Origin of the sequence: Enterococcus sp. 3G1_DIV0629, assembly GCF_002141285.1 — a bacterium.
In the GTDB taxonomy this organism is placed as follows: domain Bacteria; phylum Bacillota; class Bacilli; order Lactobacillales; family Enterococcaceae; genus Enterococcus_B; species Enterococcus_B lactis.
Genome location: NZ_NGLI01000002.1, coordinates 2,501 through 60,171 on the forward strand (window position 1 = coordinate 2,501; position 57,671 = coordinate 60,171).

Annotated in this window: 50 protein-coding genes and 2 rRNA genes (2 of these 52 running past the window's edge); 20 read left to right on the plus strand and 32 right to left on the minus strand. The window is 38.3% G+C overall.

The window, feature by feature from the left end; all coding sequences use genetic code 11:
- The 5 genes from A5816_RS08745 to A5816_RS08775 all read right to left on the minus strand — a co-directional run.
- A 23S ribosomal RNA gene (locus A5816_RS08745) occupies positions 1-446 on the minus strand (it extends 2,469 nt beyond the left edge of the window).
- A gap of 229 nt (positions 447-675) precedes the next feature.
- Positions 676-2,236, minus strand: a 16S ribosomal RNA gene (locus A5816_RS08750).
- The 16S and 23S rRNA genes sit together here, the layout of an rRNA operon.
- 675 nt (positions 2,237-2,911) lie before the next feature.
- Positions 2,912-3,268 (minus strand): Spx/MgsR family RNA polymerase-binding regulatory protein, encoded by a 357-nt coding sequence (locus tag A5816_RS08760; RefSeq protein ID WP_002310798.1) that lies wholly within the window; start codon positions 3,266-3,268, stop codon positions 2,912-2,914.
- Positions 3,269-3,281: 13 nt separating this feature from the next.
- On the minus strand, positions 3,282-3,692 hold the full coding sequence (locus A5816_RS08765; RefSeq protein ID WP_002286258.1) for a Spx/MgsR family RNA polymerase-binding regulatory protein: 411 nt from the start codon (positions 3,690-3,692) through the stop codon (positions 3,282-3,284).
- Positions 3,693-4,040: 348 nt separating this feature from the next.
- Positions 4,041-6,227, minus strand: coding sequence for an ATP-dependent helicase (locus A5816_RS08775; protein WP_086311181.1), 2,187 nt, complete (start codon positions 6,225-6,227; stop codon positions 4,041-4,043).
- A 219-nt stretch (positions 6,228-6,446) separates the two neighbouring features.
- Between A5816_RS08775 and A5816_RS08780 the strand changes: the two genes are divergently transcribed.
- On the plus strand, positions 6,447-7,130 hold the full coding sequence (locus A5816_RS08780; protein ID WP_025478399.1) for a YoaK family protein: 684 nt from the start codon (positions 6,447-6,449) through the stop codon (positions 7,128-7,130).
- A gap of 79 nt (positions 7,131-7,209) precedes the next feature.
- Here the strand turns inward: A5816_RS08780 and A5816_RS08790 are convergent, their stop codons facing one another.
- Together A5816_RS08790 and A5816_RS08795 are read right to left on the minus strand one after the other, a co-directional pair.
- Positions 7,210-7,929 carry a deoxynucleoside kinase gene (locus A5816_RS08790; protein WP_002321450.1) on the minus strand — a complete coding sequence of 240 codons (720 nt, stop codon included), beginning with the start codon at positions 7,927-7,929 and terminating at the stop codon, positions 7,210-7,212.
- A gap of 184 nt (positions 7,930-8,113) precedes the next feature.
- A complete protein-coding gene (locus A5816_RS08795) occupies positions 8,114-8,320 on the minus strand; it encodes a hypothetical protein (protein WP_002293266.1) in 207 nt (68 codons plus the stop codon).
- A gap of 244 nt (positions 8,321-8,564) precedes the next feature.
- Here A5816_RS08795 and A5816_RS08800 point away from each other — a divergent pair, with 244 nt between their 5' ends.
- The 3 genes from A5816_RS08800 (at position 8,565) to A5816_RS08810 (ending at position 11,329) form a co-directional block, all read left to right on the plus strand.
- A complete protein-coding gene (locus A5816_RS08800; protein ID WP_086311182.1) occupies positions 8,565-9,167 on the plus strand; it encodes an accessory gene regulator B family protein in 603 nt (200 codons plus the stop codon).
- A 140-nt stretch (positions 9,168-9,307) separates the two neighbouring features.
- The gene (locus tag A5816_RS08805; RefSeq protein ID WP_002373258.1) at positions 9,308-10,588 is read left to right on the plus strand and encodes an ATP-binding protein; all 1,281 of its coding nucleotides are present in this window, start codon (positions 9,308-9,310) and stop codon (positions 10,586-10,588) included.
- Positions 10,589-10,600: 12 nt separating this feature from the next.
- The gene (locus A5816_RS08810) at positions 10,601-11,329 is read left to right on the plus strand and encodes a LytTR family DNA-binding domain-containing protein (RefSeq protein ID WP_086311183.1); all 729 of its coding nucleotides are present in this window, start codon (positions 10,601-10,603) and stop codon (positions 11,327-11,329) included.
- A gap of 67 nt (positions 11,330-11,396) precedes the next feature.
- Here the strand turns inward: A5816_RS08810 and A5816_RS08815 are convergent, their stop codons facing one another.
- On the minus strand, positions 11,397-12,920 hold the full coding sequence (locus tag A5816_RS08815) for a zinc ABC transporter substrate-binding protein AdcA (protein WP_086311184.1): 1,524 nt from the start codon (positions 12,918-12,920) through the stop codon (positions 11,397-11,399).
- 249 nt (positions 12,921-13,169) lie between these two features.
- Between A5816_RS08815 and A5816_RS08820 the strand changes: the two genes are divergently transcribed.
- Positions 13,170-14,351 (plus strand): AI-2E family transporter, encoded by a 1,182-nt coding sequence (locus A5816_RS08820; protein WP_002293256.1) that lies wholly within the window; start codon positions 13,170-13,172, stop codon positions 14,349-14,351.
- A 61-nt stretch (positions 14,352-14,412) separates the two neighbouring features.
- Here the strand turns inward: A5816_RS08820 and treC are convergent, their stop codons facing one another.
- The 3 genes from treC to A5816_RS08845 form a co-directional block, all read right to left on the minus strand.
- Entirely contained in the window at positions 14,413-16,041 is a 1,629-nt protein-coding gene (treC, locus tag A5816_RS08830; protein ID WP_025478401.1) for an alpha,alpha-phosphotrehalase, read from the minus strand.
- A gap of 451 nt (positions 16,042-16,492) precedes the next feature.
- Positions 16,493-19,204, minus strand: coding sequence for an FtsX-like permease family protein (locus A5816_RS08840; protein WP_086311185.1), 2,712 nt, complete (start codon positions 19,202-19,204; stop codon positions 16,493-16,495).
- A 9-nt stretch (positions 19,205-19,213) separates the two neighbouring features.
- On the minus strand, positions 19,214-19,915 hold the full coding sequence (locus A5816_RS08845; RefSeq protein ID WP_010731926.1) for an ABC transporter ATP-binding protein: 702 nt from the start codon (positions 19,913-19,915) through the stop codon (positions 19,214-19,216).
- Between the two features lie 184 nt (positions 19,916-20,099).
- Here A5816_RS08845 and A5816_RS08850 point away from each other — a divergent pair, with 184 nt between their 5' ends.
- The 6 genes from A5816_RS08850 (at position 20,100) to A5816_RS08875 (ending at position 27,122) form a co-directional block, all read left to right on the plus strand.
- Positions 20,100-20,699 (plus strand): isochorismatase family protein, encoded by a 600-nt coding sequence (locus A5816_RS08850; RefSeq protein ID WP_086311186.1) that lies wholly within the window; start codon positions 20,100-20,102, stop codon positions 20,697-20,699.
- Positions 20,700-20,779: 80 nt separating this feature from the next.
- Entirely contained in the window at positions 20,780-21,793 is a 1,014-nt protein-coding gene (rbsR, locus tag A5816_RS08855) for a ribose utilization transcriptional repressor RbsR (protein WP_086311187.1), read from the plus strand.
- Positions 21,794-21,901: 108 nt separating this feature from the next.
- Positions 21,902-22,825 (plus strand): ribokinase, encoded by a 924-nt coding sequence (rbsK, locus tag A5816_RS08860; RefSeq protein WP_086311188.1) that lies wholly within the window; start codon positions 21,902-21,904, stop codon positions 22,823-22,825.
- Positions 22,826-22,846: 21 nt separating this feature from the next.
- The gene (gene rbsD, locus A5816_RS08865) at positions 22,847-23,242 is read left to right on the plus strand and encodes a D-ribose pyranase (RefSeq protein WP_002373273.1); all 396 of its coding nucleotides are present in this window, start codon (positions 22,847-22,849) and stop codon (positions 23,240-23,242) included.
- A complete protein-coding gene (locus tag A5816_RS08870) occupies positions 23,242-24,615 on the plus strand; it encodes a PTS transporter subunit EIIC (protein WP_010731922.1) in 1,374 nt (457 codons plus the stop codon). Before rbsD ends, A5816_RS08870 begins: the two co-directional genes overlap by 1 nt.
- 359 nt (positions 24,616-24,974) lie before the next feature.
- On the plus strand, positions 24,975-27,122 hold the full coding sequence (locus tag A5816_RS08875) for a glucosaminidase domain-containing protein (RefSeq protein WP_086311189.1): 2,148 nt from the start codon (positions 24,975-24,977) through the stop codon (positions 27,120-27,122).
- A gap of 47 nt (positions 27,123-27,169) precedes the next feature.
- Here A5816_RS08875 and A5816_RS08880 read toward each other — a convergent pair whose 3' ends face one another.
- From A5816_RS08880 to A5816_RS08925, 10 genes are all read right to left on the minus strand, one after another.
- Positions 27,170-28,219 carry an aldose epimerase family protein gene (locus tag A5816_RS08880; RefSeq protein ID WP_086311432.1) on the minus strand — a complete coding sequence of 350 codons (1,050 nt, stop codon included), beginning with the start codon at positions 28,217-28,219 and terminating at the stop codon, positions 27,170-27,172.
- A gap of 233 nt (positions 28,220-28,452) precedes the next feature.
- Positions 28,453-30,255 carry an FtsX-like permease family protein gene (locus tag A5816_RS08885; RefSeq protein WP_086311190.1) on the minus strand — a complete coding sequence of 601 codons (1,803 nt, stop codon included), beginning with the start codon at positions 30,253-30,255 and terminating at the stop codon, positions 28,453-28,455.
- Positions 30,256-30,268: 13 nt separating this feature from the next.
- On the minus strand, positions 30,269-31,021 hold the full coding sequence (locus tag A5816_RS08890; protein ID WP_002373278.1) for an ABC transporter ATP-binding protein: 753 nt from the start codon (positions 31,019-31,021) through the stop codon (positions 30,269-30,271).
- A gap of 8 nt (positions 31,022-31,029) precedes the next feature.
- Positions 31,030-31,392 (minus strand): YxeA family protein, encoded by a 363-nt coding sequence (locus A5816_RS08895; protein ID WP_002373280.1) that lies wholly within the window; start codon positions 31,390-31,392, stop codon positions 31,030-31,032.
- A 173-nt stretch (positions 31,393-31,565) separates the two neighbouring features.
- Complete coding sequence (locus tag A5816_RS08900; protein ID WP_086311191.1) at positions 31,566-32,438, minus strand: SPFH domain-containing protein; 873 nt, start codon at positions 32,436-32,438, stop codon at positions 31,566-31,568.
- Between the two features lie 49 nt (positions 32,439-32,487).
- The gene (locus A5816_RS08905; RefSeq protein ID WP_002293229.1) at positions 32,488-32,976 is read right to left on the minus strand and encodes a DUF5348 domain-containing protein; all 489 of its coding nucleotides are present in this window, start codon (positions 32,974-32,976) and stop codon (positions 32,488-32,490) included.
- A 136-nt stretch (positions 32,977-33,112) separates the two neighbouring features.
- On the minus strand, positions 33,113-33,943 hold the full coding sequence (locus tag A5816_RS08910; RefSeq protein ID WP_086311192.1) for a DUF4097 family beta strand repeat-containing protein: 831 nt from the start codon (positions 33,941-33,943) through the stop codon (positions 33,113-33,115).
- A gap of 14 nt (positions 33,944-33,957) precedes the next feature.
- Positions 33,958-34,566 carry a DUF1700 domain-containing protein gene (locus tag A5816_RS08915; RefSeq protein ID WP_002373283.1) on the minus strand — a complete coding sequence of 203 codons (609 nt, stop codon included), beginning with the start codon at positions 34,564-34,566 and terminating at the stop codon, positions 33,958-33,960.
- Positions 34,559-34,876, minus strand: a complete 318-nt coding sequence (locus A5816_RS08920) for a PadR family transcriptional regulator (RefSeq protein ID WP_002293224.1) — start codon at positions 34,874-34,876, stop codon at positions 34,559-34,561. The genes A5816_RS08915 and A5816_RS08920 overlap by 8 nt, the downstream gene beginning before the upstream one ends.
- A 155-nt stretch (positions 34,877-35,031) precedes the next feature.
- Complete coding sequence (locus A5816_RS08925) at positions 35,032-35,760, minus strand: DUF554 domain-containing protein (protein WP_086311193.1); 729 nt, start codon at positions 35,758-35,760, stop codon at positions 35,032-35,034.
- 161 nt (positions 35,761-35,921) lie between these two features.
- Between A5816_RS08925 and A5816_RS08930 the strand changes: the two genes are divergently transcribed.
- Positions 35,922-36,803: a LysR family transcriptional regulator gene (locus A5816_RS08930; protein WP_025478403.1), complete on the plus strand. Its 882-nt coding sequence runs from the start codon at positions 35,922-35,924 to the stop codon at positions 36,801-36,803.
- A 230-nt stretch (positions 36,804-37,033) separates the two neighbouring features.
- On the opposite strand, the gene A5816_RS08935 is transcribed toward A5816_RS08930, so the two are convergent.
- Entirely contained in the window at positions 37,034-38,077 is a 1,044-nt protein-coding gene (locus tag A5816_RS08935) for a HAMP domain-containing sensor histidine kinase (RefSeq protein WP_086311194.1), read from the minus strand.
- Between the two features lie 2 nt (positions 38,078-38,079).
- On the minus strand, positions 38,080-38,748 hold the full coding sequence (locus A5816_RS08940) for a response regulator transcription factor (RefSeq protein WP_010731912.1): 669 nt from the start codon (positions 38,746-38,748) through the stop codon (positions 38,080-38,082).
- A gap of 141 nt (positions 38,749-38,889) precedes the next feature.
- On the opposite strand from A5816_RS08940, the gene A5816_RS08945 reads away from it, so the two are divergent.
- Positions 38,890-41,226 carry an ATP-binding cassette domain-containing protein gene (locus tag A5816_RS08945; RefSeq protein WP_002373291.1) on the plus strand — a complete coding sequence of 779 codons (2,337 nt, stop codon included), beginning with the start codon at positions 38,890-38,892 and terminating at the stop codon, positions 41,224-41,226.
- Between the two features lie 220 nt (positions 41,227-41,446).
- On the opposite strand, the gene A5816_RS08950 is transcribed toward A5816_RS08945, so the two are convergent.
- Positions 41,447-41,758 (minus strand): hypothetical protein, encoded by a 312-nt coding sequence (locus tag A5816_RS08950; protein ID WP_024635432.1) that lies wholly within the window; start codon positions 41,756-41,758, stop codon positions 41,447-41,449.
- Between the two features lie 179 nt (positions 41,759-41,937).
- On the opposite strand from A5816_RS08950, the gene A5816_RS08955 reads away from it, so the two are divergent.
- Genes A5816_RS08955 through A5816_RS08965 form a run of 3 tightly spaced genes read left to right on the plus strand, consistent with a single transcriptional unit; the run spans position 41,938 to position 44,465 of the window.
- Positions 41,938-43,413, plus strand: coding sequence for a UbiD family decarboxylase (locus A5816_RS08955; protein WP_086311195.1), 1,476 nt, complete (start codon positions 41,938-41,940; stop codon positions 43,411-43,413).
- A 46-nt stretch (positions 43,414-43,459) separates the two neighbouring features.
- Entirely contained in the window at positions 43,460-44,044 is a 585-nt protein-coding gene (locus tag A5816_RS08960) for a UbiX family flavin prenyltransferase (protein ID WP_002373294.1), read from the plus strand.
- 1 nt (position 44,045) lies between these two features.
- A complete protein-coding gene (locus A5816_RS08965) occupies positions 44,046-44,465 on the plus strand; it encodes a hypothetical protein (protein ID WP_025478406.1) in 420 nt (139 codons plus the stop codon).
- Positions 44,466-44,693: 228 nt separating this feature from the next.
- On the opposite strand, the gene A5816_RS08975 is transcribed toward A5816_RS08965, so the two are convergent.
- The 3 genes from A5816_RS08975 to A5816_RS08985 all read right to left on the minus strand — a co-directional run bounded on the left by A5816_RS08975 (position 44,694) and on the right by A5816_RS08985 (position 47,265).
- On the minus strand, positions 44,694-44,978 hold the full coding sequence (locus tag A5816_RS08975; RefSeq protein ID WP_002373296.1) for a DUF1905 domain-containing protein: 285 nt from the start codon (positions 44,976-44,978) through the stop codon (positions 44,694-44,696).
- Between the two features lie 107 nt (positions 44,979-45,085).
- Positions 45,086-45,796 (minus strand): DUF4811 domain-containing protein, encoded by a 711-nt coding sequence (locus A5816_RS08980; protein WP_002373297.1) that lies wholly within the window; start codon positions 45,794-45,796, stop codon positions 45,086-45,088.
- Positions 45,793-47,265: an MDR family MFS transporter gene (locus tag A5816_RS08985; protein WP_010731905.1), complete on the minus strand. Its 1,473-nt coding sequence runs from the start codon at positions 47,263-47,265 to the stop codon at positions 45,793-45,795. The genes A5816_RS08980 and A5816_RS08985 overlap by 4 nt, the downstream gene beginning before the upstream one ends.
- 137 nt (positions 47,266-47,402) lie before the next feature.
- Between A5816_RS08985 and A5816_RS08990 the strand changes: the two genes are divergently transcribed.
- Positions 47,403-47,876: a MerR family transcriptional regulator gene (locus tag A5816_RS08990; RefSeq protein WP_010731904.1), complete on the plus strand. Its 474-nt coding sequence runs from the start codon at positions 47,403-47,405 to the stop codon at positions 47,874-47,876.
- Between the two features lie 156 nt (positions 47,877-48,032).
- On the opposite strand, the gene A5816_RS08995 is transcribed toward A5816_RS08990, so the two are convergent.
- Entirely contained in the window at positions 48,033-48,587 is a 555-nt protein-coding gene (locus A5816_RS08995) for a PadR family transcriptional regulator (RefSeq protein ID WP_002373300.1), read from the minus strand.
- 104 nt (positions 48,588-48,691) lie between these two features.
- Here A5816_RS08995 and A5816_RS09000 point away from each other — a divergent pair, with 104 nt between their 5' ends.
- Complete coding sequence (locus A5816_RS09000; RefSeq protein ID WP_002314051.1) at positions 48,692-49,222, plus strand: phenolic acid decarboxylase; 531 nt, start codon at positions 48,692-48,694, stop codon at positions 49,220-49,222.
- A gap of 226 nt (positions 49,223-49,448) precedes the next feature.
- Here A5816_RS09000 and A5816_RS09005 read toward each other — a convergent pair whose 3' ends face one another.
- Together A5816_RS09005 and A5816_RS09010 are read right to left on the minus strand one after the other, a co-directional pair.
- On the minus strand, positions 49,449-49,892 hold the full coding sequence (locus tag A5816_RS09005) for a GNAT family N-acetyltransferase (RefSeq protein WP_002373302.1): 444 nt from the start codon (positions 49,890-49,892) through the stop codon (positions 49,449-49,451).
- A 15-nt stretch (positions 49,893-49,907) separates the two neighbouring features.
- Positions 49,908-51,068, minus strand: coding sequence for a class C sortase (locus A5816_RS09010; RefSeq protein WP_086311196.1), 1,161 nt, complete (start codon positions 51,066-51,068; stop codon positions 49,908-49,910).
- 300 nt (positions 51,069-51,368) lie between these two features.
- Here A5816_RS09010 and A5816_RS09015 point away from each other — a divergent pair, with 300 nt between their 5' ends.
- Positions 51,369-53,069, plus strand: coding sequence for a hypothetical protein (locus tag A5816_RS09015; RefSeq protein WP_080283891.1), 1,701 nt, complete (start codon positions 51,369-51,371; stop codon positions 53,067-53,069).
- 101 nt (positions 53,070-53,170) lie between these two features.
- Here the strand turns inward: A5816_RS09015 and A5816_RS09020 are convergent, their stop codons facing one another.
- Positions 53,171-54,001 carry an endonuclease/exonuclease/phosphatase family protein gene (locus A5816_RS09020; protein WP_002373308.1) on the minus strand — a complete coding sequence of 277 codons (831 nt, stop codon included), beginning with the start codon at positions 53,999-54,001 and terminating at the stop codon, positions 53,171-53,173.
- A gap of 188 nt (positions 54,002-54,189) precedes the next feature.
- On the minus strand, positions 54,190-56,355 hold the full coding sequence (locus A5816_RS09025; RefSeq protein WP_038398418.1) for a PTS transporter subunit IIBC: 2,166 nt from the start codon (positions 56,353-56,355) through the stop codon (positions 54,190-54,192).
- 258 nt (positions 56,356-56,613) lie between these two features.
- On the opposite strand from A5816_RS09025, the gene A5816_RS09030 reads away from it, so the two are divergent.
- On the plus strand, positions 56,614-57,671 hold the start of the coding sequence (locus A5816_RS09030) for a glycoside hydrolase family 65 protein (protein ID WP_086311197.1). The gene runs 1,237 nt beyond the window's last position; the window shows 1,058 of its 2,295 coding nt (coding positions 1-1,058); its start codon is at positions 56,614-56,616; its stop codon lies off the right edge, out of view.

The following is a 57,671-nucleotide window of genomic DNA, read 5'->3' on the forward strand; positions in this document are numbered from 1 at the left end:
CCGGATTCCGACGGAATTTCTCGTGTTCCGCCGTACTCAGGATCCTCCTAGGTGTCTTCCACATTTCGTCTACGGGGTTTTTACCCTCTTTGACTGACTTTTCCAAGTCATTCGACTATCTGAAAGAACTACCATATCGGAGTCCTACAACCCCAACAAGCAAGCTTGTTGGTTTGGGCTTTTCCCGTTTCGCTCGCCGCTACTCAGGGAATCGAATTTTCTTTCTCTTCCTGCAGGTACTTAGATGTTTCAGTTCTCTGCGTCTACCTCGAATGTGCTATGTATTCACACAATCGTAACATCCTATTAAAGATGCTGGGTTCCCCCATTCGGAAATCTCTGGATCATAGCTTACGTACAGCTCCCCAAAGCATATCGGTGTTAGTCCCGTCCTTCATCGGCTCCTAGTGCCAAGGCATCCACCGTGCGCCCTTATTCACTTAACCTTATCAACCTTGCGGTTGGGTTTTGATCCTTCTTCTAGCGATAGAAGTCAGATCAAGAAAATAAGCAATTGAACTTATTAAAAAACTCATTCAACGCGGTGTTCTCGGTTTGTATTACTTACATTTACTTCAAATATCCAGTTTTCAATGAACAAAAGTGTTTGAGAGTAAACCTCTCAAAACTGAACAAAGTAAAAACAAATTGTGTAGTCTCCGTAATATTCCTTAGAAAGGAGGTGATCCAGCCGCACCTTCCGATACGGCTACCTTGTTACGACTTCACCCCAATCATCTATCCCACCTTAGGCGGCTGGCTCCAAAAAGGTTACCTCACCGACTTCGGGTGTTACAAACTCTCGTGGTGTGACGGGCGGTGTGTACAAGGCCCGGGAACGTATTCACCGCGGCGTGCTGATCCGCGATTACTAGCGATTCCGGCTTCATGCAGGCGAGTTGCAGCCTGCAATCCGAACTGAGAGAAGCTTTAAGAGATTAGCTTAGCCTCGCGACTTCGCAACTCGTTGTACTTCCCATTGTAGCACGTGTGTAGCCCAGGTCATAAGGGGCATGATGATTTGACGTCATCCCCACCTTCCTCCGGTTTGTCACCGGCAGTCTTGCTAGAGTGCCCAACTAAATGATGGCAACTAACAATAAGGGTTGCGCTCGTTGCGGGACTTAACCCAACATCTCACGACACGAGCTGACGACAACCATGCACCACCTGTCACTTTGCCCCCGAAGGGGAAGCTCTATCTCTAGAGTGGTCAAAGGATGTCAAGACCTGGTAAGGTTCTTCGCGTTGCTTCGAATTAAACCACATGCTCCACCGCTTGTGCGGGCCCCCGTCAATTCCTTTGAGTTTCAACCTTGCGGTCGTACTCCCCAGGCGGAGTGCTTAATGCGTTAGCTGCAGCACTGAAGGGCGGAAACCCTCCAACACTTAGCACTCATCGTTTACGGCGTGGACTACCAGGGGATCCAAACACGTTTGCTCCCCACGCTTTCGAGCCTCAGCGTCAGTTACAGACCAGAGAGCCGCCTTCGCCACTGGTGTTCCTCCATATATCTACGCATTTCACCGCTACACATGGAATTCCACTCTCCTCTTCTGCACTCAAGTCTCCCAGTTTCCAATGACCCTCCCCGGTTGAGCCGGGGGCTTTCACATCAGACTTAAGAAACCGCCTGCGCTCGCTTTACGCCCAATAAATCCGGACAACGCTTGCCACCTACGTATTACCGCGGCTGCTGGCACGTAGTTAGCCGTGGCTTTCTGGTTAGATACCGTCAAGGGATGAACAGTTACTCTCATCCTTGTTCTTCTCTAACAACAGAGTTTTACGATCCGAAAACCTTCTTCACTCACGCGGCGTTGCTCGGTCAGACTTTCGTCCATTGCCGAAGATTCCCTACTGCTGCCTCCCGTAGGAGTTTGGGCCGTGTCTCAGTCCCAATGTGGCCGATCACCCTCTCAGGTCGGCTATGCATCGTGGCCTTGGTGAGCCGTTACCTCACCAACTAGCTAATGCACCGCGGGTCCATCCATCAGCGACACCCGAAAGCGCCTTTCAAATCAAAACCATGCGGTTTCGATTGTTATACGGTATTAGCACCTGTTTCCAAGTGTTATCCCCTTCTGATGGGCAGGTTACCCACGTGTTACTCACCCGTTCGCCACTCTTCTTTTTCCGGTGGAGCAAGCTCCGGTGGAAAAAGAAGCGTACGACTTGCATGTATTAGGCACGCCGCCAGCGTTCGTCCTGAGCCAGGATCAAACTCTCATAAAAAGTTCGAACAATCTTGCGATTGTTAAGCTCAATTTGTTTGCTAGCATATTGCTTGCTTGTTAAAAATGTTTGTTGTCTTGAATTGAATCAAGACGCCCTACACATTTGGTTTGTCTTACTTTGTTCAGTTTTCAAAGGTCTACTTCATCGGAAGTGTTTCTCCGATTTGTTTTGGCTGCCGTAGCAACTTTTATATCATACCAGAGCGACAAGCGATTGTCAACTCTTTTTTTAAAAGTTTTTTTCGATTTCGTTTTTTGAAATCTTTCGGCAACTCATTTATCATAACTTATCGTTTGTTATTTGTCAAGAACTTTTTTGAAGTTTTTTTCTATAGAATCAAGCTTCGCAAGCTGTTCTTTTTTAACGACTCAGTTATCTTATCATGTCATCATCAACATGTCAATAACTATTTTTTAAGTTTTTTTAAATGCTGCTTTATTTGCGTATTACTTAAAACAACAAAAATGAATATATCATGTAAATTTACACATGTCAATATATTTCTCAGCCTATTTTCCCTCGTACATTTGAATTTTGACCACATAAATCGAGCATATCTTTTATAGTAGAAAAATAAAGACAAAAAAAAGAACACATAACACACTTAATGTTAAGTGTTCGACTGTTCCAACTGTACGAAGCGCTCAGAAATTTGATTAAAATAGGTAAAGACTATTTATTTAGGATAAGCTGCTCCATCAACTGCTCATTGTATCCAATAAATAGAACTTCATCGATAATGATCAACGGACGTCTGAGGAGTTTTGTATGTTGTGTACATAAAGAAATCAGTTGTTTTTTACCTACACAGGAAAGGTCTATCGCAATGTTGTGAAAAGCCTCAGACCAAGTCGCAAATAGCTGTTCTGCTTGCACTTCTTCAAAACTGCATAATTCTTCTGCTTCTTCTGTACTTAGATCGCGTTCTTCTAAGTCAACAAATTGATAAGGCAATTGATGGTATTCTAACCATTGTTTCGCCTTCAGACTGGTTACACAGTGCGCCGATCCATAGACTTTCACTTCCACGAAGACTCCCTCCCTATGAATTTAAGATGTTATTGTTTTGTAAATAGATTAGGTTTCTAGCAACACACCGAATTTCACGAGGGACAAATGAACGGATTTCATCTTCATTGAATCCGATTAGTATTCTTTTTTCATCAATCAAAATAGGTCGTCTCAATAATGAAGGATATTCTTTGAATAGGACGATCATTTGCTTTAAAGTTAATTCGTTAAAATCTATTCCCAACTTCTCGTAAATTTTCGACCGAGTGGAAATAATATCTTGAACTCCTCCTTCAGTCGCTGCTAAGATCTTTTTGATCTCACTTTCTGTTAACGGTTCGGCAAAAATATTCTTCTCTTCAAATTCAAGTTGATTCGCTTGCAACCATGCTCTTGCTTTTCTACAGGAAGTACAGCTAGGCGAAGTATATACTTTTATCATTTTCTCACTCCTTTTTAATTATAATCCAATTCTACAGCAATTTCTTTTAAAATACCAATTATTAGCTAATAAAAAATAAAAAAAGTCGAAAAAAATCGATTATCTACGTTTAAATAATGAGAATTATTCTATGTATTCCCTATTTTAATAATCGTATTCTCATTTTTCAAAAATAAATAAGGGAGGTGTGACAAAAATCTTGTCACACCTCCCTTTTCCGAATAAACAGTGTTCCAGAAGTAGCTTCTTCGAAAATAAGCCGAAATTTTACAAAAATTTGAGAAGCAATTTCCGTAAATTCCTTCTTATTTCTTGAAGCTGACCACTTCTGTCACAACCTCTTTTCCATCACTTTCCTTTTTTCATACGACTACCGGTTTCTTTGACAAATCTTGATACTTTCAATTTTCTTGTATTTTTCATTTGAGGTACACATAGATACAGACGATTTCTTGCTCTAGTCATCGCAACATAAAATAGTCTTCGTTCTTCTTCTATCGTCGTCACTGGTTCTGCTTTTATTTCATTAGAGTCGATGACTTTCTTTTCTGTTGCTCCGTTATAAGGCAAACTTCCCTCGTTACAGCCAATTAAAAAGACATTTCTGTAACTAAGACCTTTACTTTTATGAATGCTCTGGATACATAGCGCATCAAGTTTTCCTTGTCTGTAAGCAATCAAGCGGGTTTTTAATTCTTTAGCTGTTGCTTGGGTTTCTTGCGATAAGGCTTGGATACTTCTAAAAGTAGCATGTTGCTTTACTTCTTCTCGTATCCATTCTTGATCACTCTGATCGATTTCCTTAGCTATACGTGGCAGATGAAGATAGCTTTGTACAAGCGAATAGATGTCTTGATGCTGGTCTGTTTTACGCAACGCTTCCTCAAACTGGCGGATTTCTGCAGATTTGGATTTTAAATTGGGTCTTACCGACAAAATATAATCCGTAATGGCTGTATTTTGGTATTTAGGAGAAAAGTATTGATCGCATTCACTTTTTTTCAGATAGCAGTCTACCATCAGCTGCCGCAGCAATTGCTGATAGGTTTGATTTTTCTTTTGCGGATTCTGCGCTGTTTGCCAATGAACGATTTTTTGATAGAACTGTTGGAAAGACTTGATGCCAAAGATACCTTCATATGGACTATCTGCTTCCAGTACAAAAGGAATATTCGTTTTCAGCAGAGATTGGACAAGTTGCTGTGTTTGCGAAGCCGATCGGTATAATATAATCGATTCCTTATATTTCCCATTTTTTTGAATAAATGACTGAATTTGACTTATCAGCCACTGGCTTTCTGCTTTTGTATCTGAGAACAAATAAGCCTCCATAATGCCCGCTTCTTTTTGTGCTGGAATCATCGCCTTTGGTATCCGATCATTTTTGTTATAGCTGATCAATCTATTCGCTCCTTGGACAATAGCTGCCCGAGAGCGGTAATTAGTTAATAAGAAAAGAGTTTTAGTAGGATATTCTTTTTCAAAGTTCTTGATATATGCTGGCTCTGATCCTCTGAATCCATAGATACTTTGGTCATCATCTCCAACAACGATTAACTTGATTCCGTTTTCCTTTGTCATCCGCTTCACGATTTCCCATTGAAGTGGATTAGTATCTTGAAATTCATCAATAAATAGATAATTATATTTCTGTCCAATATAGCGCTGAATCTCGTCATTCTCCAAAGCGCTTTTCAAATTTTGGAGTACATCATTGAACTCTAACAATTGCTGCCTTCTTTTTTGTTCTTGGAGTTCTGTGAGCAATCCATACAGTCGTTCTGATATCGGTTGTCTTGCATTTTTATCAATGGAATCATATTTTTCTTTAACTAACTGAATCATTTCTTCTATTGATAGGTTCATATTCTGCCAATAGTCTAAGCGAGAAGCAATCGTTTTTTCTCCATATTGATCAAATAGATAAAGATTATATTTACGTATCAGCTGTTGCAAAACAGCATTTACTTTTTGCGCAGTATCTTTTGAAAAGTCTCCTTGTATCCCTTGCATTGCCACATCAGGGAATTTTCGACAAATCTCATTGTATATCCTGAAAAAGATACTGTGGAATGTTCCGATATGGACAGCAGTTTTCCTTTGGCTGAAATTATCTACTCGTTTTTTTAGTTCATTTGCAGCATTCCGTGTAAAAGTAATCATCAGTATGCGTTCTTCGTCTACTTGTTTTTGTGTCATCAGGTACACAGCTTTTGCACAGATTGTTTGCGTCTTGCCGCTCCCAGCTCCCGCTATGATTCGAAGATGTTTCTGCATATCGTATGTGATAGCTGCTTTTTGTTCTTGATTGAAGCGATTATAAGAACGTTTCTCCATCATTTTAAAGAAAGAGTTGTTTTCTTTGCTTTCTTTTTCCTGCATTTCTTCCTCAATAAGTCCAGGGGCTTCTCCATAAGCCGCTTCATAGGTAGCAATAATTTCTTCTTGTAGCCGAAAGACTTGTTGAAGCTTTTTATATTTGTTCTCCCAACGATTCAGTTCTTTTTGTAATCGGAGAATTTCTTTTTCATCCAACTGATTGATTTCCTTCCCATCTTTCTTCTTTGAAGTTGTTTATTCCAATTTGATTATTTAAAATCTCGTTGTCTATTTTTTCTTTATACTAACAGACCTTTCTAAAAATGAAAATGGGGAGCGAGATGATTTTAGTTTTCTGAAAATTTTTCCTTTTTTTCAATCGTTTATGCTAAGATAAGGAAGACAAAATTATATTCATAAAAGGTGATGAAAAAAATGCAGACTTCCTTTCACGAGGGGCGTACAATAGGTCTTTTGCTGACATTTATCGGAGGAGCAATGGACAGTTATACTTATATCCAGTATGGTGCTTTTGCCTCTGCTCAAACTGGCAATATCATCCTATCGATCATCCAAGCTTTTGACGGAGAGTGGCTAAGCGTTGGCAAAAAAGTATTGTCTACCCTTTTCTTTTTCTTAGGGATTCTTCTAACAAAGTATTTGATTGATTATTTTAGAAAAAAAGAAAAACATTTCTGGCGCTTATTTGTTCTATATTATGAAGCAGTGATTTTTTTCTTTGTCAGTTTGACACCTGTCCATGAGCATCCCGCATTAGTAACGATTTTAATTGCTTTTACGGCCTCGATCCAGTGGGTGGCTTTTGATAAAATCAACGGGCGTGCCTACACCAATTTATTCACAACAGGAAATTTAAAAGGGGTAGCAACAAATTTATATGATTATTGTATTACTAAAGAAAAAGCAGATTTTGATCGATTTTTCCACTATTTAACTGTCGTTCTTGCCTTTATCGCAGGGGCTATTGTCCTTGTATTCTGTCATCATTTGTTTGGCGCTCATTCGATTTTGGTCGTTTCTATTTTATTCTTGATCATGGCCCTCACTCAGACATTTCAGTTATGGCAGTTTTATCATACGAACCGTTTCACCTTTTAATTCCCCTGAATCAAAAAAACTAAGCAGGATGCTGTTCACAAAGAAATTTTGTGAGTGAGCAATTTGCTTAGTTTTTTTATTATTTAGTTGTAAAGATACCCTTTGCTTTCGGGTTATTTGTAGTGTAGCGGATTGACTGGGCATCTGCCTCTTCTGTCATTTTCTTTGCCCGCATCTTGATTTCTTGTACGATTTGTTCTCCACATGCTGGATCGGCTACGAAATCGTATTTGTCCCCATCGATTACTATTTTGGGACATATATCAAACTGTTCATACCATTCTTCATAACGTCGATTGAGTTCTTTATAGTAGGAATAGAGTTCAGGATCTTGCTCTAGCTGTTCATATTCCCGACCTCGTTTTTTGATTCTTGCTAACATAGTTTCAAAGGATACACGAATATAAACCAGCAGATCCGGTTTCTTTTGCGGCGAAATTTCTTCTAATTCCTTCAGCATCGTCTCTAAAAGCCCTTCATACTGCTTTACTTCTACTTCAGAAACACGCCCTAAATCGGCATTCAGATGAAACAACATACTATCTTCGTAGATGGAGCGGTCTAGTACATTGTCATCATGGCTGAAAGCATCTTTAATCGCCAAAAAACGTTTGTTCAAAAAAAATATCTGCAATAAAAAAGTATACTTTTCCGGATTAGAATAAAACAGTGGCAATACTTCATTATCCTCCACGTTCTCATAAAAAGGTTTTGTTTCTAAATCTTGGGCAAGCATTTCAGTCAGTGTGCTTTTCCCTGCACCGATCGTTCCTGCAACAATAATCACAATTATCGGCATCCTTCCTGTAATAAAATCTGTTCTTCATTTTACTACTTCATTGATAGAAATAAAAGCCTTGACTTTATCTGCTCCTTAAAGGCTGCTTCGTCAATAGTAGCTAGAAGTCACGCCTATTCATGAAAATAAAAGAGTAGAATGTATGAACTTCTACTCTTTTATGCTCTCAACATTTTATCTGTTTTTATTCTTCTATTGTACTTGATTTGCGTACGACTAACTGCCAGTGCAGATTATGAGCGGTATCATTGTCTTCTGCTGCGCAATTCATGACACGTATCATCACGCTATTTTCATAGATTTTTTCTATTTTTCCTTTTATTGGTGATTCAAATAAATCAGATTTAAATGCATATGTTTCGCCGACTTCAAACAATTGTTCATTTTCCATAAGAATCCCTCCATCACCTTTTCTAAGGTCAGTAAATTTTTAACATAAAATACTCGAAAAAACACAAACTTGTCATAAAAAGCACTTTTCGTATCAAAACTGTCACCTTTTTTGGAAAGGATTTAAAAAATGAAGATTTTTTTAAGGAAATCATGACGGTTTTGATGCCAAAACCACTTTTTATGAAACAAAACACGTTTTTTATTTTTTTTAGCATAGAATTTGTGGTGGAGGTACGTATGAGATGAAAGATAAAGTTGTGAACAAATTATTAGAAACCTTATTCAACGGAGACAAATCGGAAGAAGATATGGTGTATGTCCAAGTAAAATTTGCCTTAGAAGTTTTATTGAACAACCTTGGAAAACTAGCGGTCGTTCTAGTCTTTTCTCTGGTGACGGGCTCATGGGCGGAAACAGGAATCACCTTTCTTTCCTATATCTGTATCCGCAGATATGCTTATGGATTGCATTCCGACTCTGAATTCGTTTGTCTGCTGTGGACACTGCTTTATTTATGGGGCGTTCCCTTGGTGATGAAACATCTGCAATTGACTATCTCCTTCCCAATGATGGTCTTTTTGTTAATCAGCTGCTTTTTGTTACTGCTTCGCTATGGATCAAGAGGTACAGCAATCAATCCCATTGAACCCGAGAAACGTCCACCATTATTAAAGAAGGCGATCAGCATGTTTCTAATTTTTTCTCTCATCACTTTATTTTTCTCAGCTTCTTACTTTTCTACCTATTTGCTACTTGGGATTGTTTTAGAAATAGCTACGTTGCTTCCTATTACAAACTACTTGATGAATTTTGGAGGAATCTTTCATGAAAAAAACAATCATTAAACAATTAACTAACTTATCTGACTTTTTTGTATCTGGCTGCTGCTTTGGTATGAGTTCTGAATTCAAAATCCCTGAAAAATTAAAAAAATAATACGCTAATTGTGCTATAATTTGGTAAAAATCAATGGGAGCTGTACTTTATGTTTTTATGGTCCATAGCGTTGCAATATTTGATTTACACAATTTGTATCTTATTGATTGACCATCATATCCGATACAACTATCTGTTTGCAGGAGTTACTCTGATTTCTTGCGTTTTGATTGGATGGGTCTACTCAGTTTTAGGGATTTTTACTGCTCTAATTGCTATAGGAATGCTGATGCTTACTTTTTTCTTCTTTTCGACTTCGCGTCAACAATTAGTTTACGCGCTTCCTTTTGGATTATTGACGTCGCTTTTAGGAGATCATTTAACAAGCATCGGCGATTTTTTTGTTTTGAAATCTGCGGTTGTTGAACCAGGAGATTCCTTGCAGTATTTTCACATCGCCTTATCCGCTCTTTTATCTGCTTTATTAGCTTTTTGTTTTAAAAAATCGTTAGAGACTTGGTTTCACACAGTGGACCGCCGTATGATCGGTACGATTGGGACGTTGATATTATTTACATACTATATCATTATTTTTTATACCCGTTTTTCTGGTGAAACACCTGATGTCTTAGCTTTGAATACTAGTTTTTTCATTCTTTATCTGTGTGTCGGCTTGATCATCTTGGTTTATTATTGGAAAATCTCTAATAAGAAATTAGCTGATCAGTTGTTAGAGCAACAAGTCAGAATGCAACAGGATTATATCAAAGATCTGGAAAAAAACTATCAAGACTTGAGAGAATTCAAACATGATTACCAAAATCTGCTCTTTTCTCTTCACAGCTATATTGCAGAAGGCGACTTGGAAGGATTACGATCGTACTACGATCAAACGATATTGCCTACACGCCAGATGATGAACCTTTTCCCGGCCAATCTAAGTATGTTGGATAATATGAAAGTTCCTGAAATACGCAGTTTACTGTCATTAAAACTCATGATGGCACAGGAAAAAGGATTGATCGTCCAGCTTCATTTTCCTAAACCAATCGAGTTGGATACGAAACATACGGTAAACCTTGTACGTATGCTTGGTATTATCTTGGACAATGCGATTGAAGGAGCTAGTGCTGCAAAGAAGAAAAAGATCGAATTGACAATCATCAAGAAAAATCATTCCGTGATGATTCGCGTAATCAATACAACAACAAATACATTACCGTTAAACCAGTTGAAACAAAAAGGTTTCTCAACAAAAACAAATCCAAAAAACGAAGGACTTGGGTTGTTTATCTTGGATGAATTGACAAAGACAAACCCTTATCTTTTCCTTGAAACATCAATTGAAAACCAACGTTTTTCTCAAACGATTTATATACAAATAAAATAAAGGAGTAATGATATGATTCCCATTTATATTTGTGAAGACGATCCAAAACAATTGGAAGTTTTATCAACGGTGATCAAAAACAGGATCATGATTGAAAACTTAGACAGTTATGTTCATATTTCTACCTCTGATCCGGAAGAACTTCTCAATGCGGCCAAGATCAGAACTTCTTCTTTTGGTATTTACTTTTTAGATATTGAACTAGAAGACAGTGAAATGGATGGCGTAGCGATTGGTAAATGGATCCGTGAATTAGATCCTTTAGGAAAAATAATCTATGTGACTTCTCATACGGAAATGTCGATGACAATCTTAAAAAGCAACATTGAGCCGACTGACTATATTGTGAAAGAAGACCTTTATGATTTAAAAGAAAATGTCGAGCAGATCCTGAGCAAAATTTTTGAAGATTTTCAAATGTCCCAGATCCAAAAAGATATCTTCAAAATAGAGTTCAATGATGAAATTAAATTTTTACCGATTAAAGAAATCCAATATTTTTCTACTTCGTTAGGCGCACCACATAAATTGGAAGTTCATTTGACTCATGCTCAATTGCAATTCTACGAGAAGATCAAAGAAATCGAGAAAATGCATCGGAATTTTATTCGTTGTCATAAATCTTATGTTATCAATACACAAAACGTGCGGTCGATTAATAAAAAAACCAGAGAAGTCACGTTGGCAAACGGTGAGACTATCCCTGTCTCTATCCGTGGATTAAAAAAGTTAATTTCATAAAAAGAACCGAATAGTTTGGACCGACTAAATAATCAGCCGATCCAAACCCTTCGGTTCTTTTTGTCTCTCAGTGCAAAAGCATTTCCTGTGCAATTTCACGGCCATTCATTGTGTCTGGATAAAATGTTGGCCAATTTTCCATTTCTTTTAGCAATGCTTCTTGACTTTCATTTCCTACATATAAATGAAAATGTTCGGAGTCAGACGGTGCAATCGTGTGATCACTGAATTGAATATATCTAAACGCGCCACTTTCCTTATCTTCTGCTTCGAATAGATACCTTACACCACGGTTTCCTGCCTCGTAGGTTAAGATTTCTTTCCCTACATAACGATAATTTGAACGTTTCGTTGTTCCATCCTTAAACGTAAATGCCATCTCTTTCTCACCGATCTTGATTGAAGCAATATCTGTTTGATAGCCCTTCGTATAGTATTCTTTATATTCTTGTGCTGTCTTATCCTGATTCAATTTTTCTTTATATTCAAAAACAGGATCAAATGTCCCATCTTCTACATACGTATCTACTGTCTGCCAAGTTCCTGACCAATCTGAAAGAGAGCGATCTTGTACATCCTCGTCTTCGAAATAACCGTTATAGACGCTCTTTTCTTTTTTGGGGGTCAAAGTATCTTCTAACGGGTTTTCTGTCTCTGTCGTTTTTTTCAATGCTTCGAGGTTTGCTTCCATGATAGAAAGATAGTTTTCTCCATTTTCTATTTGTTCATTCGTCAACCCCTCCAAAGGATTCAATACTTCTAAAGATACACCTGCTTCGTTTGCTAACGTTCTGGCAATACTATCTTTGGCGTTTTCTTCAAAATAAATATAGTTGATTCCATGTTCTTTAACAAAGTGTTTCAGTTCAGCGATTCTCGCCGCAGACGGTTCTTCACTAGAAGAAAGACCAGCAATAGATACTTGATTCAATCCATATTCTAATGCCAGATAGTTGAATGCAGCATGTTGCGTGACAAAAGATCTTTGTTTTGCTTGCTTAAATGTTTCTTGATAAAGCTGATGGAGTGCTTGAAGTTTCTCGGTATAGGCTGCTGCATTTTTTGTCCATACTTCCTGTTTTTCTGGGTAGGCTTCAATCAGCTGATCACGTATGCTTGCTACCTGCTTGATTGCTAAACTTGGTGCTAGCCATACATGCGGGTCTAACTCATGTGTATGACCTTCTTCCCCGTGTTCATGGTCATGATCATGTACTTCTTCACTTCCCGGAAGTAAAAGCATACCTTCTGTCGCCTTTATCGTATGGACGTTGCCTTCTTGTAATGTTTTTTGGATTGCGGGGACCCATGTTTCCATGTTTTCATCATTATAAACAAAGATATCTGTATCTTGGATCTTTGCCATGTCTTTAGCAGAAGGTTCATAATCGTGGGAATCAGTCCCTGCTGGAATCAATAATTCTACTTCTCCTTCATCCCCGACGATTGCTTTTGTAAAATCATACATAGGATAAAAGGTCGTCATCACGCTCAGTTTTTCTTTACTGTCCCCTGCTTCTCCATTTGCCCCGCAACCAGCTAACATACCTGTTAAAACCAGTGTAGCCAATATACCTATCAGTCGTTTCATTTATAACACTCCTTCTCATCTTCTTTCATTTGAATGTTCCGATTCGCCTCTAACAAATCGTAATAGTTACGCTTTAGCAACAGAATTTAATTTATCATAGGGCTAAAAGAGCTGTCAAGCGTTTTCTTATTTTAATTGAGGAGAAAATTCGTATGGATGGTTCCCGATATTTTTTCAATCAACCTCTATCATTTTCCTTTTATCCCCTCTTTTGTCTATAATAAAGTTATAGACAAAGGAGGAAAATGAGTGAAAAAAGAAACAGATACAACGAATCGTTTGATCCGCTTTTTGGGAGGCAAAACCTCCTACTATGTTTTAGGTATGGTGATCCTGCTGGCACTGATCATTTATTTTTTCCATCAGATTTCATTTATATTCAAGCCTGTTGGGATTATTATCGCTACTATCTTGCCCCCATTATTGTTTGCGCTGATCTTATATTATCTTTTGGAACCAGTCATCAAACGTTTAAGCAAGCACCTTTCGAGGAACCTGTCAGTCATTATTGTTTATGTGATTATTTTATTTTTATTGGGGCTTGGAAGCGTATGGCTTGTTCCTTTTCTTGAAGAACAGACAAAAACATTGATTAGCAGTTTGCCAGATTTATTTCAAGATTTCCAAGAGAGTCTCCGTCAATTTTTGGAAAAAACACCTTTTGCCGATTCATTTAATCAATTTTTTACTTCTATTGATGACGTGACGTCTGATATAGCTGGCTTTATTGGAAATTATTGGGAAAGTGGCGCACAACGGATCAGCAATATTTTTTCAACTGTTACAGCTATTTTCATTACTTTATTTACTGGGCCCATTGTCACTTTTTTCCTTTTGAGAAATCCTCAAAAATTTTATCAGTCAGTTTTAGCGATTGTCCCACCAGCATTTCGTACAGACTTTAAAAATTTGACAAAGATTGCTAATCAACAATTGGGTTCATTTTTAAAGGGGCAGATCATTGCTTCATTTATCCTTGGAGCAGTCTACTGGGTTTGTTTCTTACTGATCGGATTAGAATTTGCCAGTGTTTTAGCTATTTCTGCTGGGTTATTATGTATTATTCCATATATTGGACCGTTTATCGCTTTTTTCCCGGGTTTGATCATTGCATTCCAAGACTCTACTTTTATGGCTGTCAAATTTGTCATTGTCTGGTTTGCCGTACAACTTCTCCATGGTGACTTGGTGATTCCTCGAGTAATGGGTGATCGTTTGCAGATCCATCCGATTACGATCTTGATCGTTTTGCTTGTCATGGGTGATCTAATGGGAATTGTGGGCGTTATTTTCGGTATTCCTATCTATACGTTAGTCAAATTACTCGTTACTTTTATTTTCCGTAAATTCAAACAACGCTACAATAAATTTTATGGCGACAAAGGAGAGTATGAACACTCTTCATTTTCTGAAGAAGATTATTTTAAATAAAACACAAAACGTCGATCTCACGAGAATAGTTCGTAGGATCGGCGTTTTATACTTTTTTATTTTAGTTTTTCAGTAAAGCAATTGCCTGATATGGTTTTAGCTCCAGGTTTTGATGGAGAACAGTATCGGGATAATTATCGATAAGAATATCGGCTTCTGTGAATCCTTCTGGAATGGTGATCCTTGTATCTTTATCATAGAAATTTGTTAATACAAGCAGTTGCTGCCCTTCAAATTGGCGAAGATAGCCATAAACTTGCGGATGATCTGCTCCATAAGCATGATAATCGCCTTGTGCAACGATTGGATATGTTTTTCTCAATCGAATCAATTTCTTATAATAGGACAAAATAGAATCCTCAGAAGATCGTTCTTTCTCTACATTGATCTCTTCTAGCTTACCTGCAACTTTTAACCAAGGTTTTCCTGTAGTAAAACCTGCTTGTTCTGCATCGGACCATTGCATGGGTGTTCGAGAGTTATCACGAGATTTTGCTTTGATTCGACGGAACGCCTCTTTTTCTGTGAATCCTTGTGCAAGGAGCAACTTGTAAGCATTCAAACTTTCTACGTCAATATAGTCGGAAATTGAGGAATAGTCTGGATCGACCATGCCGATTTCCTCTCCCATATAAATGTATGGTGTTCCACGATTTAAATGGATCATGGTTGCTAGCATCTCTGCTCCTTGTTTTCGATACTGATCGATAGCTACAAACCGATTGAGCGCACGTGGCTGATCATGGTTATTAAAAAATAAAGCATTCCAGCCATTACCATCACTCATCTTTTCTCCCCAAGTATGGAACAGTCGCTTTAATTCTGCAAAATCAAATGGAGGAGTTGACCATTTATTGCCATTTTCATAGTCAACTTTCAAGTGATGAAAATTAAAGACCATCGATAATTCTTCTCTACTAGGTTCTGTATACAAGATACAATTTTCGATCGTCGTAGAGCTCATTTCACCGACTGTGATGATAGTGGAATCCGTCCCAAACGTTGCTTGGTTCAATTCTTTTAGATACGTATGGGTGATTGGTTTGTCTGTATATTCAGGTTTACCATCATTTTCTTTATTATTTTTCAATTGCTCGTCTTTACCGATAACATTGATAACATCGAAACGGAATCCTTTTACCCCTTTTTCCATCCAAAAACGAACTACTTTGAATAATTCCTCTCTTACTGCTTGATTCCGCCAGTTCAAGTCAGCTTGTGTCTGATCATATAAGTGCAGATAATATTTCCCTGTATCTCCAAAGGGCGACCAAGCACTCCCACCAAATTTTGATACCCAGTCCGTTGGTTCTTCTCTTAAAATGAAGAAGTCCTGATAATACTGATCCCCTGCTAGTGCTTTTTTGAACCACTCATGTTCTGTCGAAACATGATTTAGTACCATATCGAGCATGACTTCTATTTGGTATTCTTTTGCTTTAGCTATTAGTTGCTCGAATTCTTCCATCGTACCAAAGATAGGATCGATGGCTGTGTAATCAGAGATATCATAACCGTTGTCTTTTTGAGGACTTGGATAAATAGGATTTAGCCAGATCATATCGATCCCTAGATCATTCAAATATGGCAGTTTTTCTTTAATTCCTTTTAAATCTCCAATTCCATCACCATTACTGTCTTTGTAAGATTTGGGATAGATTTGATAAATGACTTTGTCTTTAAATGTCATGGATATTTGCCTCCATTCAACTGATTTCTTACCTATCACAACTTATATATACAAGTTATCATTTATTATTATAACTGAACAGAAAGCGTTTGTAAAATTTATCTTTATACTTCCTAAGAGGGTGTTGTCCAATAAAAAACAAGAGATCAGACATGTATTTGTCTAGTCTCTTGTTTAAAATAGCAAAATGTTCTTGTTTCTTCTATAAATGATGTTCAAAAGCTTTCATCTACGTCAATAAGTCCTTTCAAATGAAAAATATGAGGAGCAATTTTCGTAAATTTCTTCTTATTTCTTGAAGCTGACCACTTCTGTCACAACCTCTTTCTTAAACGGTGCTCAATCAGCTGACCTTCGGTATTAGCTCAAAAAACGGCAAAATATGAGGAACTATTTTGCCGTTTGTTTCTCTAATACTCAGGTCAAACCGCTGATTTCACAACCTCTATTTTTATTCATTCGATTTCAACGCATCAATCATATCGATATGCTTTAATTTGAAATGGGTAACAATCATCACAATAACCGTGAATACGATGGTTAATCCTGCTGATAAAACATAAGCCCACCATGTAATCACTAATGGAAAGATGACATTCTCCATAGATGCTTGTTGTAAGATAAAGTCAGTCAATACATATCCTACACCAAATCCTCCAATGATCCCTAAGAGAGTAAAGATGATATTTTCTCGAACAATATACATCGTGACTTCTTTATCAAAAAATCCAAGGACTTTTATCGTAGATAATTCGCGTACACGTTCGGAAATATTGATATTAGTTAGATTATACAAGACGATAAAAGCCAGCAACCCTGACAATACGACAAAGATTAATACAACCGAGTCTAAGTTCGCCATTGATTCTTCTTGCGTTTCGATTTGTTTGGACATGAAAGATGTATTTGTCACAGCGTCTGTAGCAAGCAGTTTCTCGGAAAGCATTTCTTCTTCTTCCGTTGTCATCTTATCTGTACGCAGCAAAAATGCATTATCCGTCATCGATTGATCAGTCACTGAAGCATAATATTCAGGGGACAGATAAATAAAGCTGCCTAGATAGTTTTTCACGATTTCTTTTACTTCGACTTTCCATTCTTTTTGATTTTCATCATAAAGCGACATATGATCTCCTGTAGATAAGTCAAATAGTTCTGCTGCTTTTTGCGTAATAGCGATTCCTGCTTTAGGTAAGGAACGTGGGTTCTCTTCAAGATCTGTTAAATGGATAAAACGATCAAAATCAGCTGTTTTACTCGGTACGATCACTGTCAGACTTTGCGAAGCATGCCCTTTTTTTCTCAATTCTACGGTTTGAGTATGAATAGCTAGGATCTCATTTACTTTTTCTTGCTGCTGCAACATATCCGCTGCTTTTTGATGATTCTCTTCCGTGGATGAATCTAATGTAACGATTGCTTGATAGTCAATGATTGGTCCAAATTGTTTGGCTGAGACAGAACTTAGAGAATCTTTCAATCCCACGCCCGCAACCATCAGACCGGCACAGCCAGCAATTCCGATAATCGCCATAAGCATTCTTGACTTGTATCGGAAGAGATTTCGATAACTGATTTTTTGATTAAAGCTAAGGCGTGACCACAGCGGAGTGATGTATTCAAGAAAAATACGTTTCCCTGGCTTCGGTGCTTTCGGCTGAAGCAATGCAGCAGGCCGTTCTCTTAGATCTTTGAACAAAACAATCATTGCAGCGCCAAATGCGGCAATGAAGAATGCGGCAGCTGCTTGTAAAATCGGTGGCCAGTCATAAAAAACAAGGGCACTCCCGATGTCATATCGCTCGTTAGATAGTTCAAAAATGATCCTTGGTAAAAGATTCGTTCCTAATATCGTTCCTAAAACAATGCCTATTCCTGAAGCTAGACTTGCATAGATTGCATATTTTTTTGCGATTTCAACTTTCGTATAACCTAACGCCTTCAATGTTCCGATTTCCCTGCGGTTTTCTTCTACCATACGCGTCATTGTCGTAAAGGTGATCAATGCGGCAATAAAGAAAAAGAAGACAGGAAAAACATTGGCGATTGCTGCGATACGTTCAGCCAGATCACCAAATTCTTGAAACCCGACATTTTCTGAACGTTCATTGTATAGGTATGATGGTTTAGTTAAATTTTCAATTTTTTCTGCATTTTCGTTCCATTCTTCCTCCGCAGAAGCTAGTTCTCTTTCTTTCTCAACTAACTGCCTTTCTTGATCAGCGAGTTGAGCTTCTTGTTGAGACAAAGTTTGTACAGCGATTGTCCGTTGCGCTTCAGGAAACTGCTGGATAGCTGCTGACTGCTGCGCTAACTGTTTTTTAGCATCTTCTAACTGTGTTCTTCCCTGTGCTATTTGTGCTTTGCCTTCTGTTATTTTTTGCTGTGCTGGTTCTAATTCTTCGTTTGCCGATTTTTTCAGCTCTTCTAAGCGTTCTTCGGGTCGATCTTGTAAATACTTTTCTGCCTTTTCTTGATTTTGCTCCATTTTATCTTTGTAAGCTTTGCTGTACGTATTCAAATTATTTACGTTCGTAAAATCAAGATATAAGACAGAATAAATATCCGTCTTGAAATTGGATTCAGGCAAATAGACAAAATAATCCACGCTACCATTTCCGACATTCGCGTATCCTCTCTCCAAATTGTTGATGAACAATGGAGAACGGACAAAGCCAGTGATGGTATACTCTTTTTCTTTCAATTCATCTGAATCAATCTGATAGACATCACCGATTTTATACCCTGCATTCTCCGCTTTTTCATCTAATAAAAGTTGGTTGGGTTTTTCCGGGCGTTTTCCATCAATTAATTGTAGCTTGTTCTGCCTGCTATTTTTGTTATAAGAAAAGATTTGGATCACTTCATTTTTGCCAGTATTGGAATAATAGAACTGTTTTCCTGTTTCTACTTTTGCATCTGGGATCTTTTCTGCTTGAGCGATATCTTTTTGTGTCAAGCCACCAGTAGAAACGATTTGCAAATCAGAAAGTCCTGCTGTACCAACATAGTGATCCATCGTTTTTTGCATGACAGGTCCAGCAGTTTTGACACCTACGAATAAAAGTGTTCCTAGCATGACAATGAGGATGATTGCAATGAACCGCCCTTTAGATTGCCGGATTTCGCGAAAACCTGCTTTAAGATATGTTTTTGTTTTCATAAAATCCCCCTACCATACAATCTCATCAATGGATGAAGGATGCTCATTCAATTCAACTGACCTTACTTTCGCATCATTGATGTGGATGACTCTGTCTGCGATGGGCGCTAAAGCAGAATTATGTGTAATGATCAAAACAGTATTGCCATGTTGTCTGCTAGCATTTTGCAATAATTTCAATACTTGCTTTCCTGTTTCAAAATCCAGTGCACCTGTCGGCTCATCACATAAAAGCAGTTTAGGGTTTTTGGCTAATGCTCGAGCAATGGAAACCCTCTGCTGTTCGCCTCCTGATAATTGGGACGGAAAGTTATTCAATCGATGAGCTAGACCCACTTGCGTCAATACTTCTACAGGATCAAGCGCATCAGGGGAAACTTCCGTTGCCAATTCCACATTTTCTTTTGCTGTTAGATTAGGAACGAGATTGTAGAATTGGAAGACGAACCCTACATCTGTTCGTCGGTAAGCAGTAAGCTGCTTGTCTGAAAATTGTGCAATATCTGTGTTATCAATAATGATCTGCCCTTCATCAGGTGTGTCCATCCCACCTAAAATATTAAGAATCGTTGACTTTCCCGCTCCACTAGGGCCAAGTATAATCACTAATTCGCCTTTTTCAATTGAAAAAGAAATATCGTCATTTGCTATAATGGTCGTTTCTCCCATCTTGTATCGTTTGTATTCATTTTTTACTTCGACATACTTCACTCTGATTCCTCCATTTTCACGATATTTCTCGCTAAATCTATGCATCGAATGCGTTTTCTCACACTTATTTATTTTACCATTGAATTTCTCTAGACTAAAGAAAGGAATCCTTTATTTAGTTGACAAATAAACGATTTATGATTTACTTACATAAAAAACATTGTTATTTGAAAGAAGGAACATCATGAATGATTTAAAGAAAAATATGATTTTTGATTTATCAAAAACTGCTTTTGTCGCGATCGACATGCAAAAAGGGATCGTAAATAACGGTACACTCTCTCCACACACTGCAGCATCTATTCTGACAAACAATGATTGGTTAGCAAGTACATTGAAACATACCGCTGCCTTGAAAGTTTTAGTGAATGTAGACATCTCCACTTTCCCTTATTTGAGTCAACAAACTGATATGGGTGGAATGACTGCTTCTGTACCTCCAGAATTCACTGATTTACTTTTGAAGGATTCTTTGAAAGATACAGATAATATGTTGACTATCACAAAATACAATCCAAGTGCTTTTTTTGGTACTTCTCTTGATCTTCAACTTCGCCGTCGTGGAATCGAGACCATCATTTTAAGCGGTGTAGCGACAACAAACGGTGTATATGCTACTGCATTAGATGCCTTTCAACACGGGTACCATATCGTGCTTGCTGAAGATGCTTGTAGTGATCGCGACAAAGAATCGCATCAATTGTTCATAAAAAAGATATTTCCGAAAACTGCACGAGTACGTTCAACGAAACAAATAATCGAAGCGATCCAACAAAGCAAATAAGTACTGGCATATGTGATTTCCATTTACTTCTTTTTGATTTCATGGGAAAATAACCACAGGATTTAGATAGGAGTATGAACATGGTGAAAAAAAAGATCACAATCAAAGAAGTCGCTAAACTTTCCGGCGTTTCAATCACAACCGTCTCCTTGATATTAAATGGAAATACGGAGAAATTCAGTCCGAAAACCGTTCAGAAAGTTTTAGCTGCTAAAGAAGAATTAGGTTATCAACCTGATTATTTTGCTAGACAAATGATTACCAAGGAAACGAAAACGATTGGCGTACTCGTTCCTGATATCACGAATCCATTCTTCAGTACATTGATGCGAGGAATTGAAGATATCTTGTACAATCAGAACTTCGTCACGATATTATGTAATGCTGATTCTGATCATCAAAAAGAAATCGAGTACCTAGCCGAGCTCACACGTCGAGGTGTGGATGGATTCATTATCGCGACTTCTGCTGTCTCTACAGATGCAATCAACGAAAATTTAAAAAAACAAGGCCGGCCCTTCATTGTTTTGGATCAAAAAAAATCTGAAGGATTTAGTGATGCCGTACGAACAGACGATTTTCGCGGTGGTTACCTGGCAGGTATGCACCTGCTTAGTCTAGGACATCAAACGATTGCCCTTGTCTATCCTGAAAATCTTCCGGAAAATGTCCACGCTCGGATTGATGGGTTTAAATCTGCTCTTGATGTTTACCAAATCCCTCACGACCGACTGATCCTCTTGCCTACACAGTTCTCAAAACAAGGCGGCTACCAAATCACGGCAAAACTTCTTGATTCTGCTGCAACTGGTGTGTTTGCTTTAAATGATGAATTAGCTTTTGGATTATATCTCGGATTAGAGGAAGCTGGAAAAAGCATCCCAGAAGACTATAGCATTATTGGCTATGATAATATAGATATGTGCGAATATATCAAGCCAAAACTGACGACGATCGCACAACCAATCTTCGAATTGGGGCAAACATCTGCCCAATTATTGTTAGATCGAATCCAATTCCCAGAAAAAGAGTGGGAAGAAAAACGGCTACCTGTACGACTAGAAAAAAGATTTTCGACTGCACCCTTGAAATAGCTTTCAAGGTGTGCTATATTTTTATCGAACTATTAAAACGTTTTACTAAAACGTTTTAAAAAATAATTCTTCCCATCAAAATAAATGAGATAGTTGGAGGTTTGTAAAATGAACACGGTTACAGTAATTGGAAGTATTAATATGGACACTACCCTTCGTTTAACCAAAATGCCAAAACCAGGAGAAACGATGCATGCACATGAGATTTTTCACGCTGGCGGAGGCAAAGGTGCCAACCAAGCAGTGGCAGCCAAACGTTCAGGCGCACGAACATCTTTTATTGGAGGTGTTGGAACTGACAGTGAAGGACAGCAATTGTTGGATCTACTGACGAAAGAAAACATCGATACATCTGGAATTGCTGAAATCGAGGGCGCCGCAACCGGACAAGCAATGATTATGGTGGACGCAGCAGGAGAAAACAGTATCTTGATTCATGCAGGCGCAAATAATGCTTTCCATGAACAAGAAGTCCGAAAGAACAAAGAATTGATTACAAACAGTGACTTTATTATTGCTCAATTCGAAAGTAGTTTAGATGCGACGATCCTAGCTTTTTCTATTGCAAAAGACGCAGGAAAAACAACGATCCTGAATCCTGCACCAGCTAGAGAAACCATTCCTACTGAACTACTCGAAAAGACAGATATCATTATACCAAATGAGACAGAAACAGAAATTATTACAGGAATCAGAGTTACAGACCATGACAGTTTGGTCGCAGCAGCTGAAAAAATGCATGAATTAGGCATTGGAACAGTAATCATTACATTGGGCAGTGTCGGTGCTTTCTACCACACAAAAAAAGAACACGGTATCGTCCCTGCTTTTAAAGTAGATGCTGTCGATACGACAGCCGCAGGTGATACATTTATTGGGGCATTGAGCAGCACACTTCAGCCAGACCTTGGTAACTTGAAAGAAGCGATCCTTTATGGAAATCTAGCCTCTTCTATTGCCGTACAGTCTTATGGTGCGCAACCTTCTATCCCTTACCGTGAATCTTTAGAACAATCAGCAGTCATAAATTAACAACGAGAGGAAGAAACAAACATGAAAAAAGGAAAAGTCATCAATTCAGATATTTCACGAGTAATCGCACAAATGGGACACTTTGACAAATTAAGTATCGGGGATGCAGGCATGCCTGTTCCCTTTGGTACTGAAAAAATAGATTTAGCTGTTTCAAACGGACTTCCAAGCTTTTTATCTGTTTTAGAAAACGTTTTAGAAGAACTTGAAGTACAATCCATTGAATTGGCGGAAGAAATAAAGACAATGAATCCGGAAATATTGGAAAAAATCAAATTCCTGTTACCAGATACACCGATTAGCTTTATCCCACATGAAGAAATGAAAAAAGATTTGAATAACTGCCATGCATTTATTCGTACAGGCGAGATGACACCTTATGCCAATATTATCTTAGTGAGTGGAGTGGTCTTCTAATGGAAACGACAATGAATCCTGAACAGATGGTACTGTCCGAGCAGATTCATATGCTGATTGATCAGTTAGGAGGAAAGGACAATATTGATTCTGTCCTCCCATGTGCGACTCGGCTTCGTATCAAATTACAAAAACAGCCAGCAGCAAATGTAGAAAAATTAAAGCAGCAAATCCCTTCCATCAAATATTTCATTTTACTCGATAGATATGCAGAAGTAATTATGGATCAGGGATTGGCTCCTGCTTATAAGGAATTGACACGTCAAATCGATCATACAGCTCCGAAAGAAAAGCTAAATCCGATCGAAAAACTATTTGGTTTGATATCGGAAATCTTTACGCCAATCATTCCCCTATTTGCCGGTTCTGGTATATTAAAAGGCCTGGTTGTTTTAGCGACTACGATTGGCTGGCTTAGTGAAACGAGCGGGACTTATCATATTTTGTCTGCTGCGTCGAATGCTGTCTTTTATTTTCTGCCAATCTTTCTCGCTTTTTCTGCCGCCAAAACGTTCAAAGTGAATGGATATATCGCGGCTGTCATTGCTGCAGCGCTGATTGAGCCAAATTTGACCTCTTTACTTTCAGATAGTGGTAAAGCAGCTACTGATTTTCTGGGGATTCCTGTAGTGCTGATGCAGTACACCTCTACTGTCATGCCGGCGATTTTAGGTATTTTCTTTTATTCTTTTGTCGAAAGATTCCTTAAAAAATATATTCGTGAAAACATGCAATTAGTATTTGTACCTTTACTTTCATTAGTCATCACGGTTCCTTTGACATTAATGGTCTTCGGACCTGCCGGTGTTTATCTTGGTGAAGGTTTAGCTGCAGCAATTACTTGGATGATGGATATTAACGGGCCGATCAGTGGAGCAATCATCGCTGGAGGCTGGAACATTTTGGTGATATTTGGTATCCAATGGGCTGTAAATCCTGTCATGATCAGCAATATCTCAGCTTATGGGTTCGACCGTATCGTTCCGTTGACAGGAGCAGCTAATTTTGGAATGGCTGGTGCAGCTTTAGGGGTATTCCTCCGAAGTAAACGTTCAAAAACACGTTCGATTTCTGGTTCTGCTTTCGCTTCGATTTTACTTGCGGGAGTGACCGAGCCTACTGTTTACGGAATCGCGATTCCATTGAAAAAACCATTTGTTGCTGCTTGCATCGGTGCAGCTGCTGGTGGAGCTGTCATGGGATTTGCTCAAGTGAAAGCGATCGCTTTTGTATTTGGTAGCCTGACCACATTGCCAGCCTTTATTTCCGGTACTTTTTTCTGGTACTTAGCAGGATTGGCTGTTAGTCTAGTCGTAGCAATGATCACCACCCTTGTTAGCGGGTTTGATGAAGACCTAATGTCGTACGAATAATGAACGAAAAAAGACTGAAGTGTGAGATGCTTATCACATATTTCAGTCTTTTTCTTTTTTAGGATCGTTATTTTTATAAATTTTTTGTGATACTCTCCAATCTTTGGTATAATTTACATATGCATGACCATTTTTATCCCCACTTGTTTATCCCCAAACAAAGATGGCTTATGCAATAAAATGAACATCAAACCACAACGAATGACTGCTCGTTGCTTTTTTACAACTTGTTTTATTTAGAATACACAAGCAGATTCATAGAAAGAAAAAGCTTTTCGACACGATTATCTGTTCAATCGAATAACTTATGAATGCTGAATAAAACAGAAAATCAATGAAAGGAAAAGGACTAGTTTATTATGAAAAACAAAAAAACGATGCGTTTGCTAGCTGCTACTTGGCTGATTGCTCCTACTGTTTTGTCGACTAATGCCGTATTTGCTGTAGATAATCAAACAACCGATCAAACAGTCACAACAGGTACATCTACTTCCAGCTCAGCTACTAGCGAAACAACGGATTCTTCTACAGAAGGCACAACCGGAACAACTGACTCATCAACAGAATCGACCGAACCAACTGATCCGGCTGATCCATCAGAAAATGAAAAGCCAGCCGAGACATATACCCTTACGATTGCTCCTTCTTTGATTGGGAAGATTCAACTAACTGCTTCGTCAGAGGATACCGCTGAACAGCAACCTTTGAATATCACAGAAAGCGGAACGGTAGAAGGTTTATCAGCAGGAATGAAGGTGACTTACACTATTACGCCAGCTGAAGGTGAACAAATTGCTTCAGTCGCTGTGAATGGTGCTAAAGAAGTGAACTATGAGGCAAAGACTTTTACAGTAGGTACGAACAATTTATCTATTACTGCAGAATTTGAACCTGTACCGGATACTTCAACAGAGGAACCAACTGATCCTAGTGAAGAAGTCCCTAGTACACCAGATCCGGAAACGCCAAATAAACCAGATGAGGGTAATAACAACAATAGCAACAATAATAATGGTTCAAATAATTCAAACAATAATAACAATAATTCGAACAGCGGGAATTCTTCGAATCAAACAAACCCATCTGGATCGAATAACAATGGAAATACTCAGAGAGAACCAAACCATCCAAACAATGGTTCATCGAATGGTGGAACGAACAATGCTTCGTCTCGTCCAAATACAGCAAATCAAAGCGGTATAGAGAATCCATCTTCTGCTTCTTCTGATTTTGTTGTAAAATCACCAATTGATGCTGTATTGCCTACAAATGCAACGAATGTCCAACAAGCAATCGTTCGAGAAGCATTCAAGCATCTTGGAAAACCATACGTATGGGGAGCAAAAGGTCCAAATACTTTTGACTGTTCTGGTTTGACTTATTACGTATATATGAAAGCAACCGGTCATTATATCGGTGGCTGGACAGGCGAACAGCAATATGCAGGTACGCAGATTCCAGTAAGTCAGGCCCAACCTGGCGATCTCGTCTTCTGGGGACCTTCTTCCGGTGTTACTCACCATGTAGGTATCTATATTGGGAACGGACAATTTATCCATGCGCCTCAACCAGGAGATAAAGTTCGAGTAACTTCTATTTCAGATTTCACGCCTGATTTTGCTGTCCGAGTAAACTTAGCAGGTTTACCTGCTGCTTCAGGTTCGCTGACAGGCGGCTCATCTATTTTAGATGGATTAGATGGCTCGTTCCATTTCAGTCAAAACCAAACAACTGATCAGTTCTTGAAAAAGATTGCAGATGATGCACAGGAAATCGGCCAAAAAGAAGGAATCTACGCATCAGTCATGATGGCTCAAGCTATCCTTGAAAGTGGATCTGGAAACAGCTTATTATCAAGCGAACCAAATCATAACCTTTTTGGTATCAAAGGATCGTATAAAGGAAGCAGCGTGACCTTCAATACACTTGAACAAGATAGTTCCGGACAAAGCTACCAAATCCGCGCACAATTCCGTAAGTATCCTTCTTACAAGGAAAGTTTGGAAGACTATGCCGACTTGATCAAAAATGGACTGACTGGCAATCCTGATTTCTACAAACCAACTTGGAAGTCGGAAACAAAAGACTACAAAGAAGCAACCAAATATTTGGAAGGACGTTATGCTACAGATCGCCAATATTCACAAAAATTGAATGCGATCATCGAAGCGTACGACCTGACAAAATATGATGAACCGAAAAAAGAAGCAGCAACAACTGAAGAAGCAAACGCTGAAATCCTCAATATGTCTAAGCGATTCGATGTGCCAATCAAATGGACAACAGATGGCGTGCCAATCACAGGATTAGAATTTTCAACGATAAAACGCGTCAACAATGCTTCTTCCATCTTCCGTGTCGCTTCAATCTGGGATTTGTGGAACACGTTCACGGCAAGACAGATACCAGAAACAACTACTCGTACAGTTAAAGCTGCAACTGTTCCTGTACTAACTTTGTTAAGTTTAGACAAATCATTCTGGCTTGATCTGCCTTTAAAGAAATAGAATAAATAAAAAAGGGCGTGTGACAGTGTCACATCCCCTTTTTTAATTTATTCTATTTCTTTATATTTATTTATTTTGTATTCCGTTACAAATTCGCGTACTTGGTTAGGTTCCAGAGTGACATCTCCAAAACTTTCAAGTCGCTCTGCTCCTGGTAGTTCTTGAGTCTCAAATGTGATACCGCCATGATCTACTAATTTTTTTCCGCGCATTTCTGGCCCATCTTCTCCAAAATTTGCGGTAAAAATCACAATTCCTGAAGCATCCGTTTTTACTTGGATTGACACTTTTCCATCAGGGCTTATCAATTCCGCTGCCTTTAGCAGATCAGGTTGTTTTTTCAATAAAAATGGATGATCGATACCGCCTACCATCGTTGATTGGCGAAAATCACTGGCGAATACCTCACCTAATTTTTTAGGATGTTGAAAGTCAAATGCTGTACCGCTTACTGAAACCACTTCTCCTGTAGGCATCGTATCTTTATTGAGCGTAGCGAATAATCGGCTGTTCAACCAAAGCGTATGTTCGTCGATTGGCTGTGCTGGATCACCAGTTAAATTGAAATAAACATGATTCGTCGGATTGAATACCGTTTTCCGGTCACTGATCCCTTGGACTGTCACTCGCCATGTATCATCATTCGTCAGTGTATACCGTACTTCTACGTCTAACGTGCCAGGAAATCCATTTTCCATGTCTGGACTAGTCTGATAGAAAATGACAGAGGCTTCGTTTTCACCATTAATAACTGTATAATGCCACTGCTTGGCTTCAAAGCTAGGTGCACCGCCATGTAAACAATGGCCAGTATCTGGGTCTGTTTTTACTTTGAATGTTTCATCATCTAATTTGAATGTGCCATTCGTGATCCGTCCAGCCATACGTCCGATTGAAGCTCCGATATAAGGATCTTTTTCCAGATATTCTTTTGCTTCATCAAATCCTAAAACCAACTCTCGTTTTTCATTATCGATCATTGTTTGAAAATGGACGACTCGTGCACCTAGATCACTGACAGACAAAGATGTCCCATTTTGATTCGTGATCGTAATCAAGTGATAATTTCCGCCAAAATTTTGTTCATTGATTTCCATGTTACTTGCACCCTCTTTTCTTTCATTTGTACTGATTCCAGTATACATGGAAACCGTTTTCTTAACAGCTTATTCCGTGAGTAACGAGAAAAAATTTACTATATTCTAATAAAAGATCACGAAAGAGGGACTGTGACAAAAATCTTGTCACAGTCCCTCTTTCTGAACAAACGGTGTTCCATAAGTAGCTTCTTCGGAGATAAGCCGAAATTTCTTGAAGCTGATCACTTCTGTCACAACCTCTTTTTCAATACGATTCCCGTATACAACCATGTCGTCAGTACATAGTAGATGAAATACAATACGAAGAAGATCGTAAATGGCACCCAAATATCTTTGTATGGATTTTGCATGAATAGACCAAACATTTGTAATCCGAATAAGACATGGACTACACCTAAGATTCCTGGTGCTAAGAATAACACACCTACTTCTCTACGGATCGATTGTTTAAGCAATCCGCGTCGTGTTCCTATCTTTTCAAGCATTTCATAACGAGCGATGTCACTCTTGCTTCCTGACAAGATCTTGAACATCAGACAGCTAGCAAGCATAGTCAAGAAAGCTAAACCTAAGAAGAATCCCATAAATTCAAAACCAGAGAATAGACTATTGTATACTTCATACATTTCATACTTCTGGTTGCTGTACTCTACTTTTTGCAAAGATGGATTGTTTGTTTTATTTTGTGTAGCAAGTGCTTTGATTGGTTCCAAGTTTGCTTGGAAGTCTTTTACCTGAACTAGCTGTAAAGTGGATTGTGGCAAGTTCAGTTGATTAAATTCTGTTTGACTGACTACCTTGATTTCTTTTTCTTGCTGTTCCGGCAATTCATAGCTTCGAAGCTCGTCTTGTACAGTCAGTTCATTCATTTTTTCAGCAGGAACTTTTTCTTTCGTGATCTTCGGCGGTGTTCCATCTTCATGTTTTATCATGACCAATGGTTGAGCTGCAAATTCACTTGCATTATAGTAAATCGTTCCCGCATCTTCTTTTTGAGTATAAGAAGCAGAAAGTGTTGGTGAAAGTTCTTTGATTTTTTGCTGATCTTCTGCCCGAGGATTATTCATCACTAGATCATACCCAGAATTATTTTCTGTCAAGTCTGCAATTTCATTTTTAAAACCTAATCCTACCGTCAAAGCGCCCAGTGCTAAGGCAAACAGCATAGCAACCATGGAGAGCATTTGTGTATATTCACGAATACGAAAACTTAACTGTGACAATGTGAAATTGTTCAATTTCTTCAACGAGATCTGTTCTGATTTCTTTAGTAATGATAAAAAGAAAATGATCACAGAATGGAAAATGAAATAAGTTCCCAATACGATCGTAACTAAGGCTACTCCTATACCAAAAACTTGATAGGTGCCCACGTGCTTCATCATATAATAACCGCAGCCTAGAAAAGCAATCCCTAGTACTACTTCAAGGAAGAACAAGAATTTATGCTGCTTGATTCTTGTTGGTGTCTGATCCGCACGAATCAATGCTAAAATCGGTTTTTTGACAATTGAAAAAGCATTGACAATAGCTGCTAATAAAAACAAAATAGCAAAAAACAAAACGGTGATCAACAATCCATGAATGCTAAAAGGTGTAAAATGCGAAATATTGATATCTAACTGATCCACTAATAATTGGTGGACAATACTTGTCAATCCTACACCGACAGCTGAACCCACTAAAGTAGCCGCGATTCCTACTAAGAATGTTTCAGAAAAAATCATCTGTGCGATTTTTCTGCCTTTTGCTCCTAGCATCATAAACATTGCATAATCTTTTTGCCGCATCGTCATCAAAAAAGAATTCGCATATAAAATATAAACGAAGGTAATGATCCCTAGCAAAACAGAACCGAATCGGAAAATGATAACTGTAGCTGCAACGATCGTATTACTTTTCAAAAAGGCTTCGTTGCTCGCCATTGATTCAAACATGTAAAAAATAGCAGATGCCATAACTAATCCTGAGAATAATACCAAGTAATCTCTTAAACGGCTCTTGATCCCAGTAAGTGATAATTTCCAAAGCATAGTCAATCTCCCCCTACTGTTCCAAGTTTCCAAGAATAGATAGTATTTCACGATAGAAGGAATCCCGGCTTTGCTCTCCACGTTTCACTTCTTGATGGATACCGCCATCCTTGATGAATAAAATACGTTGGCAATAACTTGCAGAAAACGGATCATGCGTCACTAGAAGAATCGATACATGATCTTTTGTATTCAATTCGTCCATCGTATCTAAAAGATCACGGGCACTTTTAGAATCCAGCGCACCTGTAGGCTCATCGCCTAATAAAATCGTTGGTTGGGTAATCAATGCACGTGCAGCAGCGACCCGTTGTTTTTGTCCACCGGAAATCTCAGAAGGATAGCTTTCCAAAATATGAGCAATCGATAAACGTTCTGCAATTTTTTGGACACGTTGCTTGATTTCTTTTGGTCTGACACCTTGTAAAGAAAGAGGAACAGCGATATTTTCTTGTGCTGTCAAACTTTCTAATAAATTGAAATCTTGGAAAATAAAGCCGATTTCATTCGCACGAAAATCTGCTAGTTGATTTCCTTTTAATGTCGTCACATCTTTTTGATTGATTCGGATATGCCCGTCTGTTGGTTTATCTAATGTGGATAAAATATTCAAAAGCGTTGATTTACCAGAACCAGAAGCGCCCATGATCCCAATAAATTCACCTTTTTCTACATCGAAGCTGATGCCGCTTAATGCTTGCGTCTTTTTCTCATTGTTTTTCCCGTATACTTTTGTTACATTCTGAACTTCGACTATTTTGTTCATTTCTTTCCCTACCCTTTAATTAGTTTTTCCAGTGCTGTTTTCGGCACATCTTTTTTTTCGACTTCTTCATATGAAGTGACACCTTTCTTTTTGTTCCAGGTGATTTTTAAATATGCTCCTTTACGAAGCGGTCGAGTCAATTGCCCATTGAAATCTAGTTCTTTTTCCTTACCCTCTTTCGTATAACCAGGCAGGATATATCTATAGTTGACTGTTTCTTGTCCAGTGTCTGCTTTGGATACTGTTTTTGCACCATCTGTCGTAATCTGTACATAGTATTCTTCTCCGCCCATAACTACGTAATCTGCGATTTTCACCCCTGCAAGTGCCACAACGATGAAAACAAGTAGTCCGATCAGAAGTTTTTTCACTTTTTCCCCTTCTCTCTTACTTTATATATTGATTATAGAAAAAAACGAACAATTCTGCCTTCGAATCATCTATCATTCTTCTTTCAATTTTGTCATTTTCTTTAAACAACTAAAAAAGAGTTCAAGACAATAATCCGTCCTAAACTCCTTCTTCCTATTTTACAAAAAGTATGTCACTTACGGTCTTTCATGTCGCCTGTATTGATAACAGGTTGCGTTCCTTTGTCTGTAATGATTGAGACAAGTAAATTATTGATTAATTGGACTTTCCGATCATCGGTGAAATTAATTTCTTGTCCTTCTTCGATTTGCTCCAAAGCCATTTGAGTGATTGTGACAGCTCCTTCAACAATGGTTTGTCGAGCAGACAAAATAGCTCTTGCTTGTTGACGTTGCAGCATGGCACTGGCGATTTCTGTTGCATAGGCTAAATGGTTCAAACGTGTTTCGATTACTTCGACACCTGCTACTGCTAAACGCTCTTGCAACTCCTTTTTCAACTCGTCAGACACTGCCGTAGTGTTTCCTCGAAGCGTCAAATCATCATCATTGAAGGTATCATACGGATATTGGCTAGCGATATGCCGGATGGCTGTCTCACTTTGAATTTCTACAAAATCTTGATAATACGCTACATCGAATAATGCCTTTGCTGTATCAATGACTTTAAACACGACTACCGCTGAGATTTCGATGGGGTTTCCGTCTAAATCATTGACTTTTAAAACAGAACTGTTGAAATTCCGAACTTTCAACGAAACAGTCATTTTTTGTGCCAAAGGGACCGTAAGGAAAAAGCCATTTTCCCGGATCGTACCTAAATATTGTCCAAAAAACAAAATCACTTTTGCTTGATTAGGGCTGACTACAGTTGCCGAACTTAGCAACAGTAACGCGATCAGCCAAAGAAAAATACTTAAAAATAGTGCCCAAACTTTCGCTTGCCACATGCCTAAATAGAAGAAAAATAAACCAACTAAAGCTAATACGACCAAACCGACAATTCCTGCATAACCATTGATATAAATTGCTCTTTTTTCTCTCATTCTACTTTCTGCGCTCCTTTATCCTTCAATATATATATAGTGTTGCTTTTTAATCTTTTTTTCGAATTCGCGCCATTGCACCTTCTAGTTCCAAATCTTTGTCTTCAGTGATGTACCAACCGCTTGCCTGTGTTCCTCCGGCTGCTTGCGGCAAATAATCCAATCTTGTTCGAACCCAGTGTTTTTCTTCTGTAAAATAGTCTTCTACCAAGATTTCTAGATCCATCCCTGCTGAAAGAGGCAAATCTTCCCGAACAGATTTAAAGATAAATCGTTCCTTCTCCCCATCATACTTCAATATTCCTGTATCGATAATCGGTAAAGAATAATAGTCCAGTTCTTTCTTCACCGTCAATAAATGTTTGAAAACTTCATGGTACACTTGCTCTAATTGACGACCTTCTGAATTGTTCGGATAGTTGACCATCACTTTTTCTTTATCTGGATCATAGAAGGTTTGACTTAGTTGAGTGATATAAGTATGTAATCTTTCCATTTCTGTTTTTAACTTTTCTCTTTGACCTTCTTCTGCCTTCATATACTTTTCACCCTGTTTTCTTTATAGATATATTCTTACTTATTTTACTATAGTTATGTGTGTTAAGCGATGAAAAACAGCAAAGATCCTTCCGATCTTTGCTGTTTTTTCTTAAAATATCCAGTTGATGGCTCGATCAATCTGTTTCATTGTCCTCTTGATCTGTCGTGATATTGATAGAAGTATCTTTGGCAGTGATCTTCAGCCGTTTCTGTCCTTGCTCTAACAAAGTACTTGTTATTGGCTGGTAGTCTTTTTCAATATGAGATTCACCAGATGTTTGGAGAGTATAGCCACTGTTTTCCATCTCATGCAAAGATAAATTACTACTGTTTAGAGTGACTTTTCCTTCTTTGCTGACCAAACTGTCTTCTAGATGTAAATTGCTGCTTTCACCTATGACGGTCAAGTTATCCACCTTGACTTCATCTAAACGAAGAGAACCTAATTCATCTTTCGCCGTTATTGTTCCTCCCGTAAATTCATTGAATGATACCCAACCATCGTGTGTCGTAGTATTCACTTTTTTGATCGATACTTCGTTGATGTCGATCGCACTATTATTCCCTTCGATCGTCAATTCAGATAATTCCTGATCTGCAGGGACAACAATAGTGATTTGTGCACTGGTGTCTTCCAAACTAATAATCGCACCTTCTGATTTTTTGAATGCATTCACGGTCAATACACCATTTTTCTCCTTTATTTCTGGCTTTTCTGTCTTATCGTAGGTCGTTTTTATCTCAAAATCCAATCCGCGTATAACTGACACTGTTTGATGTTCTGCATGGATGACGATTTTATTTGCCTCTTTGATTTTTTTCGTCTCCGTCACCATATCGATCAATCGAGGGCCATTATCCCAAGTCAGACTCTTTTGAGCACCTAATGTATAAGTTGCACCTGCTAGGAGTCCGCCAGTAACCATCAGGATAATACCGGTAATCAAAAAATGTTTTAATCTCATTTATCTGTCCTCCTTCAAACGCCCGCTGAATGCAGATCTCTTTTTGTAATAAAACGCCGTCCCATCCATTTAACAAAGTTCATCATGACATAAAAAAGCCCTTTTGTTCCTTTCAGCAACAGTGGCGAAATAAATACTGCGCTTCCCGTGGCGAACAGACCGACACCGATAAAGAACAACCCACTCAGAATCGATTGACCAAACACACTGATTCCTGAGATGATCATGAATAAGCCAATACCTAAGATACTGATACATAGGACATAGATACTAAAAATGAGCGCCAGCAAAGCAATCAATAGTCCCCCAATAACCAATATAAACCCCAATGCTAGTGGAATGAGGACAGGAGAAGCAAATAAACCGATAATAATCAACCAAATCAGACGCATTTGTCTTTTTGGACTTCTCACTAACTCATCTTCTGCTTGTTCTTCTTCTGAAAAGTAACTGATTTTTAATTTTAAAGCAAACTGCTTTGGTGTACCATATTCATCAATGACCTGATCTAATGTTTTTCCGGAATCTAAAAAATATTCCTCATAATATTGGATCAAATCAAAACGATCGTCTTCAGGAATTTCTTGAAGATGATCCACAACTTCATTCAAATAATCATTCATTTGTGCTCTCCTCCAATAACCGGTCTAAAGAATCTCGAAAAACAATCCATTCATCAATAATTTCTTCTAAATGACGACTTCCTATTGGTGTCAACGAGTAATATCGACGGTTCCTGCCTTCAAAAGGTTCATCATAGGTCTCAAGATACCCTTCTTTTTTCAATCTTCTCAAAACCGGATACAGTGTAGATTCACTGACTGAGAGACTTTCTTGTACGATTTTTGTTAAGGCATAACCATACATATCTTCTTTGCTTAATGCTGCTAACACAGTGCCATCAAGAAGAACAGTTGGAATCTGGATGTGCATTACGTCACCTTCTATTCTCAAGTGTAATATTTTATTCCAATCTATATTATACATCATATAATATAGTTTCAAAATCAGTTTGTCAAATACAAAAAAACTGACTAAAAGGTTCGATCCCTTTTAGTCAGCAAAAAATGGCTTCTCTTTGATTATTATTATAACAGTGGCATGATCCAATTCGTCCACATCCAACTTAGTGGCATAATAACGATCATCGCTGGTATCATGTCAGCTACTGGGAACATTTTCACGTTGATCATTCTAAAACCGGTAGCAACCATCAAGAATCCACCGCAAGCTTTAAAGTCTAAGATCATATCCGGTGTAGTCAATGGATAAATAAATTTTGCTAATAAGAACAAGATATAAAAAATAATGAATTGGGGAATCGCTACTACAGAAACGACATATCCTAAATTACATGCAAAAATTGCTGCTGTGAAAAAATCAAGGACAGATTTAGAAATCAAAATCGTACTGTCTCCAGTCATCCCAGAATCTAAGCTTCCATAAATCCCCGTACCACTTGCACAAAATAAAACAATGACCGTCACTAATGTGCTGATAAATTCATCGTGGGTCATACCAAGCTTTTCGCTAGGGAAGATTTTAGAAATAGGTACTTGCATCAATGCAGCACCCTTGTTTATCCCATTACCTAAATGAACAATCAGTCCAATCGCTGTTCCTATCACCAAAGCAAAAATAACAGCTGGCATATTTTTCATTGGCGCAATGGAATAAATCCCCATCCCCATCGAACACACGCCAAAAACCATCGTCAGCTGTGCTTTAAAGTGTTCGCTTAATTTATTTCCTACTAATCCGCCAATTAGTCCGCCAAGCAAAACGGAACCTACATTGAACAAAACTCCAGTTGGCATCAAAAAAACTCCTCTCTTTCTCTATAAAGCGAAAATCATTACAGAAAATTTTCTGCAATCATTGCTTTCACTGCAAGAAAGATTGTACCAGACAGAGTAGGTTACACCAATTCATTTTTTGTGTTAAAGTATTCTTTATTGGAATAAGTAGGAGGAATATGATGGATATCCATAAATTTGAAGTTTTTCTTGATTTAGCCGAAACAATGAATTTCACCAAAACTGCTGAACGACAATTCACCACCCAAGGAAACATTTCTAAACAGATTCTTTCGTTAGAAACAGAACTAGACGTCAAATTATTCGAACGTGCCCATAGAAAAATCGAGTTGACCGAAGCTGGAAGCTTGTTGCTCCCTTATGTAAAAAATGTCGTAGAACAATACCATGCCATGCAAGAAGTGCTTGAAACCTATACGCAAGAAAACAATCTTTCATTAAATATCTTAACGATACCAACCATGATCAATTACCAAGGCTTTTCCAAAATTACCGAATTTTTGAAACGCCATCCTGAATTTACGGTCCAGTTGAAAGAAGTGGAAAGTATCGAACTGACTTATGACGATACAAATGAACATAGTGATACGATCCACTTTGCCAGAAGCTTTCAGGCCCCACCAAGTTCGATTGAGTGGCTACCTACTGAAACAGACGATTTTGTAGCAGTTCTGCCTAAAACCCATCCTTTAGCTGCTAAAAAGAAATTGGATCTAAGTGAACTGAAAAAGGAGAATTTTTTGGTTCTTGGCCCTACTACGAACTTGTATCAACCTGTGCTGGACTTGTGTCGCGAAGCTGGATTTGAACCGAGAATCTCTTATAAAGGATCAAGGATCGACTTGATCATCAATATGATTGCAAATGACATGGGGATTGCTATTGTTATGGAAAAAACAGTCAAAAATCTGTTAAAAGAAAATACTGTGATCCTCCCCATCTCTCCAACAAAAGAAAGTTATCTCGCATTTACGCGTAAAATCGGTGAACATTCTTTGGCTTCAGACACATTTTGGGAGTATTTGAGACAAGAAGAGAACTAAGCCCTTCATTTTCTATCTATCCATCAAAAAAGAGAGCGACTCATGACTTTCGCTCTCTTTCTTGCATCATGTCCTTGTTTCAATGACACCTCTAACATTTCTCGTAGTTCAATAAGAAAGCAGCGATTTTTATGCCAAAAGAACCGTAAGAACATTTCCCTAATCACAAAAAAACGACTAAAAACCCCTAAAAACCTTCAATAGAATTTTTAGGGGTTTTATTCTTTTTCCTATTGTTTACTTAACCGTATCATTGCTGTCGTTCCTACTCCTTCGATACTGCTATAATCAATACGGCCATCATGCAGTTCTAGAATTTTTTTGACCAGTGAAAGTCCTAGCCCATTCCCAGAAATTTGACGACTTGTATCTCCTTGATAAAATTTTTCAAACATTCGATCTCTGGTCTCTTCATTCATTCCTACACCTGAATCGGTCACTTCCAGTACAATCTCTGTGGCTGTCTCAAATAGTTTGATATGAATCTGTCCATTGACTTGATTGTACTTTATGGCGTTATCCATGATATTCAACCACACTTGGTACAAAAACTCTTCATTGCCTGTGTAATTTACTGCAGCAAGTTCGATATCCAATTCTAGCTGTTCTTTCTCCCATTTAGGCTGCAAAAAAACGATTACTTCTCGAATTTGTTCATCTAATCGGTACTCTTCCTTTTCCAGTTGGATACGCTGGTTTTCCAGTTTGTTCAATTTTAAGATGTTCTCTGTTAATTGTGAAAGCTGCGTGATACTTTCGATAATCCGATATAAAAATATTTGGCGTTCTTCGTCAGAGAGATTTGGGGCTTGTAACAATTGTACATATCCTTGGATCGTTGCTAATGGTGTTTTGAATTCATGGGATACACTGGACACAAAATCATTCCTCAATGTTTCGATACTATTGAGTTCTTGGACCATAACATTGAAATCTTTATACAGTTGCTGTACTTCTGCTACTTTCTGCTGTTCATCCATTCGAATCGAAAAATCTCCCGTTGCTACCAGACTCATATTTGTCCCTAGTGCACTGATTGGATGCAGAATACGCCGCCCAACAAAAATCGATATTCCTGTACCCACGACCATACTGAACCCTGCAAAGACGAATAACGGGTATAGCGTTGGTTTTCCAGCCGATTCAGCAGGTGAGATAGAATGTCGAGACAATAAGAAAATAAAACCGAGAAAACACAGCAGTGTCACTAAGATCGAAATGAAGACGATACTAGCAAAATAGATCCATAATTGTGAAAATAGCTTTTTTTTCATCTTTAAATAACCGCCTTATAGCCTAGTCCCCGTACTGTCATGATTTGAAAATCTTCCGTCTTTTCAAAACGGGTCCTTAAACGTTTGATATGTACATCGATCGTTCGTTCTTCTGTATTCGTATCTAATCCCCAAATATCATCCATCAACTGTTGGCGAGTGAAGATCTTATTGGGATAAGACAGTAATTTATACAGAAGCAGAAATTCTTTTTGAGGCAGAATCAACGAATGCTGATCTTGTAACACTGTATAAGTATCCAGCTCTAATTTTGTTTGTCCGATTATCAAGCTACTGCTGTAATTGATCTTTGAACGTCGAAGCAATGCTTCCACACGTAGGATCATCTCATTGACATCGATGGGTTTTGTCATATAATCATCTGCTCCTAATTTGAACCCGCGTTTCTTATCCTCAAAATCGGTCTTTGCCGTAATCATTAGAACAGGTGTGTCAAATCTAGTGCTACGTAATGAGTCTAGCAAGTCATAGCCATCCATTTTCGGCATCATGATATCTGTAATGATCAATTCTATACGTGTCGTTTCTAGTTTTTTCAGCGCATCCTCTCCATTCAGTGCAGTGATAACTGAAAAGCCCGCTCGTTCCAACACAGAACGGTAAAGCAACTGTAATTGCGGATCATCTTCTACTATTAAAATACGATTCATTGTTCTCCCTCTGTTTTTTGAAAAATTTCTAGATTTTTTCTTGCAGTTCATCTTCAGTTAACATTTATTTCGTATACTACGATTATTGTTCTGATATACTTATTAGTATACCGAATATTTCAATACGGGAGAAGGGTGATTATGCTTCAATTAAAAGATATAAAAAAATATTATAAAGTCGGCGAAACCACCACTAAAGCATTGGATGGTGTGTCTGTCGCTTTCAGACAAAAAGAATTCGTAGCGATTTTAGGTCCTAGTGGTTCTGGTAAAACGACTATGCTGAATGTGATTGGTGGACTAGATAATTATGATTCCGGTGATATGGTGATCAACGGAAAGTCTACTAAAGACTTCAAAGACAGCGACTGGGATGCCTACCGAAACAATTCTATCGGGTTCATTTTCCAAAGTTACAACTTGATTGGTCATTTAGGCATTATTGAAAATGTTGAACTTGGGATGACATTAAGTGGTGTTTCTAAAGACGAAAAACGAAAACGGGCAGAAGATGCCTTGCATCGGGTCGGCTTGACAGATCATATGCACAAAAAGCCAAATCAGCTATCTGGTGGACAAATGCAGCGGGTAGCAATCGCTCGAGCACTAGCCAATGATCCAGATATCCTTTTGTGTGATGAGCCAACCGGAGCTTTAGATACAGAAACAAGTATTCAGATCATGGAACTGATCCAAGAGTTATCGAAAGAAAAATTAGTAATCATGGTCACACATAATCCTGAACTGGCCAATCAATATGCAGACCGGATCATTGAATTTTCTGATGGTAAGATCTTAACGGATTCCCATCCTCACATCGAACGACCAAAGGATGATCAATTTAACCTACGCAGAACGAAGATGAGTTTTTGGACAGCGTTGAAGCTTTCTTTCAACAATATCCGAACAAAAAAAGGACGTACTTTCTTGACTTCCTTTGCTTCCAGTATCGGGATCATCGGAATCGCGATCGTCCTTTCCCTTTCTTCTGGTTTCCAAAAGCAAATCGATAACACGCAAGCTGAAACGATGGCGAAATTTCCGATCACTATTTCTAAGGTAACAACTAACCAGACCCGTGACGATGCTGGATTGGGCGCAAGCAAAGCAGATTATCCAGACAGCAAAACGATCACAGCAAAAGTCAGCGAAGAAGACAAAGCACAGCATACGAATAAAATCGATCAAACATATGTCGATTATGTAACAGACATCGATCCTAATTTAAGTAATAATATTGGGTTTACTCGTACAACAGGAATCAATCTTTTACGTGATGTAAATGGCAAAGTACAGCCTGTCAGCTTCTCGAATCAAAACCCTGATACGGAATCTCTTTCCTTGTCTAGTACGATGTCAGCAATGACAGGTGTGGGAGTGTCAAGTTTCCCTACACAGCTTGACACTAGCAAAGAAAACTTTTTAAAAGACAATTATTCTTTACTTGCCGGAAGTTATCCAGCCTCAGCAACAGATGTCGTGCTGATCGTAGACGGCAACAATAATACTAATATCAATGCATTGAAAAATCTTGGATTTGATGTGAAGGAAGACGAAAAACTTGATTTCGATGATATCGTCGGTACAACATTCAAGTTAGTAAACAACAATACTTACTATACAAAACTTCCCACTGGGAATTTCATTCCTAATACAGATTATGATTCGATGTACCAGAATTCTTCAGATGAATTGAAGATTTCAGGAATCCTACGCGTGAAGTCTTCTTCTACAATGAATCTCTTATCGCCAGGAATCGCTTATAGTGATCAATTAACGACTCAAATCGTCAATGAGAACAAAGAATCAGAAATCGTCAAAGCCCAAAAAGACAGTGATGTAAATGTCTTAACTACTGAAAAAGTTGACGAAAATACCAAACAAACATTGCTTAGTTATTTAGGTGGAGACAGCTTGCCTTCAAGTATCATGATTTATCCGAACAATTTTGAAGACAAAGAAAAAATCTTGGATTATTTAGATGATTACAATAAAGGCAAATCAGATGAAGATAAAATCATTTATACTGATTTAGCTGGAACGATGACTGAACTGACTGGCGGATTGATGGATGCTATCACTTATGTCCTCATTGCTTTTGCAGGGATCTCTTTAGTAACAAGTATGATCATGATCAGTATCATTACTTATACATCTGTGATTGAACGGACAAAAGAAATCGGTGTACTAAAAGCTTTAGGTGCACGGAAAAAAGACATCACTCGCGTATTTGACGCAGAAACGTGTATTTTAGGTATTTCTTCTGGGATACTAGGTGTGTTTATTGCCTGGCTAGCTACATTCCCTATCAATAGCATCTTGTACAGCATGACGGATCTAAAAAATGTTGCGCAACTAAATCCTGTCCATGCAATCATTCTAGTGATTGTCTCTACTGTATTGACGATGCTTGGCGGTCATCTTCCTGCACGAATGGCAGCGAAAAAAGACGCCGCTATCGCTTTGCGTGCAGAATAAAGCTATTCGTTTTTTCCAATTACTACAAAGGGTTGTGACAAAATTGTTGTCACAACCCCTTTTTTGAATAAACAGCTTTTTCACAACCTCTGATTCACGGTGTTCCTGAAGTAACTTCTTCGGAAATAAGCCGAAATGTCACAAAAATTTGAGAAGCAATTTTCGTACATTCCTTCTTATTTCTTGAAGCTGACCACTTCTGTCACAACCTCTTGCCTATTTATAATTCTGGAATATGATTTTCCCCCTCGAGCCACAGCTCTTGCGGTGTATATTTGTCTTTTCCATTTATGAATACTGTTCCATCTGCTTCAATCGTTACTTCAGTCCCAATCCACATGTTAGTAGACAGAGCGAGAAGATTTTTTCTTTTTCCTCTTCCTTTTTTTCCAAATTGCAAGGCATCGGTTATCTCTTCTGTCCAATGAGATTTCACGTATTTTACTTCCCCGTTTTCAAATGTAACTTTCAAAATATTCGCTATATTTTCTACTTTTACTGCTTTAGGAAACGACTCCTCCATTTTTTTCACTTTCCTTCCATTAGCATTTAGTATGCGCTTTCTTATTGTTGTAAGTATATCATAGTTTATTCTATTATCAAAAAACGTATTCATTCCATTAAGGAATATTTTATCAAACAAGTTGAATTGTTTTCCTCCTTTGCACCTTTTACTATAGATAGGTAAAGACAACTAAGGAGGAATTTCTCATGACAGATCAACCGTATGATTTAAGAAAAGTCATCGAAGAACTAAAAACACTTCCAGGTCAATATCACGAAACAGATATTGAAATCGATCCTGAAGCAGAATTATCTGGTGTTTACCGTTATATCGGTGCTGGCGGTACAGTAAAACGTCCGACTCAAGAAGGACCAGCTATGACTTTCAACAATATCAAAGGTTTCCCCGGCACACGTGTGAACATCGGGACAATGGCTAGTCGTAAACGTGTAGGCGAAATTTTGCACCATGATTATCGAACACTTGGCCGTTTCTTGAAAGACGCTGTAGAAAATCCAATCAAACCTGTGAAAGTAGACAAAGCAGACGCTCCAGCACAAGAAGTCGTTCATCTAGCTACCGATGCAGACTTCGATATTCGCAACATTTTGCCTGCACCTAAAAACACTCCTGAAGATGCAGGTCCATACATCACAATGGGTGTAGTCTTAGGATCAGATCCAGAAAAAACAATGAGCGATGTAACGATCCATCGTATGGTCCTAGAAGACAAAGATACGATCGGCATGTACATCATGCCTGGTGGTCGCCACATTGGTCACTTCCAAAAACAATTTGAAGCATTGAATAAACCAATGCCTATCACTATCAATATTGGTTTAGATCCAGCAATTGCCATTGGTACGACTTTCGAACCACCTACCACTCCACTTGGCTACAACGAACTATGGTGTGCAGGAGCTTTGCGTAACGAACCTATTCAAATCGTTGATGGTGTAGCAGTCGATGAAGTGGGTATTGCTCGTGCTGAATTCATTATTGAAGCAGAAATCATGCCAAATGAAACAATGCAAGAAGATATCAACACGAACTCAGGGAAAGCAATGCCAGAATTTCCTGGCTATACTGGGGATGCTAATCCAGCTGTACAAGTAGTGAAAGTCAAAGCAGTTACTCACCGAAAAGACAATCCAATCATGCAAACAACGATTGGTCCCAGTGAAGAACACGTATCTATGGCCGGTATTCCTACAGAAGCAAGTATTCTTGCCTTGGTTGATAAAGCTATTCCAGGAAAAGTAGTAAATGTCTACAATCCTCCTGCAGGTGGCGGTAAATTGATGACCATCATGCAGATCCGTAAAGAAAACGAAGCGGATGAAGGTATCCAACGCCAAGCAGCTATTCTTGCTTTATCAGCCTTCAAAGAATTGAAGACAGTCATTTTAGTCGATGAAGATGTTGATATTTTCGACATGAACGATGTAGTTTGGACTTTCAACACTCGTTTCCAAGGAGATAAAGACGTCATTGTGATCCCAGGAATGAGAAACCATCCATTGGACCCATCAGAATTACCAGAATATAATCCCGGCTCTATTCGTTTCCGTGGGATGAGTGCAAAAACTATCTTTGACGGTACAGTTCCTTTCGATATGAAAGAACATTTTGTACGTGCAAAATTCCAAGAAGTAGAAGATTGGGAAAAATATTTGAAATAATGAATGATCTGCAACTGTTTTGACATCATAAAAAGGAGTGCGGAAAATGGAACAATTGGCACAACGGAAGAAAAAAATCGTGATTGGTGTAAGTGGCGCTTCAGGCACCATTTATGCCATCAACCTAGTGAAGAAACTAAAAGAATATCCGATGGTAGAAACACACGGAATCATCAGTCCATGGGCAAAACAGAACTTAAAGCTGGAATCTGACTTATCACTAACTGAATTCGAAAGCCTGTTTGATTACCATTATTCAAACAAAGATTTAGGTGCTGCTGTCGCCAGCGGATCATTTTTGACCGATGGAATGATCATCGTACCGGCAAGTATGAAAACAGTCGCAGGTATCTCTGTTGGTTTAGGCGACAACCTGATTGCACGTGCTGCTGATGTAACAATGAAGGAGCAGCGAAAGTTAGTCATTGTTCCTCGTGAAACGCCATTAAATGCCATTCACTTGGAAAACTTGACTAAATTAGCACGACTAGGTGTGCAAATCATACCACCGATCCCCGCTTTTTATAATCAGCCTCAAACGATCCAAGATCTTGTTGATCACCATACAATGAAACTTTTGGATCAATTTGGGATTGTAAATGAGCATTCAAAACGTTGGCAAGGTGATTAATATGGAAAAAGAAACGATAGTTGAAGTAACAAAACTAGGTTTCACGATCCAAGCTGCTGTTAAAGTAATTGGTAAAGACTTATTGATTACTTTAACAGGCGGAGATACACCACATATCGGAACAGTCACTACATTTTCACGTAATACAGAGATCCAAACTGTACGTTTCCCTAGCCACGATGGTCGGTTCCATAAAGACGATGTCTTAGCCGAAAAAATAGCTGTGATCATCAAAAATGCCGTTCCGGGAAGCTGTACGATCACTTCTGGTATCCATGTTGACCATATCTCCAATGCACAAATCAACGCCTCTTTTCCGATGTCAGAAGAGTTAGGTTACAAGATTTTAGATTGGTTAGAAAAAACAGATTTCCATATCAAAGAACCAGTTTATTATAAAGATGGTGAAAAACCATTATGAAAGAAGAGGTTGTGAAATCAGCGTTATGAGCGAATACCGAGGGTCAGCTGATTGAACACCGTTTATCAAGAGGTTGTGACAAAGCCGCTTCGTTTCGAGTAGTAAGAAAAATTTTGTAAACATGGGTTTCCACATTTTTGCATAAATTTGACTTACTACCGAGAAACTGGCTTTTGAACACCGTTTATCAAGAGGTTGTGACACATCTTTTGTCATAACCTCTTGTTTTTATTTTTGCTTCACTGTAACTGCTACGATATCACCAATATCTTTACCAATGTTTTTACGAATATCTTTTCGTAGTCCAAGGATATAGCAGACCGAACCATCTAAATTTTTCACGCCCATATTCACGATACTGCCTTCGTACGGCACATTGTCAAAAGTTGCTTTGACTTTCACTCTTCCAGCACCGAATTCTTCTCTTATATCATATGGAAAAACAATATACGCGCCACCCTTACCGACTTCGGAAGCATAGATTTTTGATTCAAAAGAATAAGTTTTCCTCATTTTATTTCTCCTGTTTTTTACATCTAGTATAGCATAGCAAAAAAAGAAGGAACTGTGACAAAAGTCTTGTCGCAGTTCCTTTTTCCGAATAAACGGTGTTCAAAATATTATTCACCTTTTGCTTCTTTCACTAATTTCGCGAATGCTTGTTGTTGGAATTCAGCAGCTAAGGCTTTCGTACGTTGTTCTTGCTCTGCTTTGCTCATTTGCGGATTTTCAGTCATTGCTTTTACCATACCGTCTTGCACATAAGCTTTTGCTTCACTTTCCATCGTACTTTGCTCTTTCTTCACTAATTCAGCTAACTTGGCTGCTTGGTCCGTACTTAATTCTACCCATGTCTCTGGGATTTTGAATGTATTCACTCGGCTGTCATATTCGTGATTGTTATCAGCAATATTGAACCAGAATTTATACATATCGTTTTTGTATTCCCAATAAGTAGTTTTCGTCACTTTTTCAGCATCGCCGTCTGTCTTTTCTACTTTATTTGTTTCGTTATCCGTACCAGTTGCTTTTGGTTTCTCTTGTTTTTCACTCGTTCGGTAAAGATACACTTTTTCTTTTCCATTCCCTAAAGCTTTATACAAAAGCATATCTGCTCCTTGGGAATCAGCACTGGAAACAATTTTTTCTGTTTTCGTTTCCGTTACTTTTTCCATTCCAAAGTGATTGGACAAATTAGCGACGATCAAACTTAGTGAAGCGACGAAGATTAGTCCGAAAATCAAAGATAAAAAGGTTTGCCATGTTTTTTTAGCGAACACGTTCGTTAAAGCAAAAGCAAGCAAGCTGACAATCAAAACTCCAATAATCATGCATTATCCCCCGCTTTCGTTAGAACAGGTTCTTTTTTCTTCAATAAAAAGGCAATAATAAAGCCAAGGATCCCAAAGATGATCGCTACGATAAACGCGGCATGGTAACCTGACAGTGTGGCATTGATTGCCTGATCTTTATAAGCTAATGGCGTATTGTCCAATACAGATTTGCTTGGGATATTTGCTTTTGTCACATTCGTCAACACACTGATCAAAATAGCTGTACCGATCGAGCTTGCAATTTGACGGAATGTATTATTTACCGCTGTCCCATGACTGATCAAGTTATTTGGCAATGCATTCATACCAGAAGTGGTTACCGGCATCATGACCATGGAAATCCCAAACATACGGATCGCATAAAGGATCACGATATATAAAACTGGAGTCGTTTTTGTCAAGAAAGCAAATGGTGCAGTTGCGGCTGTTAAAATGAACATCCCTGTAATGGCTAAACGTTTCGCGCCGTATTTATCGAAAATCGCACCCGTAATAGGCATCATAGCCCCCATGATCAAAGCACCTGGCAACAACATCAAGCCAGAATGGAATGCTGATTCTCCGCGAATGTTTTGGATATACAACGGCACGACCATTTCTGCTCCTACCATCGCCATATTCGTTACACCGGCTAAAACAGCTGCAATCGTAAATGTAGATGATTTGAATACACGGAGCTCCAAGAATGGATGTTCCAAATGTAATTGACGCCATGAGAACAAGGCGATGAAAATCACACCAACGACTAAGAAACCAATTACTTTCAAGCTTCCCCAGCCATCATCACCTACACTAGAAAATCCGTAAAGCAAACTACCGAATCCAATCGTTGACAAAATAGCTGATAAAATATCAATGCTAGGATTTGACAATGGAATAACACTTTTCATTAGGAAGAATGCTAAAACCAAGACAAGAACAACGATTGGCAGTACCATACCAAACAAGTCACGCCAATGATAGTTATCAATGATGTAACCAGATAATGTAGGACCTAAAGCAGGAGCAAGGCCAATAACGATTCCTGACATCCCCATTGCTGATCCTCTTTTTTCTGGTGGGAAAATAGACAACATGATATTTTGCAATAATGGCATCGATACTCCCACACCGCAAGCTTGGATCAAGCGACCGATTAGTAATGTACTAAAATTAGGTGCTGTAAAACAAGTAATCGTTCCGATCAAAAAGATCGTCATGGCAGAAAGATATAAATTTCTTGAACTGAATTTATTGATCAGCCATGCTGTTATTGGGATCATGATCCCGTTGACTAGCAAGAAACCAGTCGTTAACCATTGCACATCAGACGCTGAAATATCGAAAGCTTTCATCAATGTAGGAAAAGCTGTCGTCAATAAGGTCTGATTCAAAACGGTACAAAATGTACCAATTAATAAGACAACAACTAAAAGTGTCCGATTATATGGTTTTCCGTAAATATCTACGGGTTGGTTGTTACTCATATTTCTCCTTCTTTCTGAATTTTTTCTGAAACTACTAGAATACTTTAGTCCTAAATCTACCATTTGTCAACCTACTTGACACATTGGTTAATACAGCTATAATTAAGGAAAGTAAGAGGACAAAAGGAGTGACAAAAATGGTTGGTGCTTCCCTTAAACGTTTGTTGGAAAACGATCAATTGGTTGTTGGCATCAGTGAATTAAGTGATATCGTCGGTGTGTCTCCACGTCAATTAAGGTATTGGGAACAAAAGGGATTCATTCGTTCGATCGAAGCTGATGCGAATTGTCCTAGAAAATATCGTTTGCCTACAGTTATAAAAGTAGAACTGATCAAAAAATACTTAGATGACGGATTTACCTTATCTAAAGCTGCAGAAAAGGCAGAAATCCGACAAAAAAAAATGCATCATGTCCGCAAAGTTTTTTCAAAAGCAATCAAAGATATCGAATTGATCGACGAACGCTATACGATTTTACAAATTGGTAACTTCAAAGAAGAGAATGCTAAGATGTACATCATTCATGACAACGAGACAGACGAATTGTCTTACAAACTCCTTCCTGTCGATGAAAAAGCTGACTACGATCAGCTGTTAAAAGAATTCTAAGCCCCGCTAATCTCCTAAACATCAGACTTTTTAAAAAGTAGATGATACATATAACACTTAGAAAAAGCCTGTTTGAACATAAGAATATCCGAACGGTGATCTGTATTTCTTTCACATAGAAAGGAAGCATCCATCACTGTTCGGATATTTTTTAGTTTATTTTTTTCGGTTGTTTTCTTCTTCCAATACATCTGTCAGCCAACTTGCATATTCTGTTTCCCGATTGATCGCATGCGCTAAAATCAAGTAATGTCCGTAATTTTCATGTTTTTCTTTTTCTGTAGGAAAGATTGTTTTTTTCCGCTCTAATAGATGAAGTCGTTTTTCTTCATGAAGATCACGCTGCTGCTGGATGATTTCTACTAATGCCGGATCATTCACGTCTTTGACGAAATACAATTTTAAAACGAATTCGTCTCGATTAGCCGGCAGTTCATTGGTCGGTGTATGAATCCACTCTGCTAATTGTTCCTTCCCTTCTTCTGTTAATTCATAAACTTTTTTTTCCAATTTTTCGCCTGTGATCTCTACTTGATGCTGAATGATTCCTTGCTCTTCCATTTTTGCCAGCTCAGGATAAATCTGACTATGTTTTGCTTGCCAAAATTCTCCTATTTCATTTTTGAATGATTGATTCAATTCATATCCTGTCATCTGCTTCTTACTCAATAACCCTAATAAAATATAGCGAAGTGTATTTTTTCTTGCCATCAGTTTTTCCTCCTTGACAAATCTTTAAATCCATTCTATCATAAATGAGTAATCAAAAACATGTAGTTTATTACATGTTTTAATTTATAAGGAGATGCTTAATCATGAAAGAATTTAAAGAATTGGAAGATTTTATTGGAACTCACTTTATTTATACGTATGACAACGGTTGGGAATATGAATGGTATGCAAAAAATGACCATACTGTCGATTACCGTATCCACGGCGGAATGGTCAAAGGTCGTTGGGTAAAAGACCAAGAAGCTGATATCGTTAAATTGACAGATGGCGTATTCAAAATTACTTGGACAGAACCAACAGGGACAGACGTTGCATTAGACTTTATGCCAAATGAAAAGAAACTTCACGGAATGATCTTTTTCCCTAAATGGGTTGAAGAACATCCAGAAATCACTGTTACTTTCCAAAATGAACATATCGCAGAAATGGAAGCAGCTCGTGAAAAATATGAAACTTATCCAAAATTACTTGTTCCTGAATTTGCTACGATCACTTATATGGGTGATGCAGGTATAGACAATGAAGATGTTATTAGTGAAGCACCATATGATGGAATGCCTGATGATATCCGTAGCGGAAAATACTTCGATGAAAATTATAAACGAGTAAAATAAGGTTGTGAAAACTGCGTTATGCTTTGAGTAATAAGAACGCTAGTCAGAAAATAGCTTTTCATATTTTCTAGGCTAGTGGGCTTATTACCGCAGATGCAAGCTTTTGAACACCGTTTATCAAAGGTCGTAACATCTGCATCTTCACACAGTTAAAATAGTGACTTCAAAATGAAATAATGCTCCCAGCAAAAATTAGGCTGGGAGCATTATTTCGTTATTCTGTTCATCAAAAATCATTAGTTTGATTCCATTGCATCACAAGTTCCTCCTCATTTACTGCTTCATCTTTTTGCAGTATTTGAATGGTAAAGCCTTGTGAAAGATAGAAATGAATAGCTGATTGATTTTTTTGATAGACTGTCAAAGTCAGTGTTTTATTGGTTTCTTTTATTTTTTTCATTAGTTGCGTACCGATTTTTTGTTGCCGGTATTCCCTCTTTACAAAAATCCCTGCGATGAACTGATCGATCACCCCAGCAAAACCGATGATTTCCTGATCTATTTCTGCTAAATAAATCACTGCCTCTGGCAAAGCTTTCTTAACAGATTCTATTTGACTCTCCCAATAAGTTGGTGAGATGAATCCATGAGAATCCAAATTAGCATGCAGCCAAATCGATAGAACAGTTTCCAGTTCTTCAGCAGACAATTCTGTTGTTGTACGAATCATTTTTTCTCTCCTTACTTAGTCATTGAGTTTAAACCAAAAACCATTTTTTTGAAGTTCTTTCACTAGTTTTCGCCCCTCAAAAAAGTACATCTTTTCTTGTTTTAATTTTCTGATACCAAAAGAAGCAGCGACTTTAGGATCATCAACTGATACGATTCGATAAGTCCCACCAGGTAATTGATCCAGCTTGACTTTCCCATAATGATCGCTTTGCACTGAAAACGGCACACCGTTTCTAGTAAGTGTTTTTTTCTTATGTTTCAAAATAAATGAGCCACCATTTACTGGATTTCCTGCTGAATCACTTATAATAAATGAAAAATCAAGCACTTTTTTACTTAACCGATACTGATAAATCAGTCGACCAATAAACAGTAACAGTATGACTACAGCTATTATCGTTCCTGCAAGAATAAGCAACTGTCGCAAAGTTCTTTCCTGATTTCCTTTTTCTTCTTCGTTTTTTACCGATTCACTATAAGGAATCCGATGTCCCGTCACTAGCAAACGATGCGTGTTGATCATATACGGTGTACATGTAAGCAAGGTAACTAAGTCTTTTCCTTCTTCAATCGTTAGAACAGACGTGTCATCTGGCAGTACCACTTGTATATTTTCAACTTGATAAGCCAATTTCTCCCCCAAAACAGTCAAAATAAACGTATCTCCGTGTTCTAAGCGATCTAACTCGGTAAATAATCGTCGATTGGGTAACCCGCTGTGAGCAGAAATCACTGAATGCGTCGAATTTCCACCAAGTGGGAAAGAAGTTCCTTGTAAGACGCCTGCTCCATTCTCAAGAATCATGCCATTAAGCCGGTCATAAAGTGAAATATTTATTTGGATTTTAGGTATATTGACACTTCCGATCAGCCATTCCTCTAATTGGCTGGATGTCGTGCTTTCATTTCTGTTCTGTTCATCGAAAGGATCAGCCCCAGGATTGAATCCTTGGTCAGTTAATCGTTGGTTTTGCTCCTCCATTTTCTTTCGCTGTGCTTCATTTTCGGCTGCGGTTCGTTTTTGTACTTGTTCCATTCGTTTTTGATCCATAAGACTATTTAAAGAATCCACATAAAATGGATACAAAGCGATTAGTAACCCTACGACGATACATATCAATAAAAATAAACGAAACAAAAGCCGACGAGACTGTTTTTGCTTTCTCTGCTTCACATGTGTCCTCCCTTGCAAGTTTTTTTGTTCTTTCTTTTATTATATGGGTTCAGGAAAAAAATAGAAAATGAAAGCCGATGAGGTTGTGAAAACTGCGTTATGCTTTGAGTAATAAGAGCGCTAGTCAGAAAATAGCTTTTCATATTTTCTAGGCTAATGAGCTTATTACTCAAAACAAGGGAGGCGACATGGCTTTGTCACATCCTCTCTCCTTAGAAATTTCACTTATGTTTTTATTGTAAAATTCATAAATATTTTCATAAATTTTCTAATTTCTTGCCTCCCTACCGCATAGGATATATGATGAATTTATCTAAAGTTTGCAAAGGAGTTCGACAATTGAAAAAATATGGCCCGTTTTTAGCAATTTTTTTCATTGCTTTGGCATTTCTCATGCCTCATTTATTCACACATAAACTAATTTTGGGTGCTGATGCCCCCTTCCATTACAATCGGTTCTACGATGCTGCGCAACAAATCAAACATGGGGATTTCCATTATTTTCCTTCACTTTATGGATTCCAGCAAAGCGGTAGGATCGTTAATGCCGTTTACGGCCCATTTTTTGCTTATTTACAAGGATTGATCGTGTTGCTTGCAGGTAGTTGGTTTCACTATCAGATTCTTTCAAATTTTATTCTTTATCTTATTTCAGGATTTTCTATGCTGATTTTACTGAGATATGTCAATGTTCGGAACTGGGTAAGTGTACCAGTAGCCGTTTTATTCATGAGTACGTATTCTATTCAATATTGGTCTATCAATCAAGGATTCACTAGTTGGGGAACTTGTTTCTACCCTTTATGCATGATCCCTATTGCTGATTTCGTCCTTCATAAAAAGTTTCCTGTGATCAAAGTTGCGATATCAGTTGGACTTATGACGCAGATTCATCTACTGTCTTCGATCATGTTAGCTTTGATGTATATTCCTTTTTATCTTTATTACTTTTTTAAACAGACTGAAAAAGGAAAAGCACTGCTTCAACTGATCAAGTCGGTCTTGCTTTATTTTGTTCTGACAGCAAATATTTGGGCAGGACTGGCTATTGTTTACAGCGGGAATAAGATTCTTCCTCCCTTTGTTAACAGAGAAATGAGTCAAAAGGCGATCGACCTAGATGGCAGTTATTGGCTTCATTACCCTAAAGCCTTTCCGATATTGATATTATCAGGTTTTTTGCTTTTTATTTTCTTTCAACAAAAGAACACCTTGTTCCAAAAAATCGTGTTGTACACAAGTCTTGTTTTCTTTTTTCTTTCTACTAGCTTGATTCCATGGACGACATTGATCGAAAAAAATGTGCCTTTTATTAGCTTAATTCAGTTTCCATTTCGATTTTTCGTCCCATTTACGCTATTGCTTCTGCTTTACCTTGCCCTTTCACTAAATCAATGGTCTGAGCAAAAGTGGTTCCGTCTTTTAGGTATATTGGGTATTCTTATTTTTTCTGCACAGACGATCCAAAACTTATACCAGCATCTAGAAAAGTGGGAGAATGAAACATTTGTCAGTCGACATACTTATCTCTTCGATACACCGGAAGAAGCAAGGAAAACATTCTTCAGTAAAGATATGTCTACCAGCTTATTCGTTTTTCAAAAAACTACCCCTGACTATCTCCCAATCTATAAGGAGACAAAAGACAACAAATATGACCGATATAACGAAGAAATATTAGAAAACGAAACAACTTTCATAAAAACACATCCAGGTGGTCTTTTGACAATCAAGTGGAAAAATACTGGGGACAAAACGGTTCATATCCCTGTTATCGTTTATGATCGGACTGTACTACAGCAAAATGGAAAAACATTGACTGATTATGAATTAACGGATATCGGGACCCCAATTGTGAATCAGCAAAAAGGGATCAACGAGCTCACGCTTCATTATCGAACGCCGGTCTATTTCTATTTCATTCTTTCTCTTACTTTGATTGGTTGGTTTACCTTGCTGTGCTTATTTATTTATCATAGATACAAGCATCTACATGCTTAGTCAAAACGGATGATACATCCAATCAAAAAAACTCTCCGAACGGTAGGATCGATCGGAGAGTTTTATTTTGTTTAGTTTTTTTGTGTCATATTTTTGTTCGTTCATCGTCCATCTATTTCGATTTCAACCCCATAGTGATCACTGATGATTGGACTATCGATCCCGTCAAAAATCCGTTGATATTTTTTTACTTGTACTCCTTCAGGGACAAAAATGAAATCTATACGCAATTTTTCTGTATTTTGTTCCCAACCATCAATCTTCTTTTCCACAGTAGCAGCCTTGCCTTTTTCATTCGCGATAACATACGAATCTCGAAGAAGAAGACCACTTTCCTTTACTATATGATAACCTTCAGAATTTGCTGGATTATTGAAATCACCTAGGAAAAAAAGTGGTGTGCGAGTTTCAAAAAAGTAGTTTTCCAAGTTTTTCCACTCAAAATAAAAGCCGCTTTTTTTATCTGTCCACCAAGAAAAGTGGCAGCTAGAGACAAAAATATCTTGATCATCCATTTTTGTTTTTCCAATCAAGATCTTGCGCGTCCGGTAATCTTCTTTCTTTTGAGATTCGGAGACGGTGAGGACCTGACTTTCCAATGGTCTTTTCGCAAGCAACGCATTTCCTTCTTCATATTTATCATAACCGATGTGGCTCATTTCCCAACTCCAAAAATACTCTTTTCCTTGTTCTTTTAAAAGCTGGACTAAACAGTAGGCAAAATTATCTTTGCGGATAGGAACTTGATTCTCTACTGGACAGAACTTCATTAGTTTTGCAGGGTCTGCTTCTTCAGATTCCAGTAATTGGTTGATTTCTTGTAAAGCGATCACTTCATAATCTTCTAACAGGATCTTCTCTGCTAATTCCTGTAATTTTTTCTCTGGTTCTGGCTCAAGCCAGCTATGGGTGTTCAATGTCATGAATTTCATGGTTCTTCTCCTTCTCTTCATTTCGAAACAAAAGGGGTTGTGACAAAATTTTGTCACAACCTCCCCAGTAAACAGTGTTCAATCAGCTGACCTTCGGTATTAGCTCAAAAACGGCAAAATATGAGGAGCTATTTTTCCGTTTTGTCTCTCTAATACTCAGGTCAGGACGCTGATTTCACAACCTCCCCTTATATTTTAATGGAGCCGATCACTTTACCAACTGCCACTGTCCCTAATTGCTTGATCACTACTTCTTCCACTTTATCATTCGTAAATACGATCATGATCGTTGGATCTTTTTCTTCGTTTTGGATCACCTCAAGATTCATCTCAGCTAATTTCGTTCCTGTTCCTACTTTTTGTCCTTCTTTGACAGCAATCTCAAAAGCTGACTGATTCATTTGGACTGTATCAATCCCCATATGGATCAAAACTTCGACGCCATCTTTCGTTTCTAGCCCAATTGCATGTTTGCTAGGGAAAATACTTGTCACTTTTCCAGCGATCGGCGCAACAACTTCTCTTGACGTTGGAATAACAGCAAAGCCATCACCCATCATTTTTTGTGAGAATACTGGATCTTTTACTTCAGCTAAAGGAATCACTTCCCCAGAAGCTGCGGAAACTAGTTCTTGTTCTATACCTAAGTAATGCTTACTATCTGCTTGTCCATTTCCTGTAGAAACCATTTGCGGCTCTGGAATCTCTGCTCCTGATTGCAACAAATCTTCGATATCTGATTTCAAGACATCTGCTTTTGGTCCATAAACTGCTTGGACTCCATTGTCTTTGACGATTAGCCCCATTGCTCCTGCTCGTTTCCAGGCTTCTTCAGTCCCAACTTTTTCCCGATCGTTTACACTTACACGTAAACGAGTCATACAGGCATCGACATCTTTGATATTTTCTTTTCCGCCCAACAAATGAATGATCTGAACCACTTGCTGATCTGCTGTTCCTGTTCCACTGTTAGATACAGTGGTTTCTTCACTGTCATTGTCATAATTTCCGTTACGCCCAGGTGTAGCAAAGTTGAATTTTTTGATCAAGAAATTTGCTAAGAAATACGTAACAACACCAAAAACGATCACACATAACACGAAGTTGATAAGATCTGCACCTAGACCCGCTTTGATAGCTAATGGTGTCCGCGTCAGCAATTCGATATTTCCAAATGAATGGACCCGCAATGGTAAAATGTCTGCCATCGCAAATGCAGCTCCCTGAATGACTGAATAAATGGCATATAATGGTACAGCCGCAAACATGAACATGAACTCCAATGGTTCTGTTACACCTGTTAGAAAGACAGCTAACGCTGCTGAAAAATACATTGATTTATATCTTGCTTTCTTATCAGGATCGACATTACGGTACATCGCAAATGCCATCCCCATCAAAATACCCGAAGAACCAATCATTTGTCCTACTTTGAAACGAGCCGGTGTCCAGTTATGCAACACAAATTCATATTGTGACATATCCCCTGCACCTCTAAGATTCACTAAATCAGTGGCCCAAGCTAACCATAACGGATCTTGTCCAAAAACTTGTGTTCCTGCCTGTGCACCTGATAAAATCTCGTACGATCCGCCAAGCTGTGTATAGTTGATAGGAATCGTCAGCATATGATGCAATCCGAACGGTAATAGCAAACGTTCCAATGTACCAAATAAAAACGGTGCTAGAATCGGTGCGCTTTCCTGTGATTCTGCAATCCATAAACCAAAATTATTGATTCCGGCCTGTACGTTTGGCCACACAACAGCAAGAATCAATGCCACGATCGTTGACCATAAGATAACGACAAACGGAACAAAGCGCTTTCCATTGAAGAAAGACAAAGCATCCGGTAATTTTCTATAATTATAGTACTTATTATAAGCCATTGCCCCGACAAAACCAGCGATGATCCCTACAAATACACCCATATTCAAAGCTGGTGCTTCCAACACACTTGTAAAGAACCCTTTAACCATGATTTTCGTACCGAAAAGAGTGTGAGTAAACGCATCTTCATTCGCAAGCATGTCGCTTGTGACACCAAAGATGGCCCCAGTGATCCGATTGATCAAAATAAATGAGATCCCCGCAGCAAATGCCCCACCTGCTCGTTCTTTTGCCCAACTTCCTCCTATTGCTAAAGCAAATAAAATATGAAGATTACCAATAATTGCCCAACCAATATTTTCTATTACTCCGCCCGTTGTAACAAGCGGCGTCCACTCAGGATTGATCAAAGGAATTGATTTCCCTATACTGATCATCAATCCAGCTGCCGGCATCACTGCCACCACAACCATTAAAGCCTTTCCAAATTTTTGCCAAAACTCAAAACTAAATATCTTTTTCATTCCGTTTAGCTCCTTTACGCAATCGGTTTCGTTAAATGTATTATAGCGTGCGTTTTCTTTTTTGTAAATGCTTTATTTTTTATTCTTCTGTCTATACCATTCTTTAAAACCCATAATACATAAGTTTCCTTCTATAAATAGCTCGAAAAAAATTTATTTTTATGCTTTTTTCTATGAAATATTTCCTATTGTCTATTGACTTACGCAATCGGTTGCGTTTATTATGAACGTATAAAACAGCTCATTAGGAGGAGAACAATGAAACAGATCAAACGACTATTTGCTATTGATCCATGGAAAATCAGCACGACCCAATTAGATAAAAAAAATCTTCGACTGCAAGAATCTCTGACAAGTATTGGAAACGGTTATATGGGGATGCGTGGGAACTTTGAAGAAACTTACTCAGGGGACCACCATCAAGGTACTTATTTGGCAGGTGTCTGGTATCCTGATAAGACACGTGTCGGCTGGTGGAAAAACGGTTATCCAGAGTACTTTGGAAAAGTGATCAATGCCTTGAACTTTATCGCAATAGATATTTCGATCAACGATCAGCTGATCGACTTGGCTTCTTTGGAACCAGAAGATTTTTATTGGGAACTAGATATGAAAAATGGTGTGCTATCTCGTACGTTCACAATTACTACTTCTACTAATAAAGTACGTATCTCCTTTGAACGTTTTTTAAGCATTGTCAAAAAAGAAGCGGCTTACATCCATTTAACTATAGAAATGCTTGAAGGTAATGGAACAGTCGACCTCGTATCGAAATTGGATGGAAATGTCCAAAACGAAGACAGCAACTATGATGAACATTTTTGGAATGAGATCGATCGTGGAACCATAGAAGAAATCGGCTATTTGACAACCAAAACTATTCCAAATAACTTCGGGATCGAACAATTCACTGTTACTGCAGCAATGCGTCATTTCGTTAACGGAAAAGCAGTCGTTCCTGATTATCACGAAGATACTTTAGCCTTACATGGTTGCCTGTCTGCTGAATTATCTCAAGGCGAGACATGGACAGTAGAGAAAGAAATCATCGTTCTTACTAGTCGAGATATCCCAGAAGCGCAGCAAGCAGAAAAAGCCGTCTCAGAATTAGCAAATCAGACAAACAATTATATCCAAGCAAAAGAAGAACAAACAGCGGCTTGGGCAGAACGATGGAAGCTTGCCGATGTGGTCATCAAAGGAGACGAAGAAGCACAGCAAGGTATTCGGTTCAATTTGTTCCAACTATTCTCTACTTACTACGGCGAAGATGAACGATTGAATATTGGACCCAAAGGATTCACAGGAGAAAAATA

Bases quoted from the DNA above. Each gene is read 5' to 3' on its own strand.
- A5816_RS08765 (WP_002286258.1), bottom strand. From the start codon at position 3,692: ATGATAAAAGTATATACTTCGCCTAGCTGTACTTCCTGTAGAAAAGCA.
- A5816_RS08780 (WP_025478399.1), top strand. From the start codon at position 6,447: ATGCAGACTTCCTTTCACGAGGGGCGTACAATAGGTCTTTTGCTGACA.
- A5816_RS08790 (WP_002321450.1), bottom strand. From the start codon at position 7,929: ATGCCGATAATTGTGATTATTGTTGCAGGAACGATCGGTGCAGGGAAA.
- A5816_RS08795 (WP_002293266.1), bottom strand. From the start codon at position 8,320: ATGGAAAATGAACAATTGTTTGAAGTCGGCGAAACATATGCATTTAAA.
- A5816_RS08800 (WP_086311182.1), top strand. From the start codon at position 8,565: ATGAAAGATAAAGTTGTGAACAAATTATTAGAAACCTTATTCAACGGA.
- A5816_RS08805 (WP_002373258.1), top strand. From the start codon at position 9,308: ATGTTTTTATGGTCCATAGCGTTGCAATATTTGATTTACACAATTTGT.
- A5816_RS08810 (WP_086311183.1), top strand. From the start codon at position 10,601: ATGATTCCCATTTATATTTGTGAAGACGATCCAAAACAATTGGAAGTT.
- A5816_RS08815 (WP_086311184.1), bottom strand. From the start codon at position 12,920: ATGAAACGACTGATAGGTATATTGGCTACACTGGTTTTAACAGGTATG.
- treC (WP_025478401.1), bottom strand. From the start codon at position 16,041: ATGACATTTAAAGACAAAGTCATTTATCAAATCTATCCCAAATCTTAC.
- A5816_RS08840 (WP_086311185.1), bottom strand. From the start codon at position 19,204: ATGAAAACAAAAACATATCTTAAAGCAGGTTTTCGCGAAATCCGGCAA.
- A5816_RS08850 (WP_086311186.1), top strand. From the start codon at position 20,100: ATGAATGATTTAAAGAAAAATATGATTTTTGATTTATCAAAAACTGCT.
- rbsR (WP_086311187.1), top strand. From the start codon at position 20,780: ATGGTGAAAAAAAAGATCACAATCAAAGAAGTCGCTAAACTTTCCGGC.
- rbsK (WP_086311188.1), top strand. From the start codon at position 21,902: ATGAACACGGTTACAGTAATTGGAAGTATTAATATGGACACTACCCTT.
- rbsD (WP_002373273.1), top strand. From the start codon at position 22,847: ATGAAAAAAGGAAAAGTCATCAATTCAGATATTTCACGAGTAATCGCA.
- A5816_RS08870 (WP_010731922.1), top strand. From the start codon at position 23,242: ATGGAAACGACAATGAATCCTGAACAGATGGTACTGTCCGAGCAGATT.
- A5816_RS08875 (WP_086311189.1), top strand. From the start codon at position 24,975: ATGAAAAACAAAAAAACGATGCGTTTGCTAGCTGCTACTTGGCTGATT.
- A5816_RS08880 (WP_086311432.1), bottom strand. From the start codon at position 28,219: ATGGAAATCAATGAACAAAATTTTGGCGGAAATTATCACTTGATTACG.
- A5816_RS08885 (WP_086311190.1), bottom strand. From the start codon at position 30,255: ATGCTTTGGAAATTATCACTTACTGGGATCAAGAGCCGTTTAAGAGAT.
- A5816_RS08890 (WP_002373278.1), bottom strand. From the start codon at position 31,021: ATGAACAAAATAGTCGAAGTTCAGAATGTAACAAAAGTATACGGGAAA.
- A5816_RS08900 (WP_086311191.1), bottom strand. From the start codon at position 32,438: ATGAGAGAAAAAAGAGCAATTTATATCAATGGTTATGCAGGAATTGTC.
- A5816_RS08905 (WP_002293229.1), bottom strand. From the start codon at position 32,976: ATGAAGGCAGAAGAAGGTCAAAGAGAAAAGTTAAAAACAGAAATGGAA.
- A5816_RS08910 (WP_086311192.1), bottom strand. From the start codon at position 33,943: ATGAGATTAAAACATTTTTTGATTACCGGTATTATCCTGATGGTTACT.
- A5816_RS08915 (WP_002373283.1), bottom strand. From the start codon at position 34,566: ATGAATGATTATTTGAATGAAGTTGTGGATCATCTTCAAGAAATTCCT.
- A5816_RS08920 (WP_002293224.1), bottom strand. From the start codon at position 34,876: ATGCACATCCAGATTCCAACTGTTCTTCTTGATGGCACTGTGTTAGCA.
- A5816_RS08925 (WP_086311193.1), bottom strand. From the start codon at position 35,760: ATGCCAACTGGAGTTTTGTTCAATGTAGGTTCCGTTTTGCTTGGCGGA.
- A5816_RS08930 (WP_025478403.1), top strand. From the start codon at position 35,922: ATGGATATCCATAAATTTGAAGTTTTTCTTGATTTAGCCGAAACAATG.
- A5816_RS08935 (WP_086311194.1), bottom strand. From the start codon at position 38,077: ATGAAAAAAAAGCTATTTTCACAATTATGGATCTATTTTGCTAGTATC.
- A5816_RS08940 (WP_010731912.1), bottom strand. From the start codon at position 38,748: ATGAATCGTATTTTAATAGTAGAAGATGATCCGCAATTACAGTTGCTT.
- A5816_RS08945 (WP_002373291.1), top strand. From the start codon at position 38,890: ATGCTTCAATTAAAAGATATAAAAAAATATTATAAAGTCGGCGAAACC.
- A5816_RS08955 (WP_086311195.1), top strand. From the start codon at position 41,938: ATGACAGATCAACCGTATGATTTAAGAAAAGTCATCGAAGAACTAAAA.
- A5816_RS08960 (WP_002373294.1), top strand. From the start codon at position 43,460: ATGGAACAATTGGCACAACGGAAGAAAAAAATCGTGATTGGTGTAAGT.
- A5816_RS08965 (WP_025478406.1), top strand. From the start codon at position 44,046: ATGGAAAAAGAAACGATAGTTGAAGTAACAAAACTAGGTTTCACGATC.
- A5816_RS08975 (WP_002373296.1), bottom strand. From the start codon at position 44,978: ATGAGGAAAACTTATTCTTTTGAATCAAAAATCTATGCTTCCGAAGTC.
- A5816_RS08980 (WP_002373297.1), bottom strand. From the start codon at position 45,796: ATGATTATTGGAGTTTTGATTGTCAGCTTGCTTGCTTTTGCTTTAACG.
- A5816_RS08985 (WP_010731905.1), bottom strand. From the start codon at position 47,265: ATGAGTAACAACCAACCCGTAGATATTTACGGAAAACCATATAATCGG.
- A5816_RS08990 (WP_010731904.1), top strand. From the start codon at position 47,403: ATGGTTGGTGCTTCCCTTAAACGTTTGTTGGAAAACGATCAATTGGTT.
- A5816_RS08995 (WP_002373300.1), bottom strand. From the start codon at position 48,587: ATGGCAAGAAAAAATACACTTCGCTATATTTTATTAGGGTTATTGAGT.
- A5816_RS09000 (WP_002314051.1), top strand. From the start codon at position 48,692: ATGAAAGAATTTAAAGAATTGGAAGATTTTATTGGAACTCACTTTATT.
- A5816_RS09005 (WP_002373302.1), bottom strand. From the start codon at position 49,892: ATGATTCGTACAACAACAGAATTGTCTGCTGAAGAACTGGAAACTGTT.
- A5816_RS09015 (WP_080283891.1), top strand. From the start codon at position 51,369: ATGATGAATTTATCTAAAGTTTGCAAAGGAGTTCGACAATTGAAAAAA.
- A5816_RS09020 (WP_002373308.1), bottom strand. From the start codon at position 54,001: ATGAAATTCATGACATTGAACACCCATAGCTGGCTTGAGCCAGAACCA.
- A5816_RS09025 (WP_038398418.1), bottom strand. From the start codon at position 56,355: ATGAAAAAGATATTTAGTTTTGAGTTTTGGCAAAAATTTGGAAAGGCT.